Source organism: Bradyrhizobium lablabi (assembly GCF_001440475.1).
GTDB lineage: Bacteria > Pseudomonadota > Alphaproteobacteria > Rhizobiales > Xanthobacteraceae > Bradyrhizobium > Bradyrhizobium lablabi.
Window position 1 is genome coordinate 93,144 of sequence record NZ_LLYB01000047.1, and the last position, 57,671, is coordinate 150,814.

Genomic DNA, 57,671 nt, shown 5'->3' on the forward strand with positions numbered 1-57,671 from the left:
CCAATCAATCCATGCCTCTACCTTCCGACCGAAGCCTAGGGACTGCTCCCAATCCCCTTGTGGGCCGGGAGAAATGGCTTGCAGAGGACTAAACTATCGACCGGATCGTAACCGTGCCTGCGTTGCTCGAGATTTGACAGTCAGCGCTTCGGCTCCTTCATTCCTTTGAAGCCTTCGTCCTGTCGACCATGACCGCATCCTTCGCATGGCTTTGACCGCCCGCCCTCTTCGCCCTGACACCGTTTCATCGATTTCGCTCAACATCGCTCGCCCTAAGCTGAATCTCTCACGCGCCTCGAATGCGCTGACAAACAGAGAGACAGCCTTGAGCAATTCCACCCCTTCATCCCAACCCATTGCATCCGACTCCACCGCCCCCGCCATCACGGCGCCCGGGCCGAACTCTTCTGACGTGACCGGGACCGTCGCAGACGCCCCAGCTAAATCGACCTCCACCATCGCCCGGCACCAGACCCGGCGCGCCCCTCGCGAGAAGGACGGCAAGCCCGCCTTCATTCAGATCGCGAGAACGCCCCTGATCCCCGAGAAAATCCTCAGGGATCACGGCGCATTCTGTGTGATCGACACCCGGTTTCGTGCCGCCGCCCGTCTCCTGCAATGCCTGTGGCTGCGTGAACACGATATTCCCGCAGGTTCATCGGACGCAGGCGACACCTTCGACGGCCCCGCGGCCTTCGGCAATATCCTTTCGCCCGATGCGGCATATGCCGGCCGCAACTTCCTCAGTCCCGCCATTCATCGCCTCGCATTGCAGGAATGGCTCATGTGCGAGGAAGATGCCGCCATCGACGAAGAACGTCTGCTCGGCAACTCGCTCAGCTCCATGCCGCTAGTCTTCAACATGTTCGGCCCTATGGCGCTCGACCGCAAGCTCGCAACCGCCGTCTTCCGCGAATTGCTCCCGGGCTTCGTCCGCTCCGTCGAGCGCATCCGGTTCGAACACTCGCCGGGTCGGCGCGACGAACGCTTCCTCGCCGATCGCACCGCCTTCGATCTCGCCGTTCACGTCACCACTCCCAGCGGCGAACCCGGTACCCTCTTCATCGAGGTCAAGTACAGCGAGAGCATGGAAGGTCCAGCCGCGAGGATGCGTGACCGCTACAACGAGGCCTCCAAAGAGGTTCGTCTCTACGATAACCCCGACAGCCTCATCCTCCGCTCAGCACCCGTAGACCAGATCTGGCGAGAAGGAATGCTCGCGCAGCTCGCTGTCGACAACGGTATCACCCCGCGCGCCATCTTCCTCGCCATCGGTCCGAAGCTCAATCGCCGTGTCCAAGGTGTGTTCCGCGTCTATCAGGGCGAGCTCCTCGACGCCGACCGGCAAGACGCCGATCGCGTTCCCTTCATCCCGCTGACGCTCGAGACCGTCATCGAGGCGATTGTCACGGCAGGCGCCACCGACCACGCCCAGGTATTGTGGAACCGCTACTGCGACTTCGAGCGCGTCTACCGCCTGTCCCTCCAACAGCTCACCGGCGACGCAGCCCGCGCTCCAGCGAACAAGTCGGCGCAACATCACCAACCTGCCGCGCTTCCTCCTACTCGCCGGGCGCTTGCCGCAACGCCGGCGCTGCGGACGAGAGCGGCTTCATCGCGCCCGTGCGGCGCAGCCACCAAGCGGGAGGCGGTGTGATGAAAGCGAACGAGCTTCTTACCGTCGAGGACCGGGTCCGCCTTCTCGTCAACGCACTCGCAGATGATCGCGACGCCGCACCGATCCTGAAACTATTCACCCCCGACGGCACCGCGACCTGGCTAATCAGCGAGACTGATCTTGAAGATCCTGACCGGCTCTTCGGGCTGTGCGACCTTGGCCTCGGTTTCCCCGAGCTCGGCTATGTCAGCCTCGCCGAAATCTCTTCCGTCCGGGGCCCGCTCGGCCTCCCGGTCGAACGAGACCTCCACTTCGTCGGCGACAAGCCGCTCTCTGTCTATGCCGAGGAAGCACGCAGGCAGGGTCGCATCGTTGCCTAAACGGCCGGATTGCCCACACCAATGGCCCCACGAACCCCGCTGCCAGCCAGCCTTCGTCAACTACTACGAATGCGATGGCTGCGGGGCAACGTGGGAAGACGAGTGGTCCTGCGGTTGCGACGACGAATGCCCATCCTGCGGGACCGATATTGGCCCAAGCCAGTCCCGAAGGGTTGCCAGTTGCGCCTGCGACTACCTCGGGCATTGATGACAAGCATCACTAAAATTCGTCAACCCGCAGTGCTTTCACCGCGAATGAGGAAATATGACAATTGATGAAATCAACAAGCCTATCCCGTGGAACGGCAAAGCCCTCGACGGTGTATGGTCCGTTACCTTTAAGGTCGACGGCGTACGCGCCGTCTATGATGGGCGTGGCTGGTTCAGTCGTGCAGGCAAGCCTCTCTATAACATCCCGCCCTGGATCGGCGGCGCACGGGACTGTGAGGTATTCGTCAATTCGTTTCGAGACACCATCAGAGCGACCCGTACGGTGCGCTGGAAATCCAACACCCCACCCATTCGGCACGAGCACCTATTTGGACTCGATATCCTCGACCCGCGACTCGACAACGGCACGCTCCACGACCCCACTGCTCAGGAGATCCGGGCCGCACTGGAGGGAGCCCGAACGTTAGGTTTTGAGGGATTGGTACTCCGGCAAGGTGACTGCTGGCTCAAAGTGAAACCAGAAGAGACATACGACGTGGAAATCACTGGGTTCGTTGAGGGAAGAGGCAAGCACGGTGGCCGGCTCGGTCTCGTTACTACTCCACTAGGCGATGTAGGTTCTGGCTTTTCGGACGAACAACGAACAGCGCTCTGGGCTGACGCCCAGGCCGGGACACTCGTCGGGCAAGTCATTGAAGTCAGCTGTATGATGCTCACAGCAGCCGGCATGTTCCGTCATCCAAGGTTCGTTCGTATGCGACCCGACAAGCTGCCTGCCGTACCAATGCAAGAAGCTGTCGCACCGACGGGCATCTAACAGGAATCTCCACAACACCTCGAATAACCAAGCGACGCTGGGATTGAATTCGCTCCACCCTTGGCACGAAAAAATCATTCAGCATCGCGGCCTTCCCACTATATTCCTTGCCCCCGCCGATCACCACCCTCCTATCTGCCACCACTCTACACCACCCACTCCGCCGAGCCCTTAAAGGAGAGGAAGAAGAGGTTGAATGTTGCTTGTGAGACGAACCCCAGATGAACCGCTTCGGCGAAACATTAGAGGGTCCACCCAGAATCAAATCGTGACGGTTCGTGCGAGTCTTCCCAGAGCAGCGACGAGGGGTACCGGCACGTGAGGGACCTAGGAAACGTGACGTAGCCTGATGACTTGCAACGTGCGAAGCGTCGAAGAGCTCCCTTCATCGGGAGCTCTTTCTATATGAGACTATTCGATGGCCAACGGATCATTTGCCATGTCAACTTGGACGATTGCCGCCTTCACACACCGCGGCCGGGTGCGGTCCGCCAATGAGGACGCTCTCGCCGTCGATACGCACATTCTGACCGGGAACATGGACAAACCCTTGGTCATGACGGCAATGAACGATAGCTGCGTCCTGATGATCGCGGATGGCATGGGTGGCCACGCGCAAGGCGCCATGGCCAGCCGCGCTGTCCTCGATTATCTGGTCGCTGCGATCGATCGGCTTGCAGACGCTGCCACTTGTGCCGAGGTAGTCGAAGAAGCCAACCAGCATCTCTTTGAACTCATGCACGTGCATCAGGAAGCGCTCGGCATGGGCTCGACCATCGTAGGTGCCGTCCTGAAAGGACACCGATTGGTTACCTTCAACGTCGGCGATAGCCGTTGCTACCTGTTCAGCGCAGGTCAATTAGTGCAGCTCAGCCATGACGACGTGCCCGAAGGAGAGAACAACCAATTTAGGTCCCGCCGGTCCCACGCCCTCAGTCAGGCGTTGGGTGGCACCTCACTTCCCGTAGCGATCGAGCCCCACATCACCATCGACGCGCCGCTTGCGCCCGGAGAAACCCTTCTCCTCTGCAGCGACGGACTCACCGATATGGTCGCCGACCAGATCATCAGCTACACTTTAAGGACGACTGAAAGCCCTCTTCGATCTGCGCGCAAGCTGGCCGCTGAGGCATTCAACGCTGGGGCACGCGACAACATCTCCTTGATGGTTGTCCGCCGCTCCGACGTTCAAAATACCCAAATAGTCTAGAGGAGATGCTCAGGGCAGATAAGGCTGACGCTGAGATCCGCGTAGAGACTGGCAAGACGATCCAGGTCGAGGAATTCATCGAAACCTGATGCGATCGCGGATGATGTCGAAGAGGACGGCGACTCTGGAGGCGCCATGATACTCGGGCGCATGTCGACGACATCCATCTTGAAGCACTTCAGCGCGAATTAGCTTCCTTCCGGTAAGGGCCTGTCGGTGGCTTTCGGATCCCACAAACGAGAGCTCTTCGCCAGACGCCTTTCGAGACCAACCGCTTTCTCAAACCGATCGATCATCCGAGCATCGGTCGTGGCGAAGCCGATTGGCAACGTCGACCCCGGCGTGATCGCAACCCGCACCGTGAATGCGAGCGTCGCTCCGGCCTTCACGAACTCCAGGCTTGCGGGAAGGCTTCGCGAGCGCATCGATCGCCCCCGCTCAAACAGATGCCGGAATCTACCCATGATCTCTTTATCGGTTCCGNTGGATATCCAACAACATCGAAGTCACCGATCGCTCGCCCTCTTCTCCGCGCANCCGCGTTGCGAAGCGCAGCAATGGAAGTCGACAGGTCGAGCGAAGCTCCCCAAGCCGTACTGGCGCTTCGGGCCCAAATAATCTCGAAGCTCTTATCGGTGGAGAATTTCTGACGCGCAGCCAGGTAAGCGATCGCACCCGTGTTGTCGGGAAGATAGATCGATCCCGCGATGCCGCGCGTCGATTGGGGCGTACCGGTCGGCTGTTCGCGTTCTATCCACCTCTCGATGTCGAAGTATCCATCCCTTCTTCGAAGAAAATTCGAGAACCGCGTGTCTCCGAATACCGCATCGACGAATTGCAGGGTGGGGAAATCGGGGACCGGGGAAAAATGCGCCTTTCGGGCCGATGACATACCCTCGAGAAGCAATCTGAAACTCACAAACTTTTCGATCCTTACCCCATAGTCGATATCGATCTTGGGTCCTTCTGAAAGATCGAGAAAATCGGAAGTACGATAGGTCGACCATCCGTAGCCCTTCGGCTCGACGTGCCCAATTGAATACAGGTGGATCGAGTCGGCGTCCCCTGCTCCCTTCTTGTTGCGCACGAAGTCACGGAAGTTCGAGGTGAATGCTTCCTCCGCGAACCGACGCGGCACCTCCTTCGATAGCGCAGAGGGTGTCACCTCGATCAGGTGACGGCTGCCGTACGACCGCTCGGAAGGCAGGATGGTGCTAGCCACCATGTCGAACGAGACGGTCTCGTTCCACGTTTCGACGGAAACCATCCTCGGCATGCCGTCGCCGGACGAAGAGAAAAGCTCGTCAGCCGCGGGTTGCAGAGATGCAAACTCGCCCTCCAGGAGGACATGACCGCGCGCCACCAGATCCGAGAGCACGATCTCCATTTCCCTTACCGAGAAACCGAAGAAGGTCCGCAACCTCTGCACCGGTATGCGTTCGAACATCCGTAGCAAGCGAAGAACGAACTCGTCGACGACCGGGAGACGGCGATCTCGGGACACATTCAGGACGAACGAAAACCTGCGACAAGGTATTCTGAATCCGACCGTGTCGACGAGGATCCGATCCGACTTGCCGCTGGAATCCGTCATGACGACGACTCCGCTCTTACGATCTTGCCGGACGGCATACCGCGTACGTATTCCAGCACGCGTCGCATCGGGCTCCTCTTTGCCACTCTGCTCCACATCTTGGTAGCGCCGACGATGACGAGGCGCTCCTTGGCGCGTGACATCGCCACGTTGCAACGGTTCATATTTCCGACGTGACCAACGGTGCCTTTGGCGTTGCACCTTACGAGCGAGACGATGACGATCGCATTCTCCTTGCCCTGATACGAATCCACCGTGTCAAGTCGGATCAAATCCCTGAACGTCGCCGGCAAGTCACTCTGGGCGAGCAGGCGGTCAAGAAGCCCGCGCTGTTCTTTGTACATGCATATTATGCCGATCGGATAATCGTCTCCCAAGCCAGCAAGATGGTCCGCGATTTCATGACTCTGCTGGAGGCGCTTCAGCAGATCTATTATCGCCTTTGCCTCCGCCACGTTGGCGATGTCCCACGGGTTCCGTTCGTCAGGCTTTTCGAGATGGTTTTTCTGCGCGGATGTGTCGATCCATGTGACGCAGGACGGCAGTATGCTCTTGACCGCCGCGCTTGAGAAGAAGGCATCGCCGTTACGCTCCGGGGAGGTGACGAGCACGACGCCATTCGGCTTATAGAAGATATCCGAGACGAGATCGCAAATGGGCGGAGCCATCCGGTACTGCTCATTCAAGATTTGCCCGCTCTGCACACCGTAGGATGAGACGAATGCGCGCTCGAACTCGCTCCGCTGAATGTCGGCAGTCTGGGCCTGCGAGAACTCCCTACAAAGTTCGCGCGTCACGAGGTCGTCAACCATCGGCTTGAGTTGGAAATGGTCGCCTACCAACAATACCCTCTTGCCCAATTGAAGGGGAACCGCAAGTTCGCCAGGGGTGCAGCGCGCCGCCTCGTCGACGATGACCCAATCGAAGTCCGTCTGGTCTATTCGAACCCGCGTCTGTCCCAAACCTACGCAGGTGCCGGTCACAATCGTCTTCGTCTTTGCAAGAAACTCCTCGAAGTTCCTCGAACTGGAGGACAGCGCGTTCGTCCATTCTTGCGCGAGCGATAGCAGTCGTCCCATATTTGACGCATCCGCTTCAGGTACTCCGCGCTCTTCACGCAGACTCTCGAATGCCAATCCCAGCGTACCTGCGGGATTTTCCGGAGACAGTTCTTCAATTCCCGCGGCCTTCATGATGGCTGCGAAGGCCTTCCGGACGGTGCGGAGAGCGGCATGGAGACGCCTTTCGTCCTCCGACCGATGTCCACCGCGCCCGATTTCCTCAAGTAGATACTGGTAACGCCGGGCAAGGGACCCCGCCTGCCTGTCAAGGTCGACTGCCGCCTGCGCGAAACGGCGGTCTATTCCCAGGGACGACGCCAAAGACGACACCCGGGACCGGATCGAATTGGAGAATGAAACCCCGTAGCGCTCGCGGACCGACGCCGTATGATACGGCTTTACCGCGGCAGTGATGTTCTTCGATCCTATTCTCAACAGATTGGGACGGTGGCCGAACCCTCGGAAGGTCCGCAAGACCGCTTCGATCACGTTGTTGACCGCTTCGTGCGATTGGCTCGCTATCAGGATCCGCTCGGCCTTTCGGTCGGTCGCCAACCAATGAGCAAAAGCGGCAATGAACTTCGTCTTTCCCGTGCCGGGCGGTCCTTGGAGCAACCCCACCGGTCCTTGCTTTGCCACGTCGGCAAACGCCTTTCGCTGACCTGCATTCAGACCGTATTTGGCGATGGATTCAGGTTCGATCGGGAATTCGAAGTCGATTGCGTCGGCGGATCCGCCAGTGTCAAAATAGTCCAGCAGTCCCTTGATGGGCGATTCTTTCGCGATGATCCGGTCGACAGCACGCTTTCGTCTATCGTACGAGGTTTGCTGTTGGCGCTCGACCAACTGTACTGTATCGCCCTTCCGCAGATTCCACTCGAGATCCTTGATCGTCAGTTGGGATCCGTCCGTACCAGCAACGTCCAGACGTCCGATGCGCCGCCTTCTGCTTGCGACATTTACGTCGACAGATTCCTCCGGATCAAAATCGAAATTACCTCGCAGGATGTCGTACTTCGCGACCCAGCCTACCCCGGTCGAGACGACTTCAGAAGCGATCGTTACTTCCGGAACGAGATTCTGCTCGAGTTCGATGGACCTCCGCCAGAACCGAGCGGTATCCAATCGAACCGGCGCCTCGACGGAGTCCGGGACCGTTTCGGCGATGGGCGGCTCTCGCACCAAATCTTCGCTGGCGCCTTCCTGGGAATCATCCTCGATCCTAATTCCCGAGAGCAGGTCGATGAGCTCCGAAATCTCCGGCTCTCGCGATCTCCGGATCTCGATCGCCGCCTCGATCCGTTCGCATCTTTCGCTTTCCCGAAGCATCAGATCAAAGCCGATAGGTGTAATTTCGACATCCGGCTCCTTTTCCGGAGCGGAGAGGATATTCATCTGGAACCCAAGTCCGAAAACGAGATACCTGACGATGCCCTCGCCGAACCTGTAGGCCCGGGCAAAATAGTATCCCCGGTCAGACGGAAACGAGCCCGACGCGTCGGCAAGCCCGATCGATACAACTGGCGCCGGAGGTCTCTCGAGTTCGGTGACGACATCGACCAACATGTCCCGCACCGTGTCCAATGTCTCGATTGCTGGCCGCTCCAGTTCGCGCGACAATTGCTCCTTGCAGCCCAGCAATCGAGGATCGGCAGCCTTTTCCAGCAACTTCTTGATTACGGATACCGTCGCAAATCGATCGAGATGCTCGCCGCTCAACCGCTCCCAATTTTCAGGTAGCCATGCGGGTCTATCGACCTTCTCGCCGCCGAAATCTCCCGTTTCGAACAATCCCGCCACGGCCGGGAATGCCAAATCTCCTTCCACGCGCACAAAAATACATTTGGCACGGAGATTCCCGTGTTGGAGGCCGGCGCGATGCAGGGCGATGACGGCGGATAGAAGTCCGAGCGCGACCCGCGACGCGGCGAGAGCCGAAATCGGGCCACATTCATCAAGCGGCAGCCCATCGGACCGTCCGTACGTTACGAAGGCTCCCATCACCGAAAGGCCGCATGGCCCGAATTCGGGCAATCCTTCGGCCTTCGCGTCTCTGAGCTTTGTCACCCCTTGGAAGAGGCGAAGCAACGACAGGTCCGTTTGCGCGGTCTGCCCGCGAAAGAGGCGCGGCCATATTTTGACGACGATCCTCTCGGATTCGGAAACCTTGGACTCGTAGGCGATACGACGCCCCTGCGCCACTGGCCCTTCTGCCGGCCATTGGAATGCCGGATTGATGACCGTCTCAAATGCATCGAGCGCCGATTGATCGGCCACGGGCGAGTCATTGGTGTCCGCAATTCGACCGAACTCGTCCGACATCTCCATTGCAGTCTGGAATCGGGCCGAAGCAGAAGATCCAATTGCTTTGGAAAGCCAGGCGAGGACATCCTCCCGCGGAGTGCCGAGGCTCTGGTTCTGCAGTGCATCGAGAGCTTCCTCACCGTGGAAAAGAATCGCACGTGCGAGCAGACCCAGGTGATACACGTCGCGCTGCCAGTCGTTCGCCAACTCGATATCCGCAACCAACGGGGCCGCATAGCCGGCTAGTTCACTCAGCCAATCGCCGGGAAGTTCGTCGTCCGGCAGTATCGCCGAGGTAAACCCTCCGATGGAAAGGCGTGTCGTCGATTCAACCCATATGTTGCGAAGACCCAAATCGCGATGCGCCACCTTTCTTACGTGCAGCTCGGCGACCGCATTCAGGAGAGTCCGAACCAACGCAACGCGGTCGTCCCATCCTATTTCCTCTCTGGTCCGCTCTAGATAGTTTGGTAGTGCCATCCACCCCTTCGGCAGGCGTCGGAGATCGAAATGCTGCGTAAGGATTTCCGATCGCGTTTCACCGATGACTTCGAGAATCTGCCCATCCGCAAGCAGTTTACTTCGCACCTGGCTCAAATAACCGATCGTCCGCAAGTCGCGGTGAGCGATGTGAAGCCGATTGTCAGGNTGTGTTGAGGTGGACCGGGAGACGATCGAACGCCCACATTCGAAGGATCGCCNGAATGCCGCGAATCCTGCTTGAGCACGGAGCGATGTTCGGACCAAACGGCCTTGGGGTGAACGAACAGATTCTCCTGGACAACGCGGTAGCCGTCCCAGTCGACTTCCTTTGGCTTGAAACGCCTGCTGGTCTTGGTCAGGCGGTCGAATTCCGGTCCGTAGCTGTGTGCCTTTCTCGGTCGCAACGGCTGCGATTCAAGGAGCGAGCATCGACGCACGGGATCCACGATCGTGGGCAGTTGAGCAACCGTAAATATTCGGTCGGCCTCGCCCGGGGGGAGAGTCGCGGGGCCAGCGGTCCCAGTCATCAGAACGGCCGAGTCGACGTAGAACTGAAATCCCGGAATGGCGTCCCGTATGACTTTTCCCAGAACACGCGCTTTATGAGCGACGGAATAGACCGGCGACCTGCCGCGCGGGCGATCGTCGACCAGCCACATGTCGCCATTGCAGGTAAGGACCCCGTTCCAATCCTTGATCTCCAACAGAAGGACCCGATCATCCATTACGATCAGCGCGTCGATGTCCAACGGCCTGTCGCGAGGCGGCAAATATTGGAACGACGCGTACAGGAGCCAATTATCGGGAAGTGCGGCGGAAAGCGCCGTAAGCGCCGGAGCTTCGCGCGGATGTATTCCCGCGCTGTTCAAATATCGAATACGACAGCCCACCCGGCCCCGCTCCCCGTCTCCGCCCTGGCCCGATTATCCTTGGTTCTCAATAACACGCAAGGGTTCCAGCCCGAGCCTTAGGCAACCATTCATCGTCCGGCACCTGCCTCAGCGAGCCATCGGCATTGAGCCTCGGGCGTTGCGCAAGGGAGTTTGTTGGGGGCGCTCGCCGCGAAAGAAGAGCTGCGCTAGCGGCCCGCTCAATCCCGCCGCCCGGAGCGTCCTCGAAACTCCCTCAGCCCCAACCTGAAACCCCATCGCAGCGACCCGAAACCGGCGCCGCCTCCTCACGAAAGGAACGCCTCCCCGTGCAATGCAAGAACGACAACCCCCTCAAGATCACTCTTCCCGCTTTGGCGATGCTTGTTCTCTCGGGCTGTGGCGGCCAGTCCGTCTGCGCCGATGGCGACGTGCTCAAAACCGTGAGAAAGCTGTTCGATCAGCAACAGTTCGGTCAGTTCATCCAAGCCCCGCCCGGCATCTTCGTCGTTCAGGAGAAGAGTGCCACTTTGACCTCCACGGACGAGCAGGGCGGAAAGAGCTTCTGCTCGGTGCTGATTCAGCTCGACATCCTGGAAATGTCGAGGTTCACGGGAACGTCAGAGGCTGACCTTGCGAAAATGAAAACCGAAGCCCCGAAAAGAGGCCTTCCTCTGACGAAGGACTACCTCGTCAACTACACCGTCCAGCCGATGGCGTCTGGGCGGAACCATGTGACGGTGCTGCCGTGAGCACCACCGTTCAAAGCTTCGAAAAGAACAAGCGACCCACACGGCTCATCATCGCCCTGCTGCTCTCGTTCGTTTGCATCGCGCCCGCCAACGCGGAGAGCATCAACTTCTACAAGAAGGAGACGGACAAATTCTGGTCCGTCTACGGCGACGCCGACACCGAGACGGGACAGGCCACTTGCTATGGCAGCGTCAGCAAGAAGGACGGCTCCTGGATCCAGATCCACCGCTCACTCGTTGACGGCGAGCTCTGGGCCATCGCCCGCCACACCGCCTGGGAGATCGACGGCGACGGCCGAGGCACCCTGCGCTGGAAATTCTACAGCGCCAACAAGGACTCCTACATCGACGGCACCGAATTCACTTACGACATCCGCAACAAGAACACGATCCTGATCCTGCAGATCGCGCCCAAGCGATTCTCCGAGGTGCTCTGGAACACCCGGTATTTCACCCTGGTGATGCCCGGCAATCNTCCAGAACCTCTCTGTCAGCTTCGAGCGCAAGGGTTCATCCATGCTCGACGCNTCTCGCCGAATGCGTTCATCAGAATGAAAGGAAGTACAAAGACTTCAAGCCAACATTTGAAAAAGTTCCAGACTCGATAAAAGACAGGATCTGAGCGCGAGTAATGAGCGCCGAAGACAAGCTTAAACGCGCGATCGTCTGCCTCCTTAGGGCTAAATCCAGGAGTTCTCGCGTCAACCAAGGTCCGGCCTGCTTCGGGTAGCCAAGCGTCCCGATCGTCCAGCACCTTTGAAATCCCGTAGTCCGTAATTTTCGGAATGCCTTGGGCAGTGACGAGGATATTCCGCGGATTGAGGTCGCGGTGCACGAGGTCGTGCGACATCTGTGCGTACTCTATCGCGCTAAGAAGCGGATTGGCCGAGGTTTCTCAGAAAGGCATTCCAGCCGAGCGCTCCGTAACGGAGAATCCAATCCCTCAAGGTTGTCGTCGATCCACTCCATTGCCAGAAACCAACGGCCGGACGCGTCCCGATCCACAGTTAGCATGGTAACGATGTTGGGATGCTGTAGCCGCTCCAGGGCGTTTACTTACCGAGTGGAGGACGCGCTCGATCGCTCCTGGTCGGCGGTCTGCTTCATTCGCTTGATAGCGGCGAATTTGTTGGACTGAAGATCGACCGCTTTCTGAATTGTGCCCATTCCGCCTTCCTTGATTTCAGGGAGCAGAATGAGCGGTCGCAGGGTGGTCGCTGAAGGCCGGCGCCCTGTGATGGTGTAACTCAGTAATGGAGACTGTTGCCCGACGCTTCGCCAAGCGAAGCAGATTACCGGATTTGGCTCTCGAACGAAAATGAGTGAACCGCTTTCAAAGCGCGCGTGTTTTCTATACTTATTCGACCATAAGTTGGAGGATTCTGCTAGGCGATCCCTTGCCTAGGCCGGCTAGCTGGGGGAAATCGTTGCCTTCAGCTGTGGAATTCTGCCCGTCTTGTGCATGGTCCCGTGACGAACGAGCGGAGAGAACGCAGCATGGCGCTGGTCCGTGTGCTTGAAATCGAGAACTTTCGGGCGGTGAAAGCCCTTCGCTGGTTGCCTGGTCCGGGCATAAATTGTCTGGTCGGGCCGGGCGACAGCGGCAAGTCGACCATCCTTGACGCCATCGATCTTTGTCTTGGTGCACGCCGATCGCTTTCCTTCACCGACGCCGATTTCCATGTTCTGGATTTCGGTCAACCGATCCGCATTGCGCTGACGCTTGGCGCCCTCGACGACCCCCTGAAGAACATCGACGCCTATGGCGACTTCCTCGTGGGCTTCAATGCGGCCACCGGGTTGGTGGAACCGGAACCCGGCGCCGGGCTCGAAACCGCACTGACGCTTCAGCTCATCGTCCAAGATGATCTCGAGCCGGAATGGACGCTAATCTCGCCGCGTGCCCAGACCGCAAGTCGGACACGCAATCTTAATTGGGCTGATCGCACGCGGATCGCTCCGGCGAGGCTTGGCGTCGCCGCGGGTATGCATCTGACGTGGCGACGAGGGTCTGTGCTGACCAAGCTCACAGACGGTAACGCGGATGCATCAAAGGAGCTGACGCGGGCGGCTCGTGAGATGCGCAACGCTTTTGACCAAAAGGAACTTCAAGAGCTCGAGGAACCACTGAAAGTCGTCACGGCGGCCGCAGAGGACATGGGCGTACCAGTTGGAACGGCCGTGCAGGCGTTGATCGATGCGGGTTCGGTCACATTCACCGGCGGCACTATCTCACTCCATGATGAGCAGGGAGTGCCACTGCGTGCTCTCGGACTTGGCTCATCGCGGCTGCTGATCGCTGCGCTGCAGCGGAAGGCGGCCGACAAGGCAACGACGTTTCTGATCGACGAGCTGGAATATGGGCTTGAGCCTCACCGGATCATCCGCCTGCTCGGTGCGCTGGGCGCCAAGGAAGACGTGCCGCCGCTGCAGGTCTTTGCAACGAGCCACTCACCTATAGCCGTCACCGAGCTGAGCGCACACCAGCTTCATATCGTGCGCAAGAATGACGAGCAGCACACTGTCCGCCGCGCGAGCGACGCCGGGGACGTACAGGGCACGATCCGGGCCCACGCTCATGCATTGCTTGCCTCGTCCATTGTGGTGTGCGAGGGCGGAAGTGAAATCGGTCTGATGCGCGGCCTGGATCAGCATTTCACTACTCTTGGCGATAAATCGCTCGCAGCATGCGGCGCGGCCTTGGTCAACGGCAACGGCGACGAAACCTTCAGCCGCGCAATCGCTTTGCAGTCTCTGGGCTACCGGACGGCTATCCTGCGAGACAGCGACAAGCCCGCCCCCACGCAGGAGGAAGCTACGTTCATTGCGAAGGGCGGCAAAGTGTTCGCATGGGGCGGAGGACGAGCGCTTGAACAGGAATTGTTCGCCGCGCTTCCCGACGACGCCGCTAATGATCTCCTTGATCTCGCTATTGAGGTGAAAGATCGCGCATTGATCGAAGCGCATATCAAGACAATTTCGAAGAACGCAAAAACACTCAAGGACCTAGAAACTGAGGCATTGATAGATGGCCTCAGCCCCGATACGCGCACGCTTCTCGGAAATGCAGCGGCGCGCTTTGGATGGCTTAAGACAATCAGCACGATGGAGACGGCGGGCCGGACTATCGTCGGTCCCGCTTATAACGAGGCTGATGCCAGTCTTACCAACGTCATGGACGGCGTTCTGGACTGGGTCGAAGATGGCGGCCGCTGAAATCGACCTTCGCACAATTGGGCGTGGGCTGGTGATAGCGCCAGCCGGCTGTGGCAAGACCCAGCTGATCACGGATGCTCTCGCAAGGCATGACGGGNTCAAAACCCATCTTGGTGCTGACTCATACCAACGCGGGGGGCGCCGCACTCCNGCGGCCGTCTCGAAAAAGCGAACGTGAAGCCGGGCGCTTACCGCGCCGCAACACTGGACGGCTTCGCCATCAGGCTTATTTCGACGTTTCCTCAGCGAGCCGGGCACGACCCGCGAATTGTAACTGCCGCCCGGCCGAACTATGAAGCGATCCGTGACACGGCAACGCGGCTCGTTGCCGCCGGGCACCTCCATGACGTTCTCGCCGCCAGTTTCGCGCAGCTATTTGTGGATGAGTACCAGGACTGCTCGATCCGCCAGCACGCCCTCGTAACTTGGTTAGCTCAGAGTCTACCCACAGCCATCGTCGGAGATCCGTTTCAGGCAATCTTTGGATTCAACGCCGCCGACCCGTTGGCAGATTGGCAGACGGACGTACTCTCGTTTTTTCCCAAAGCGGGAGAACTTAACATTCCGTGGAGGTGGAACAACGCAGGCGCGCATGACCTAGGTCGGTGGCTGCTGTCGATACGGCCCGACCTCGCGGCAGGCAAGCCCATCGATCTTCGGAACGCACCTAGCAGTGTGCAGTGGATTCAGCTTGACGGTCGCCAGGACGAAGCGCTGCGGCTTGGGGCAGCCGCTGTGGACGCGCCGGGCGACACGAAGGTCTTGATCATCGGCGATAGCACGGACCCTCGTGGACAGCGTCGTTTGGCCCGCCAAGTCGAAGGAGCTGTCACGGTCGAGGCTGTGGACCTGCGTGATCTGACGGATTTTGGCAGTGCCCTCGACCTTGCCAGGTCCGAAGCGCTTTCCGTTGTGGCCGGTTTTGCGGAGAATTTGATGAGCGCGTTTTCCGCAAACGACCTGGTCCGGTCGGTTGCGGCCACCCGGGCCGGTAAACTCGGACGGGCCCTGACCGCTATCGAGCAAGCAGCCGTAAGATTTGAAACTTCGCGGTCGCTTGCAGATGTCGCGGATCTCCTCACCGCCATTAACCGCGCCGGCGGAGTTCGCTGCTACCGTCCTGCAGTCTTGGCCGCAGCACAGCGCGCTCTGCAACTTGCAGCCTCTCTCGACGGGCCATCGTTTCGAGAGGCGACGGTGACGATCCGAGAATACTCTCGGCTCATTGGCCGGCCGCTCGCGAAGCGGTCCGTCGGAAGCACCCTGCTCCTGAAAGGTCTCGAAGCCGACATCTCGGTCGTCCTCAATGCGGGCGCCCTCGACGCGCGCAATCTCTACGTTGCGATGACCCGTGGGTCACGCCAGGTCTTGGTTTGCTCGCCCTCGCCAATTCTCAATCCACCCTGGTAAGTCACGCTACGGTGGGTCGACCCAGGACACTTGCGCTGTGGACATATACACAATAACGCCCCGCCCGGCCCCTGTGACGCGCAGATAGTCGCGCAGTTGCGCCACATGTGCGCTGTGTGCCGCCGGCGCGGGATTCACGTCTGACTTCCAGTCGATGACGAGGGTGATGCGCTCTTCCTCTATTGCGGCAGCATCCGCACGACCCGCAAGAAAACGCGGCGGATTTGCCGCCCAGAGCGGAACTTCGGGCACCATTTGCGCGAGGAAGGGCGCGAGTTCCGGCAGCGCCAATGTGCGCAGCGCCGTCTCGGCCATCTCGATCGCGTCGGGCTTTGCGACATCCGTCGGGTCATCGGATTGCAGTTGAGCAAGCAGCTCGGCTGCGCGACGGGTGGCCTTTTCACGAAGGCGTTCAAGTTCACCGGTCAGAAACTCTTCCATAAGCTTGTGCAGGATCGTACCCCGGAGGGCGCCCGCCCCTACAATCCGCGCCCTCACGTCGGACGCCGCATCGACCACGAACACATCAACAAGGTCGGCGCTGCGATCAGCATCGCGTTCGCTCGGACGGTCCCATGCGATCGGCGGCGAAGCCGCGGCCAGCCGCTCGCCTTCGGCCGCAAATACCGGCACGGTCTGATTGTTGGCGATGGGCTGCGGAACGCTCATGACAGGCTCCGGCAACACGTCAGCTCGAATCTCGGAAAGTCGCTTTTGCCCAAGGTCCATCACCCGCGACCACGACCGTGAGGGAGCGCCAGGCAGATCGGGGATCACTAAGAGATCTCGCGCGCGGGTCGTTGCGACATACCAAAGCCGCTCGCGTTGCCGCGCCTCGCGAAACTCCTCCTCTTCGCGGGCGGCCGCCAGAGCGGGCGGCTCGATACCCCCAACGATCCAGTGAATCGTATCATCGGATTGCCGATAGACGAACTGATCCTGGGGCTTGAAGCGCGTCGACGAATTCACGGTGATGACAACCGGCCATTCCAGCCCCTTGGCGCTGTGCATGGTGACGATCTCCACCGAGTCTTCGGACGCGTCGACCCTTCCTTCCGGATGCCGACGCTTGCTCTGCCATCCGCGCTGGAGATCGAGCGCAAATCCGCGCAGCCCGGCAACGTTGTAGGGTCTGGCGAGTTCGACGATGGCGTCAAGGTTCGCAAGCGCGCGCGCGTTGCGCTGGCCGTGCCGAGCGGCCATGATCACTCTCAGGTTCAGGCGCTCGATTGCGAAGGCGACGAGCTGCATCGGTGTGAGTTCGGCGGCAAGACGATGCAGCTCCTGGAGCTTCACCAGAACGTCCTTAGCGAGCGGGTTAATGACCTCGTCCGCAGAGGTTCTCAGCTGGAAGCGCCGGCGTCCGTCCTGATCGGGAGCTAACGCCGCCGTGATATCAAGAAGGTCTTCGTCGCGTAGTCCGACAATGGGACCTCGCATAAGTGCGCCGAAGGCGAGAGTGTCGAGTGGATCGGAAAGCACACGGACCAGAACGAGGATGTCTTGAAGCTCCTGGCGCCGGAACAGCGCGTGACCTGCCTGAGAGGCCACCGCGATGCGTTGCGCTTCGAGGGCGCGTTCATAGCGCCAGAGATCAGCGTGGGTCGGCGCAAGCAATGCAATGTCGCCTGCGCGCAAGTATCGTTCCGTCCCATCCGGGGCGGAAATTTTCAAGGCGCCAATCAGGCGCGCGCACAGCTTGGCAACGGCTGCCGCTTCCGCTTCGCGGTGATCCTCGGCGCTCGCGTCACGCGGAACGTCGATTGTGAGCTTCGCTGCCGCACTCAACGGCAGCGGCGGTAGCGCAAGCGTCGGAGCGAGTGGTACGAAGCCCGGTTGTCCCGCCTTTGCAAGGACGTCTTGGAACACGTGGTTGACGTGCGCAATAACCTCCGGACGGGATCTAAAGTTCGCGGTAATATTAAGCAGGCAGCCGTTTTTGGCTTCTGCAATCGCGGACTTCGCTAGCGCGTAAGACTCTACGTCAGCGCCGCGAAAACGATATATCGCTTGTTTGGGGTCTCCCACCAGGAACAGCGCCCCGGAGCGCAAGACTGCACTGCTCCAAGTCGAGGGCTTCGACCGCGCGGCTATGCAGAATACGATCTCCGCCTGCACGGGATCCGTATCCTGGAACTCATCGACGAGCAGGAAGGGATATCGGCCGGCAAGCCAAGCGCGAATATCGGGATTCTCGCAAACAAGCGCGCGCGCCTGCCGTAGCAGGTCGTCGAAATCGAGGACGGCGGCTTCGCGTTTGCGCAGGTCGTATGCCTCGATTACCTCGGTCAGGTGCACAGCCAGTTCATGCGCTAGGGTTTGCGCGATGCAGCCAATTAACGCTCGATAGGCTGCGCGAACCGCCTCGAAGTGTTCCGTCGCTTCCTCTGCGCGACGCCTTCCATCCACCTCGCCGAGACCTTGCTTCCAAGCCCGCATCCTATCATAAGGCAGCAAGTCGATACTTTTCTGCCGCATCATACTGATACGGGGTGGCTGGGTCAGGCGCCACAACGCGGAAAAGCCAGCATAGGCGTGATCGCCCGCGAAGAACGCCGAAAGGCGCTCGAGATCCGCGATAAGGCCCGCTGTCCACGTCTCTCCCGGTCCCGCGGTATGCCAGCGGGAAAATGCAGAGACGGCGTCTGCGAAGGTACGGTCCGGGCGAGTTGAGAAATCCGGCGCTCGCACGGTCGCGCTGCGATGATCTCGCCGGAGGATGGCAAGCTCGCGCGCACGGTTGACTACCCCCAGCGGGTCGTCCTTTGCAAGGATAGCAATCGGGCTGTCCCGTTCGTCGCTCCCGGCCAGCACCTTCTTCAGCCAGGTCGCAAGCACTTCATCAAAAAGGGCATCGGCAATGGTCTCGTCAACGACACGCGAACCAGGATCAAGGCCAGCGTCGATCCCGTTCGCACGAATAATGCCTTGACAAAAGCCGTGAATCGTTGTGGCAGTGATTTCTCCGATACGTGGCGCGGCCTCATCCAGGTGTGCGCGCGCGGCTGTGCCTAAGGGCAACGAAAGAACCCCGGCGAGTGCGGGCGGCTGCCGTCCATGGCGAAGCTCGTCGACGGTCCAGCGTATGCGCGCCTCGAGCTCGCTCGCTGCAGGTTCGGTGAAGGTGATCGCTGCAATCTTGGAAGGATCAATCCCGCTCGCGATCATCATCGCGACGCGGGCGGCCATCAGCGATGTTTTTCCGGTGCCAGCCGCAGCCTCGACCAGCATGTTGGTTTCAAAGTCCGTGAGCGCACGCCGGCGGGCATCGAGATCAGGCACGTTCACGGGCTACTCCAAAGTTTGTCTAGCGTGCTGTTCGCCTGAGCAAACAGGAGACGCTTTACGCGGCGGTACGAATCGAGGTCCGCAGGCAGGGCGACGGTAAGCGGATCGAAGAATGCAGGCGCTGGCCCGGGTGCAATCTGGCCATTGCGTTGCAGGTGAACGCCGGCCGCCGTGAATGCGATAGCCTGGTCGATGGCCTTCGTCAGCTCTTCGTCTGCAAGGCTTAGCGTTCGAGCCGGGTCGTGTTTTAGGTACGTCAGCTGCGAGCTCAGGCTCCGGACATCAGGAAGAAGAGATCGTACTGCGAGGCCGTAGAAGACGCGCTGAAGTTCAGCACCGCGATCGAATACGACAGGCTTTTTTCGCTCAGGCGCCGTCCCGACCTTATAGTCAGTGATGACCGCTGTGCCGCGCGCTGCATCTTCGTCAAGACGATCAATTCGTCCCCGGAAGCCAATTCCGGTCTGCCCGATTGGGACAGGCGAGCGTGTAGTCCACGGATGAGGCCCATCTCCAGGCTCGCCAAAGGAGAGCTCCGTCCAGCTCTTGCCGCGTGGTTCACCTAGCGCCTCCTTCAGTCCTCGCAGTGCACGCTCGCGAGCCATCTCTACTGTGTGACGCCAGAGAAGGCTCGGTGGAACAGCCCTCGCGAGCGGCCAGCACTTGGTGAGGCGTGCTGCTTCTTGATCCAGGGCGATACCAATTTCGTCGAGATTTTGTGGTACGCCATGTTGTAACACGCCACCAATAAGAGCGTGGACGAGTTCGCCGAAGGCGCGATGGTCAAGCGCGAGCGGTTGAGGGTCAAGATTCGGCTCGCGCCAATGAAGGGCGTATTCCCAGATGAAGCCCTGCGGATCGCAGAGAAGGCGATGAAGGGATGTGGTGGATTGAACGTTGGCGAGGGCATCCACCACGAGCGGGTGGTCGGGGCGGACTCTTCCGTCATGAGCCGTGTGCTGCTCGCCGTCCCACCACGCACGCCAGCAGGCACGGCTTGCGCGCACTTGGGGGTCCTTGCCTGCGTCAGTCGGGCGAGCATAGAGGCGGTCGCTTTCGCTGAAGGCATGTGCGGGGATCGCGCTCCGCCCGACCAGACGCTCTCTCTCTTTGGGCCACAATGTGCTGGCTGCCTGCAAGGATCCAGTCCCACTTCTGTAAGCGCGCGACAGCGAGTAGCTGGTCGATTGGCCGACGATGATGTCGTGCATCATCTGGTCACCTTCGGCCGCCTCAGCAGATGGAAGTCGTAGTTGCCCAAGCAAGTGCTGGGGTAGCAGTGGATTTTCGTTCGACCGTCTTGGCCATGTGTTCGCATCCAGGCCGATCAGGCGAACGTGCGCGCGCGGGGCCGCCGCCACGTGACGCGCAGGTCCCCATGCGATAGAGTCCCCAGGTTCGCGTCCGTCGGAAACGCGCATGGCCTGCAAGGAGAGCTCGACTGCGTATGGGGGCGCCATGCGCAAAGCATCCCGCCACAGTGTCAGTGTCGGCCCTTTCAAAATGCGGCACCCGACTGCTTCGGCCGACGCAATCCCGCCGGCCAAGTCTTCGAGAATCGGCAACAATGCCCCCTCCGCGAGGTCACCGTTCGCGCGCTCGCCTCGAGCTTGTTCCAAAGCGTGTCGCCAAAGCCCCAGACTCGTTAGCGCAGCACTTCGCCGCAAGCCTTTGGCCCAGTCACTGGGCAGGTTTTCTTTGGCTGGGCTACGCGGCAGCCGAGCAAACAGGAGCCTTACGCGATCCTGAGACAGCCCGCGTAGTAGGATGTCCGCGAGAGAAGCGCAGGCCTGTCCTTCGCGGGTCGCTAGCGCTGGAATACCGTGTGTGAAATGCACGGGCATCCCTGCTTCGCGCGAGAGAACCAGAAATGCATCGTCCCAGGCTGCTGGCGAGGCTGCCGAAATTGCGATCTCGTCGGGAGCAGCTTTTCCGTCCGCCACAAGCGCGCGCGCCCATCGCAACGCCTCCCGCACTTCATTTCGCGGATCGGCACAGAGATCGGCGGAACTGTGCGATGCTTTACCGGAGGGGCGCGTTTCAATCTCTCCAGCGAACCAGGCGCGCCGGCTGTGTCGTGATGCAATCCATCGCACCGGCACAACATCGCAGAGCGCCTGAATAAGGGGACGCCAGACGGCTTGGATATCGGGGATGTCTTGGATGGTGATCGCGCCTACTAACTTTGGAGCGAAGCGAAGCCGCGTCAGGGCAGCTTTGACCAAATCGGGGGGCGTCAGCATTCCGGACGGCAGAGCGCCTCGGACGCGGCGTTCGAGCAACGCAAAATCCCTGAGCCGGGCATTGTCGGGATAAGAAGCCGGGACCTCCATGTCCCACCAGTCTCGGAGCGACGATAGGACGGCCAGGGGCATCCCCGGCAGTGCGGAAACCTTATCGATGTCCTCGTATCCACCTGCCTCGAGCGCCTGCGCTATAGCCAGATTTAAGCTCTCATGCGAGGCTGGCGAGACAAAGCCGCCGGCAAGCCGCGCTGCAAGAAGCGGCAGCGTCAAGATCTGCCGACCCATGGCCCTTTGACGAGCCGCATCGAGCCGCCGCATTCGCAGCGCTAAAGGTCCATCAACAACTACAGCATGGATTTGCATTTGGCGCCCTCTCGCCCGACTGGAATGGCGGCGATATTGCCCCCTAGGTCGTGAATTTCAAAAGCGCGACGGAAGCCCCCTTATCTACCCGTTGCCTCTATCGCGTCGGCGCTCTTGTCGACGGTGCTTTTGAAGCGCGACGGATCGTGCAGGCTGGCCTTCACCTCTTCCGCCCATTCCGATCTTGTCGACATCCACTGAACCATTTTCCCAGCATCAATCCCGCGGTTACGGGCGAGATAGAGCGACGAGATCTTCGCCAGCGCCGAGTCGCGCACGAAATTGGCGCTCTCTGGATCGATCATTGAAAACACGCGCCAAGCCCGGAAAACGGCAATCAGTTGTCCATCCTCTGCGAGCTTGAACAGCATTTGAATGATTAAGTGTTTCCGGTCACATCCCTGGGTGGCTACCCTGCCGCGGGCGGAAACATGCACCTTCGGTGAGGACAGAACATAATAGGAACATTACAATAATTGGTCATCTTTGGTCAAGAACTAGCAGCCGCGATCGCGCCGGCCGAATGCCACTGCGGGTGCGGCTTGAATGACTCTTGGGAGATCGGCCCAAACAACCATGGGTAGCCGTCGCCTACAGAACGTCCGTGCCAAACCATGGCATCACCGATATTGGCCCTTCTGTGTTTAACGGTCGTCTAGGGCTGATTTGCTTTGACGGACGCCGCTCACCGGGCCACCATTGCGAGGTATTTCAAGTGGTTATGGGGCATGCATGAGCGGNTCAATTCGAGATCGCCACGTATCAGGACCTTTTCCGTCACGTCACCGCCGATNAATGCGGCGCTGTACCGGTGCGTCCTGGACGTGTGCGCGGCAGCCGAACGTCAACTGCTGCTTTACGTCCGGCCTTCCGAGATTCTCGCCCAAGCAAAGTGGCTGAGCGAGCCGCCGACCGCGTCCGAACTGGACGCCATCCTCGACAAACTGACCGAGTGGGGAAATCTCGACTGCCAGGCCGACAACTCGCGCGTCACCTCGTTGAGCGGGTTCTATCGCCGCCGCATGCTCTACCGGCTTTCGAAGGGCGGCGTCTCCGTCGAAATGGCGCTCAGCGCCTTCGCCAAGGAGATGCAGCGCCGCGGCGAACTGCAGACGGTCGCGCTTGAAGACATCGGCAAGGGCCTCCTCACGCTGATCCACCTCGGCCGAAGCAACGATCCTGACGTCGCCAAGATCTACGAGACCCTCAATGGTCTGATGACGGTGTTCAACAACATGGCCGAGACCGCGCGGGCCTTCATGGCTGGCGTCCTCCGCGGTGTCGATTTGCAGGACGGCGACGTGGACGCCGTGTTGAACTACAAGCAGCGTCTCATCGAGTACATCCGCCAATTCGTCGGTGACTTGGTTAGCCGAAGCGGTGCGATTTCGGAAGACATCAATGCCCTTCAATTGCGTATCGACGCGATGCTCCAGTCTGTCGCCCGCCGTCAGGCACGCAACGCACCTCCAGGCGAAGAGCAGGCGGCCTACGAAGCCGAATTGAAGATGTGGGACGAGCGGTGGCAGGGCCTGCGAATGTGGTTCGTCGGCGGGTCGAACGGCGAGCGGTCCCAGAGCGAACAGCTCAGAAGTCGCGCCCGCGCCGCGATCCCGCAACTGCTTGCAGCGATCATCGCGATCAACGAACGCCGAAGCGGCCGCAGCGACCGCTCGGCGGACTTCAAAAGCCTTGCTCACTGGTTCCTCGACTGCGACGGCGACGAAGATGCCCACCGACTTGCACGAGCCGCGTTTGCGCTCAACCCGGCGCGTCACTACGCCGAAAACACCGCAGCTGCTGACGTTATCGGTGTCATTCCGTGGCATAAGGCGCCGTCCATCGTCGTTCCGCTGCGGCTCCGTGAGACCGGCTACAGCATGCCCCGCGGACGGCTCCCGCACGTTCATGATCGAAGCGCCGGGCGCAAGAAGCTCGAAGCGCAGGTTGGTGAAGAGCATGCGCAGATCGAGGCAGCCAGACAAAAATTCGCAACCGGATGCCCCTTGCTTCTCTCGGAGCTCTGGCGTCTAAACTCGCACGAGTTCCGATTTTTCCTCGATCTCTTGGGCGAAGCCATCGCGACCAAGGCCGCCGGCGACGATGGCGTCACCGAGATCCAATCCAACGACGGCCTCTATCTCATCCGGCTTGAACCGCTCGACGCGGACACGGAAGCCGAAATCGTCACCGAAGACGGCCTGTTTTGCGGTCGCGACCACCGCATCACCATCACCCCGACGGATGCCGCATGAGCGCCGCCTCGTCCACGCGGAATGAAGCGCCCGCACAGACCGGTCGCCCTGGTGGACGCGAGATCCTGCGCCAGCAGGAGACGCAGGAACACGCCGAGCGCAGGGAGGCCGTTCGCGCGCTCCTGATGCGCCCGTTACTGACGCCCACAACCGCCGAAGCAAGAGAGGCTCTCCGTCTGGTGCGACGTCACTCCGCATACCTCAGGGAGTGGTTCGCCCGCGAGGCGGGATGGCCGCTGCGCGTGGAGCGCGACTACGCTAGGCTGTGGAAACGCCCGAGCGACACAAGCGATCCTACGCGAGGATGGGCAAGTTTCAACCGCAGGCGCTACGCGATTTTCTGCCTTGTGTGCGCGGTGCTCGCGCGGAGCGACCCGCAGATCACCCTTTCAGCCCTGGGTGACCAAATCCTGTCCCTTGCAAAGGATACCGATCTCCTCAGCCGCGGCTTCATTCTCGACATGGCGGACATCCACGACCGACGCAACCTTGCATCGGCCTGCGTCGCGCTCGGCGAACTCGGCGTACTCAATGCCATTGATGGAGACGCCGAGTCGTTCGTCAAGTCCGGACAGTCGGAAGATCGGTCCCGCGACGTCCTCTACGACGTCAATCGCGGGCCGCTTGCGAGCATTCTTGCATGCGTGCGGGGGCCATCCACGTGGTCCGAGAACGATGCACCGAAGACAATCATCGATCGGATCTCGGCCATTACGGCAGACATTCAGCCGGAGACCGACGAGGGCCGCCGCGATGTCAGCCGGCGCCGCATCTCAAGGCGCCTTCTCGACGATCCCGTTGTGTACGACGACACAGTCGACGAGGCCGACATGCAATACTTCATCAATCAGCGCGGCGCGATGGCGAACCGCCTCGCGCTCGGCACCGGCCTCGTCGTCGAACTCCGTTCCGAGGGCCTTGCACTTTGCGATCCGGACGGCAATTGTAGCGACGTCGCGATGCCGGCGGACGGCACCGATGCCCACGTCACGCTCCTTGTGGCCGACCACTTGGCACATGCCGAAAGCGGCGTTCCCGATCGCCTGCAAATCGAAAGGTTCGTGGCTCAGTCGGCCAAGCGGTATGGTCGATATTGGCGGCGCAGCGCCCAGGGCGAAGCCGGCGCGCGGGAGCTGACGGCGATTGCCATCTACCGTCTCAGTCAACTCAAGCTCATCAGCATCGAAGGCGACAGCATCGAGGTTCTGCCGGCGCTTTCTCGCTACAAACTGGGCGAACCGGACATCAAGCATCGCGATGACGACGATCGGCTGCCCGACGTTTCCGAGGAGGCCGACGAATGAACTCCGTTCTTCCTTTCAACCCACAAAGCGCCGGCCCCGTCCTACCCCTTCCCGGCAAAAAGCGCTGGCAGCCTTTGCGGACCGGCGTCGTGGAGATATTTTTCTATGACGTCGAGGAATTCTGGTTCATCGACGGACACATCGTGTATCGGGGCAACAACGGCGCCGGCAAGTCCAAACTCTTAGCACTCACGCTACCATTCCTCTTCGATGCAAATCTGAGCCCGTTCCGCGTCGAGCCGGATGGCGATCGAACCAAGAAGATGGCGTGGAATCTCCTCATGGGGAGGCACAAGCGCCGCGTCGGATATGTCTGGGTCGAGTTCGGGCGCGTCGACGAGGAAGGCAACAACCAGTTCTCGTGTGGACTGGAAGCGGTCGAAGACCGCGCGAACGTGGAAAGCTGGTTCTTCATCATCGATGGAAGCCGTGTCGGTCAAGATTGCTCGTTCATCACGCCTGAAAGAGCGGTGCTTCGCCGAACGCAGCTGAAAGATGAGCTCGCTGACAAAGGCGGACACTTCTTTGACCGTGCCGACGATTATCGCCGTGCCGTGGATCAAAGACTTTTCCAACTCGGAGAGGAACGTTACCGCATCCTGGTCGACACCCTCATTCAGCTTCGCCATCCGCAGCTTACAAAGACCCCCGACGAGACGCGTCTTTCCAACGCCCTGACTGCCGCCCTACCTCCGGTCGCGGCCGAAATGATCGACACCATTGCGGAAGCCATGAGCCGCCTTGAAGAGGATCGCAGCCAGCTTAAATCCTATGAATTGGCCCACGCCGCCATCGGAAAATTCGAGCGAACCTACCGCCGCTACGCAGGCGCTCGGATTCGTACGTTTGCGCGCGAGGTCCGGGCCGCAAGAACCAAGTTCGAAGAGGCAAGCGCGCAGGTAAACAAGGCCGCCGCGCAATTGGCCTCTGCGCTTCATGAATCGACATCGGCTGAAACCGCCAACATCAATGCGAAACGCGAAGCCGAAGCGGCGGATGCGGCATACAAGGGCATCCTTCAACATCCCGACGGCCTCAAGGCGGCAGATCTTGCGACCAAACGGATCCTGGCGGAAGAGGCTGAGGGGCGGCTGACTGTATCCGAGAAACGCTCCGCAACGGCGGCTTCAGATCTGGAGACAGAGTCCGAACGCCAGCAAGCGGCAAGGGCCGACCTTGACCGTGCGATGGAAACCCTTGCCGTCAATCGAAGAAAGGCGCTCGATCTCGCCAGATCCGTCGGCATGGTCGCCCAGTTTGAGCATGCGAAGTCGTACTCCGCGTGGCCAAGCGAGCTTGTGCGCGATGGGCAGACCACTCTCCAATCCGAGCGTGGTAGTCTGCTGACCGCGATCAGGGGCCGCAGAAGCAGCATCGATGCGGTTATCGAGCTGCTTCGCGAAGTCGACAACAAGATTTCAATGCTGGCGAACGCGGAGCGCGACGAGAATGCGGGCCGTAGCCTCCGTGACGAAGCCGGCAAGACTCTCGCTGCCGCCGAGAATGCGCTGAACGATGAGATCGAAGCTCTCAGCGCGGCGTGGCGCCGCCATCTTGGGGGCTGCGGACATCTCATGGTAATAGCGACCGAGGACGTCGTGGGTGCCCTCGTCGAATGGGCTCACTCGCTCGAAGGCGAAAACCCGGCCGCTCGCGAGCTCATCGCCAAGTGTCGACTTGCATACAAGCGGCTCACCGAGGCGCTGGCCGAGCTAAAACATCAGGAGGCTGCGGTACGCGCCGAACTGGACGCCGTGGCAAAGCAGATTGCGGATCTGCAGACCGGCTCATTCGAGCGTCCTGCCATCCCACACACACGCAAAGCTGATCGCGACGGCCGCCCGGGCCAAGCCTTGTGGCAGGCCGTCGACTTTGTATCGGAGGCCGACGACGACGTTCGGGCCGGCCTCGAAGCCGCACTTGAGGCATCCGGACTTCTCGACGCGTGGATTCTCCCCGACGGCCGGATGTTCATTGGCGAGACTGAGCATGACGTGTCACTTGTTTCGAGGCCCTTGGTTACCGGCAGGACCCTCGCCGACTGGCTTGTTCACTGTGGCGAATCGTCGGTCCAGGATGCCGTCGAGACTTTTCTGTGCGCAGTCTCCTGTACCGACACCGACGACGGCGCCGAGATGTGGGTATCACCGGCCGGCCAATTCCGCCTCGGCGCACTCTCGGGCACATGGGAGAAATCCCGCGCCACGTACGTTGGTCATTCGGCTCGAGAGAGAGCCAGACTGAAAAGGATCGAAGAGCTCGAAGCCACAGCGGCAGGGCTCGGCGAGCAACTTGCCGGTCTCGAAACCGCGATTACGAGCAATGCCGCCACGACCGAGGCCATCGAACAGATGGAGAGGACCTGCCCGCCGGACACCAATCTTCGCAAGTCGCACGACACCGTGCGCTCGGCAACCAACGATCTGCACCGGGCAACTGAAAACGTCGCAACAAGGGCAAACGATACCGCGGTCGCACGACAAGCTCTGAACGCGTGCAGAAAGTCCGCCGAGCAAGCGGCGCTCGACACCGCTCTTCCATGCGACAAGCGGGCTCTCGAACAAGCCCGCATCACTTGCGATATCCTCAGCGAGGCCCATCTCGTCGTCGTCGAACATTGCTCGAATTCCATTCGCGCCGAGCAAAGCCTTCAAGACACCAACGAGCGTGTGGAAACCGCCCGGAGCCGCCATCACGCCGCAACAGAGGACGTCAACGTCGCGGCGATATCGGCGACATCCGCGCGCGCCATATACGACGCACTTAAGGAAAGCGTGGGAGCGACTTCCGAACAGTGGGAACGCCGCCTTATTGACGGACAAAAACGTCTCGAGGATGCCAAGGCCGACGTAGACAGTACGGACGATCGCCGGCTCTCGGCGGTGGCCGTGCATACCCAAGCCGTCGGTGCACACGAAACCGCGACCCAGGCCCTGGCGATGCGCGTAGAGGAACGGCAGCGAGCGGCAAGCAATTTGCAAACGCTCGCAGCAACAGGTCTGATGGCCGCCGGCGCCCCCAACGTACCGTTCCCCGACACTAGCCGGACATGGACGGTCGACGAGACGCGGGGGCTTGCCGCAGATCTGAATCAAGCGCTCAGCGACATCCGCGACAACGAGTGGGATGGCCTGCAGTCCAAGATCTACGGCGAATACGTCGATCTCCAGAATGCACTCGCTCAACTAGGATACGTCCCCGACAGTAAGAATGTCGACGGATTCGGTCTAGTGGTCACTATCGCAGTCCAGAACAAGAGCGGACTGTCACCTGCCGAGGTCCTTGCCCAGGTCGACACCGAGATCACGCAGCGCCGGACCCTTCTCACCGAAAGCGAGACGAAGATTCTGGAGGATCACCTCCAGTCGGAGATGTCCGTCCAAATCCGCAATCTCATTCAGGACGCCGAACAGTATGTCGAAAGGGTCAACGCAGAAATCGAGAAACGTCCGACCTCAACGGGCACCTATTTCCGCCTGAGGTGGATCCCGCTTACTGAAGCGCAAGGTGCTCCTGCCGATCTGGAGGACGCCCGCAAACGGCTCCTCAAGACGAACGCGGATCTTTGGACCGAAAATGACAGGCAAGCCATCGGGGCCATGCTGCAGCGACGCATCGAAGAAGAGCGGCTGAAGGCCGAAGAGTCTGGCGGCAGCAGTCTCCGCGAGCAGCTTTCCGCCGCCCTCGACTATCGCCAGTGGCACCGCTTCGTCGTCGAGCGCAACGCAATGGGCAGGTGGATTTCCATTTCTCAGCCTGCCTCCGGCGGCGAACGTGCGTTGGGTCTCACCATTCCCATGTTCGCAGCCGTCGCAAGCTTCTACGGCGACGAGCACAGCACCCGGCCGCGCCTTGTCCTGCTGGATGAAGCGTACGCCGGCATCGACGACGGCGTTCGGGCGCACTGCATGGGCCTTATCCACGAGTTCGATCTGGACTTCGTTATCACGAGCGAACGCGAATGGGCCTGCTACAAGACGCTGCCGGGTGTCGCGATCTGCCAACTCCAGAGACACGACAAGTTCGACGCCATTCACGTCTCCCGCTGGCGATGGAACGGAAAGACGCGTTCAAGGATGGAAGAACCGGCGCGGCTGATGTTGAACCGTAGCGCATGACGTCGGCCATAGACGAACGCCTGGTCCGGCTCCTCGGCGGCGCCGAGCTTTCCGATCTGCGCGCGCGGCTGCGCAGGCGCTACGAGCTCGGACCGGCCGACGGCAAGCTCCCATCGATCCAGGTGGGCAAGCTGAATGAAGCGGAACGCGCCGCACTCGCGTCCCTAGTCGGCCGCAAAGGCGGCGTGGCGGCTTCAATCTCCATCGACGTCAGCGCAGTCGACCGAGCGCTCTCCGATGCCGGTATCGCACCGTCCCTTCGAACTGCGCTCGAACTTCTTGACGGTCCGATCATCCATCGCGAAACTGAATTGAATAGGATTCGCGACAATTGGGCGGCCGTTCTGGCCGGCTGCTCGCACGTCGATCTGATCGCCTATTTGGCCTCGCCGCTCAACTTTGGTGTCCTGAAGCGCTTATCAGGCAATCAACCGGATTCCGCGTCCCTTATCTGCAGACAAACCGAAGACATCCTCAGACGGCTTCCCGCTGCGGGAGTACCGCGCGCTCAAATCGCGGCGGAGCATCTCGGAGACGCTCACGGATTGGACAGCGCCCGCCCGGTCGCCACTCTCACGCTCGCCGTCCTTCGAAGCCGCTCATCGACCGACACAGGCGATGACCGCGATACATGGGCCGCGGTCGGCATCCTGGTGAACGAACTCGCCAGGCCTGCCCTGTTCTTGAATGTGCCGTGCAGCGGATTGCCAGTCTCGCCCGGAGAACCACAATACGCATCACTGCGGCTTCTCGCTCGGCGGCCGCCGGAATGGACGGTGGCGAGCAAATCCATTTTGGTGTGCGAGAATCCGAATCTCGTCGGGATCCTCGCCGACCAACTCGGGACCGCCTGCCCTCCGGTCGTTTGCGTCGACGGCCATCTCGGTGCGGCTCAGCGGACCATTCTCAAACAGCTCAAGGAATCGGGGGCAGACCTGCGATATCATGGCGACTACGATTGGCCAGGAATTACGATCGCCAACTACGTGATTGCGAAATACGGCGCCGTACCGTGGCATTTCTCCGCGGTAGATTACGTCGCCGCCGCAAAAAGTGCTCCTCAGCTCAGAATACCGCTCAGCGGAAGGCCTGCCATTGCTTCATGGGATGCAGACCTTACCGCGGCCATGATAAAGACCGGAATCAAGATCGAGGAAGAGGCCATCGCCGAGCGGATCATCGACCTTTTAGGCGAAGAGTGGCTACGCTGGAATAAGCGAGCTTACTAAGTTGGAAATCTATCCAGTCGCAAACTGATGAGGCTTTAGTGAAATCCTTGTCAGTAGCGTCGATTCGCTTATGCTTTCAACTACGCTCGCACGTCGAGATGCGGGATCTTTCTAAGCTCTCGCAGCATCGCATCTGGAGGAAACTCACCGTAGGTATCCGCCACTGTCTTTCGGCCGTGCCCGGTCATCGCGTCGAGGATATCAACTGCTAACCCGTTTCGCCGACCCAGCGTTTTAATGCGATGACGCCAAGAATGATTTGGGGCGAGCCGTTTGTCGACGACACCGAGTGTTTTGATCCATCGTCCCAATATTTTGGTCCCATTACCTCCGCGACGACCAAAACGATCCTCTGAAAGATCTGGAAATAGCGGTCCTTTGCCTGCGGAAGCCGCAAACTTCAGAAACCCTTCATCGATCAACGCCGGATGGACGGGAACAACCCGTTCGGAGTTCAAGTTCTTCAAAGAGCCGGCTTCGGCGGCGAAGGCGATACACCATATACCGTCGATCTTCTTTATGTCCTCGGACCGCAACTGGCAGATTTCCGCGATGCGTGCGCCCGTATAGGCAGATACCCAAGGCACCCAACGTTTGTGGGACTCGGTTTCGGCGCGAGCCGCTCGAAGGATAACCTTGGCCTCTTCATCCGTGTATCCCCGCCTCCTCTCCGAAGGCCTATTCTTCAAATCGATGCTGATGCGAGCCGCAGGATTAATATCGAGTTTGCGGTTATCGACAGCCCATTGAAATATCGCCCGCACGGGCGCCAGCTTACTGTCACGGATAGTCTTGGCGGCACGTTGCTTGGCAAGAAGTTCTTCCTTCCATCGCACAAGGTCATCTGCGGTAACTCTCCGCGCGTCGTTATGGTCAAGGAACTCGGACAACTCATTCATCACCCGGCGCCACGAGTAGGTTGTCTTCTCATTTGGTTGCTTCTCTCGAAGCCAGCCCTCAATCATCTTTTCGAAAGTTAGAGGCTCGGCCGCGGCCCGAGGCTGCAATAGCCCCAAACTACCTCGCACCTCTTGCTTGCCGCGCAAAAAGGCTTGGTGATTTTGGACGACCCGTTGCACCTCAAAGGTAACTGCGCGGGCCAACCTTTCGCGATCTTGGGCGGGCGGAGACAAGCCCCTTTCTTCAAAATGCCGGTCGACTAGCCAGTAACAGACGCTCTGTTGATCAAGCCGCTTTTGAACGGCTGGGGGCAGCGGCTGATTGACATCCACGTAAAGTTCGCCCTTGTGGGCACTCCAAAGGCTTGCGCCGATCTCAATATCCCACTGCAGCTGCGCGTAGGGATCTGCCTGAACCTGGCGCCAAAGATGCTCACCAATCGCGGCCGAGTGTTGCGCAATATCGTCGGAGGACAACGGGCGCTGACCCGAACGCATATTTGACCAGCGTTCTTCGATTTCGGCCAACTTCAGCGCGTGCAGCCGCTTCGCATCGGTCGGGTCTCGAGTGCCCAGACTGAAGCGCTCCTCGCGCTTCCCGATCAGGTTGCGAAGATCATCCGGAACACGTTTCCGGAACCAGTAATAGCCGCTGTCGGGATGCTTCCAGGGTCGCGTCATCGAAAGAGTCACGTGTACCACCCGTGTGTACCAATCCGGGCGGCAAAAGCCTATGACAATCAATGACCTGTTGATTTTACTGGGTTTCTCTTGTGCCCTGGCGGAGAGGGAGGGATTCGAACCCCCGATAGGCTTGCACCTATGCCGCATTTCGAGTGCGGTGCATTCAACCACTCTGCCACCTCTCCAGGCGCCGAAGCGGGCCGGAATCGGCCCCCGTGGTCGGGCCGTGTTCTAGGCGAGGAAGGCGGGGCAGACAAGGCGCAAGGTGCGAGAAATTCGCAACCAAACGGGCCGGATGGCTTTCTTAAAAATGGGGTGGGACCGCCAGACGCGACAAAAACTGACGGTCCCGTGCCGCTGCTTTGAAATTCTGGCCGGGAAGTGCGGCTTCGCCGGTCAGCGGAGCGACGCGGGCGACGGTAGCAAGGCGCCGCGAAACGGCAACGCAAACTGGGTTTTAACCTAACCAGTCAACCTTACTACCCGCGCAAAACGTTAATCCAAGCGCTAATCTTTGCCCTTCTTGGCCTTTTTCTCGTCCTTGCCGCTGTCTTTCCGCCGGTTGGTGAAGCGGGCGTTGCCTAGTCCGGTGCCGATGGTCAGCACGCCCCAATGCTCGACATCCTGCATGAAGGGAACTTCGGAGAGACCCTGCACCACACCGTCATTGTGCATCAGGACGGCGGTGTCGTGATCGCCGATCTGCGGGATCGCCTCCACCAGGCTGGCCGGCAGATTGAACTTGGTGCTCTCCCAATTGCCGGGCAGGTTCTGCGCGCCCTTCTCGATCGAGCCGTCCTCGTTGATGACGCCGGGGCACGCGATACCGATGAATGGCGCAAGCTTCAGGCCTTCGGTCTCAGCGGACGCGATCAGGTCCTTCAGCATCTTGACCAGCCGCTTGACCGCGCCCTCGCGCGTCGGCTCGTCATCGGCATGCCGCCACAGCTCGGATGTCCACACCTCGGCCTTGGAAAGATCGGGCGCCTTCTTCCAGCGCGTTTCCACCACGCCGCAGCGGATGTTGGTGCCGCCGATATCGACCGCGAGGATGCTGTCATGGCCCTCGAAGATCCAGGACGGCGCCAGATGCAGCGTTCCGATCAGGCCGGCATTATCGGGATGAAAGCGGATCGGCACCAGATCGACGTCGAAATCCTCAGCCTTGAGAATGATATCGGTGCGGGCGATCGCGAGCTCGCCGACGCGGCTCTGCCGGAAACCGCCGCCCACCACAATGCACTCGGTATCGGCCCACGCCTTGGTCTTGAGAAACCGCCCCGTGACATAGGCCAGCTCCTGGGCGAATTCCTCGATCGCGCCGTGCACCAGCGCGGCGGCGCCGACATCGTTGCCCGCCAGCGCCGCGTCCAGCTCGCTTTTCGCGATCTCGCCGCTGGACTTCTTCCCGAGCGGATCGTCGCCGTTTTTCTTCAGTGGCTTGCGGAGGTCATCCAGGATCTTGCGGAAAGCCCCCTTGCTGGCGCGGTCGCCCAGAAAGCCCTCGTCATCCTTCAATTCGACGTTGAAACTATCGACCTCGACGGACGGCAGGCGGGTGGCCCCGTGGCGGGCGATGCCCGTACTCGTAACGATTTCGTCTGCCATTGCCCTTACCCCTGCCGTATCTCGCCGGCGACAACGGGCGGGGAACCCATTGGTTTCATGGGGACGAATGGCGAATAGACCCCCGACGCGCTATTCGCTACCCACTATTCGCCCATTCCGGCCCAAATCCTTCATTTTTGGCCGGTTTTTGGGCCTCTTTGCCTTGACTCCCGGCGTTCTCCGGCTATAAGTCCCGGCATCCGGCGCGGGATTTCTCGCGCCGCTTGTTTTTGCGCGAAATCTCAAGGGGTTTGCTCCCCGGCCGCGCGAAAATCGTACCCATAACGACTGAACAAGAAGCCGACCCGGACAGCCCTTTCGGGAATATGTCCGAGGCCGGGATCGAACACGAAGGAATAAAACGATGTTCGCAGTCATCAAAACCGGCGGCCGGCAGTACCGCGTCGTTCCGGATGATGTGCTCGAGATAGGCAAGATCGCCGGCGACGTCGGCACGATCGTGCAGCTTGGTGAAGTTCTGGTGGTCGGCGGTGACACGCCGGTGCTGGGCACGCCGACGGTGGCAGGCGCATCCGTTGCGGCCGAAGTGCTGGACCACAAGCGCGGCCCGAAGGTGATCGCGTTCAAGAAGCGTCGCCGCAAGAATTCGCGCCGCAAGCGCGGCTATCGCGACGAGATCACGGTGCTTCGCATCACCGAGATCCTGACCGATAACAAGAAGCCTTCGATCGGCCCGCGGCCGAAGAAGGAAAAGGTCGCAGCTCCTGCCGCCGAGGGCGACGAGGCGCCGGCCAAGAAGAAGGCGCCCGCGAAAAAGGCTGCGGCAAAACCCGCAGCAAAGAAGGCCCCGGCCAAGAAGGCCGCGGCGAAGAGCGAGAAGAAGTAACGCGTCTCGACGAAAAGTTGAGGCGTGAGAAAAAGTGAAATGATTCCGTCAAGGAATTGATCTAGAAATATTCGAGAAGTCGGAGACGAGCCATGGCTCACAAAAAAGCAGGCGGTTCATCGCGAAACGGTCGCGATTCAGCGGGCAAGCGCCTTGGCATCAAGGCCTACGGCGGCGAACATGTGATTCCCGGCAACATCATCGCGCGTCAACGCGGCACCACCTGGCATCCCGGCCTTAATGTCGGCATGGGCACCGACCATACTCTCTTCGCGAAGGTCGAAGGTCATGTCGAGTTCCGTGCAAAAGCCAATGGTCGCACTTTCGTATCGGTAGTTCCGATGACGGAGGCGGCCGAATAGACGGTGGACAAAATTCGAGTCCGCCGGGTCCTGTTGAACCGGCGGAGTCGAAAAGGGCTCCAGGGGAGGCGGGAAACCGGCCTCCCCTTTTTAATTTGCGCATTTTCGCAATCAGGAGCCCGACATGTTGCAGGACATCCCGATCCAAACCTCGTCCTTGCGTCAGGCGAGTAGCTGCGTCCTCGAGACCGAACGGCTGACGTTGCGCCGGCCGACGCTCGCGGACGTAAAAGCGATTGCGCATCTCGCCAATGATCGCCGCATTGCGGAAAACACCCGCCGCCTGCCGCATCCCTATTTGCAGGATCATGCGGTCGAGTTCGTGCGCGCCAAGGCTGCCGACAATAACGAGACGGTGTTTCTGATCGAACAGAACTATTCGCCGATCGGCATGGTTGGCATCGATCGCAGCGAGCCGGACGCGCCGGAGCTCGGCTATTGGCTGGGGGTCGCGCATTGGGGCCAGGGTTTCGGCACCGAAGCCGCGCGCGCGATGATCGATTTCTTCTTCGAGGAGTTTGACGACGAGCACCTGATTTCCGGCGCCCGCGTCGCCAACCCGGCGTCGCGCAACATTCTGGAGAAATGCGGCTTCCAGTGGAGCGGCGTCGAACTGCACCGCTTCGAGGCGCTGGGATCCTCAACCCCGGTCGACCGCTTTCGCCTGACGCGCGGCGTGTGGACGTCGCTGAAGAACTGGGGAAGCTCGACGAGAAGGTAGTTCGCACCCTCCCCCTCCAGGGGAGGGTAAGAAAGAGATCACGCCGGCGGATTGACCACCGCTTCCTCGCGACCCAACTTCTGCTCGCGCAAGAAGATGTAGAACCCCGCGCCGATGATGATCGCCGCGCCGATCAGGGTCGAGACCGACGGCACGTCGCCCCACACCACGAAGCCGAAAATCACCGCCCACACGATCATCGAATATTGATACGGCACCACGACGCTGGCCGGCGCCAGCTTCAGCGAACGGTTGATGCACAAGAGCGCAAAGACGGAAATCACGCCCGCCGCGGCAAACAGGCCGAGACTGCCGAGCGTCGGCGTCACCCAACCGATCGGCGACATCAGCGCGCCGAGCAGAAAGGTGCCGCCGAACTGCGACGTCGTCAGCACGATATCCGGCGTGTCGCGCAGCGAGCGCGTGATCAGCATCAGGAACGCAAACGACAGGCTGCCGCCGAGCGCGATCATCGCCGGCCAGCTTACCGTCTGTGTGGAGGGGCGCAGCGCGATCAGTACGCCGCAGAACCCGATCAGGATCGCGGTCCAGCGCCGCCAGCCGACGCGCTCGCCGAGCACGATGCCTGACAATGCCGTGACAAAGATCGGCGAAGCCAGATAGTAAGTGATGACGTCGGCGAGCGGCAGATAGACGGTGGCGAGAAAGAAGGCCGCGACCTCGAGCGTCGAAAGCGTCACGCGCAGCAACTGCAGCCACGGCCGTTCGATGCGCTTGAATTCGGCGCGCTGCTTCCAGATCACCGGCAACAGCACAAGCAGCGCCGCGCAGGCGCGCAGCCATAACAACTGGCCGACCGAATAGGTCGCGACCATGAATTTTCCGAGCGCGTCGCCGAACGAGAACATGAAGATTGACAGCAGCATCAAGCCGATGCCGGCCAGTCGCGCCGAACGCTCGTCATAGGTGGAGATTTTGGCGAACAGGCTCATTGGCGGGCGCGACGTTTCCGGTGGTTCCCAGTGACGGCCGGACGTGCTTCGGCCCTCCACGTTCTTGCGCCGCTGTTTTAAGCAAGTGGACGCCTGGGACAAGCCCGGGCACGATGAATTGAACCAATTGTCGCAGCGGCCACCCTCTGCGATACCGGTACACCTCTGAGAAGCGCCACAGGAAATCGACATGACCGACTTCGACCCCGCCCAGCATCGCATGATCAGCGAACAGCGCTGGTTCGAGGATTTTGTGCTCGGCGAACGCTTCGTGATTCCAAGCCGGACCCAGACCTCGGCGGTGTTCGCCGCGTTCCAGACCGCGAGCGGCGACACCCATCCGGTCCATTACGACGTCGAATATTGCCGCGCCCGCGGCATGCCGGACCTGCTCGCGCACGGCTTCCAGACCCTGGTCCACACCGCGCCGGGCGCCGGCCTGTTTCCCTACATCGTCGAGGAATCGCTCGTCGGCTTCCTCGAACAGTCGAGCAAGTTCTTGAAGCCGGTCTATGCCGGAGACACCATCTATCCCGCACTCGAAGTGATCGAGCTCGTCCCTGGCCGCAGCACCGGCGTGGTGACGTTACGCTCGACCGTGTTCAACCAGCGCAAGGAATTGGTGCTGGAGGGAATGCAGAAGTTTTTGATCCGGCGCCGGCCGGCGACTTAGTAGGCAGGCGATTTCCATTCGTCCTTGGCTTGGGTGATGAGCCCGGGGATTGATGGACATTGCTGCAGGATATCGAAGATCCTGATCGCAAGCTGTCGCCCCGCCTTGCTGTCGGACGGAAAATGCAACCCCAGCACTTCACGATTGCGGGCGATCCGCGCCGCCATCTGCTGCAACGGCGATCTGCCGGGATTAGGTGGTGGCGGATTGTCCGGCGCAGGCCCAGTCGTTAAGGGAGACGGAGCGCTTGCGGCGGCCGGCATTACAGCCGCCAGAATCAGCGCGATGAGATAGGCTTCGGTCGCGTGGCCACTTGGAAACGAAGCATGACCGGGCACTTCGATCGGCGGCAATAAAGCCGGCGAATATTGCGACGGCCTCGCGCGCTTGAAATCCATCTTGTAGTGCATCACCACAAACTGCCCAACTACGTTCGCAATCGTGACGAGTTGATGGGTCAGTGGCGCAGACTTGGAATTGCACATCAGGATGCCACGAAACCACGCCCAGGGATTGGTGCGTTGCGCCAGCGCCTCCGCCATGACACCGGATCGATATTCGATAAGCGTGACCACTTCTTTCAGTTCCTTGTCAAAGGCGGCGGCGTTAGCGGGAAGAAACGCTGCCAGTTCGTTGTGAAACTGATCCCATAGAGTGTTTCCCGTAGCAGTATCTGTCACTCGCACGAATTCACTGAGAATGGTGAGAGCAAACAGTTTCCCGTCCCAATACTTCGGCGGAAAGACGGTCGGCTGGGCGTTAATCCACTGAGACGCAAAATCCGCCGGCGGCCATTTGTAGCCGTGGTACCAATCCTCCATCACACCGTTGTGGTCCGGCACGGTTGCCAGCGCCGGAGAAACGCCGATAGGCCTAAACACGCCCGAGCGCCCTGAAGACGAAGCGCCCGTGGAGAAGTCAAAGTCAAAATCAAAATCGAAATCGAAATCAAAGTCGAAATCGGCCGATCCAATTCCACCCGTCATCGCTACCCTCCTATGCTCGCCTCGATGAAGCTCCGCGGTTAATGGGGCAGGCCTGCCTTGCTTAGATGCTCGATGTGTTTTTCCTTGAGATCTGGAATCTGAAAGGGCTGAAGCGTCTGCTCGAATCTGCTCAAGCGGAACGCCGGGTCCATCTCCAAATACTTTCTTCCCGCCTCGCGGGCCTCCTCGATCCGGCCGAGCGCCGCCAGCCCCGCAGCCAGGTATCTCAAATTGGCCGTATGGCGCGGACTTTCATTGGCCCCCATGGAGGCCCACTTCACGGCTTCCGCGTAATTGCCGGTGGCGTAATAAGCGAGACCCAGAAGGGCGTAATAATAGAACAGGCTTCGGTCCAGCGGCGACAATCTTAATGCATGCTCGGCATGCCTTACGGCTTGCTCGCCGCGCCCGATGTAACTCAACGTCGGACTCGACAGCAACCAGGCGAGGGAGTGGCTGGGACAAGCCGCGAGGGCACGATCGAAGTAGACCAGGGCGCTGTCATAGTCATGAGAGAGCCATGATTTCAGGTGGCCGTAGGTCGCGAGTGCGAGAGCATTCTGGCCATCCAGCTCGATGGCCCTGGCAGCGAGTTCAAGAGCCTTGGCACGATCTGCGGCCGGGTCAACCGACCAGCTTTGCCCGAGCCACAAACCATACCAGCGCGCCGCCCAGGCGATCGGCATAGCGAATTCAGGATCCTCCGCCATCGCCTTTTCCAGAAAATCTCGCGCCTGCATGAAGGTGCTCTTGTCGAGACTGTGCATGATATGCAGCGCGCGTAGCGTGCAGTCGTAGGCGCTGAAGTTTTCCGGTTTCTTCCTCATCGCATTGCGCAATTCTGCGGCGCGCACATTCGGCGCGATGCCGCCGACAATCTTTCTGACGATGCGATCCTGAACATCGAACAATTCGCTCGGCGCAACCTCCGATTTTTCGCCCCAAAGCGTGGTGCCAGATTGGCTGTCACAGAGCTCCACCGATACACGCACCTGCCGTTCGGATCTTCGCAGGCTGCCGCTTAAGACATAGCGGACCCCGAACATCCGGCCGACCTCGCGGGGATCCGAACGACGCCCGCGATACGCAAGCGTCGAACCGCGTGAAATCACCATAAGCTCACGCAATCCGGCCAGGGAAAGTGTGATATCCTCCACACATCCATCGCAAAAATAATCGTCCTCCGGATTGCCGCCGCTGTTCTCCAGTGGCAGCACGGCGATCGATGGTAGCCGTCCGGCTGGTTGTATATGCGGAACCTCGATCTGATGATCCGCAATGTCGAGGGCGAACGCGCGCACCGGATACTCGAAGTTCTTTAGATTCAGCGGACCAAGGTCCTGCATCGCCGTACCGACGCTGCCACGCACAAGATTGTGAACGGCCTCGGAAACAACGATGCCGCCGGTCGGCGCATGCTCTTGAAGCCGCGCTGCGAGATTCACGCCATCTCCGAACACGTCGAAATCGGTCGTAATAATGTCGCCGACATGCACGGCGATGCGCAGCGCGATCGATGGCAGCTCACCACCGGCGTTCTGCACCTGTACGACGCGCTGGACGTCAGCCCCCCACTGCACCGCGTCGAACGCGCTGGGGAATTCGGCCAGAACGCCGTCACCGGTCGACTTCACTATCCTGCCGCGGTGTAACGCCGCTTGCGGATGAAGGACATTACTGAGGATGGCCATCCAGCGCTGATGGGTGCGTGTTTCGTCACGCGCCATCAGGATCGAGTAACCGGCGATATCGACAAACGCGATGGCTGCAAGCCGGCGTTCCATGCGTGGAGCGCTATCGCCGTTAGGTGGGCAACTGGACATCGCTCAGCACCACGCACATTTATTTTTGGCCGACTTGTTAGTTTTCTATTATGCTCCCCCTGATTGCAAGGTCCAGTTTGAAAATAGGACTACCCCAAGCGCTGCCGAATTGCACAACCGGAGCGATTGATCATGACACAAAGCCCGATCAGGTACTACGTCGTCGTCAAGGCAAACAGCGAGGGCCTTAAGCCCGAGATTTTCAACGCAGATAGCCCTGAGGCTCGCCGAAAGGCCGCGGCCTACCTTTACTTCCTGCTGTTCGACACACGGAACGCCCATCCACCTTTCAAAGTTCGGGCGGTACCCTCCAATGACGTTTTCTTCGGGTTGGAGCGATCGAGCCTCCCAAAGCCACCGAAAATTGTCGTGGCGCTCGATATCACAGGCAGCAAGAAGCAATCCGCCACCGACGTGGTTAACGACATTATCACGGCGATTAAAGGTAAGCGGAAGACATTTGTGGGCGACAGTCCCGACCTGCCCTTTGCCGCCGCAGACCACTGGTGCATCGGCGAAGCATCCACCCCATTCTTTGCGGACCGATCGGCGGCGGAGCGCCTGCTTAACATCGACTATCTGCGCCAGCAGGCCCAGACGGACGGGCGAGACGTCAACGTCGTCATTGTCGATCAGGGACTCGACCGTCAGGTGTTGGGCAACAGCTTCGCAGGCGGATGGACAGTCGGAAACGCGCAGCCGGGAACGCCTCGACCGCAACCGGGCTCGGTGCGTCGTCCTCACGCGATGATGATTGCTCACAACGTTCTCAAGGTGGCGCCAAAAGCCAAGTTGTTCGACATGCCGCTGGCGCCGGTGGCGAAGATTTCAAACATTACCGCCTTCCTCAGTCTGGCTGATGCGGCATTTCGTCAAATGCTGTTCGACATCGCCCTGTGGCGGGCGCAGGGCAAATTCCCTGGAGAGTGGATCCTGGTGAACCCTTGGGGAATCTACGATCGCAGTTCGGAATATCCGCTCGGGCGTTATACCGAGAACCCATTCAACCTCTTCAACCTCTTGGTCGCCCTCGCCGTGTGGCAAGACATCGATGTTATATTCGCCGCCGGCAATTGCGGCCAGTTCTGTCCCGACAATCGCTGCGGGGCGAAAGACCGCGGACCCGGGCACAGCATCTGGGGCGCGAATTCGCTTAAGTCCGTGCTCACTGTCGGCGCGGTTCGTGCCGACGAGATGTGGCTCGGATACTCGTCACAAGGCCCCGGTCAGCCACGGCTCGCGCGCCTAGCTGACAAGCCAGACCTGTGCGCGACCAGTCAGTTCTGCGAAGACGATGATGCCTTCAGCGTCAATTCGGGAACATCAGCCGCATGCGGGCTCGCCGGCGGGATTGTTGCCGCTTTGCGAAGCCGGTGGAATGCGGCGTCCGTCTCGCCCGCTCGGCTGAAACGGACTCTGAACCAGACGGCGCGAAAGCCAGTTGCCGTGCCCTGGAGCAACGGTCTTCGGCAGCGATTGGGACACGGCGTGCTGGATGCACAGGCGGCGTTTGACCAGTTGGCCAACCCCTGACGGAGTGGTGCCAGGAAGGCGGCCCTTCCAACCAATAGTGCCGCCTCCGCGGCCCGCAGCGATGAGATCGCGATGGCGATCAACTTTGACCGAAGCCTACCGCGCCTCAAAAGGGCTCAAAAATTAAGGCTTTTCGCCAATGTGGTACCGCTTGAGGGTTGCCGCACGGGGCCCCCTGCCCTAACTAGTACAAATCATGAAATTCCTTGACGAAGCAAAGGTCTATATCCGCTCCGGCGACGGCGGCAACGGCTGCGTGGCGTTCCGCCGCGAGAAGTTCATCGAGTTCGGCGGCCCCTCCGGCGGCAATGGCGGCCGTGGCGGCGATGTCATCGTCGAGGTAGTCGACGGGCTGAACACGCTGATCGATTACCGCTACCAGCAGCACTTCAAGGCGCAGAAGGGCACTAATGGCATGGGCAAGGACCGCCATGGCGCCAACGGCAAATCGATCGTGCTCAAGGTGCCGGTTGGCACGCAGATCTTCGACGAAGATCGCGAAACGCTGATCCACGACTTCACCGAGCTCGGCGAAAAATTCGTGCTGGCGCAGGGCGGCAATGGCGGTTTCGGCAACGCGCATTTCAAATCCTCGACCAATCGCGCGCCGCGCAACGCCAATCCCGGCCAGGAAGGCGAGGAGCGCTGGATCTGGCTGCGGCTGAAACTGATTGCGGATGCCGGCCTCGTCGGCCTGCCCAATGCCGGCAAGTCGACCTTCCTCTCCGTCGTCAGCGCGGCGAAGCCGAAGATCGCCGACTATCCCTTCACCACGCTGCATCCGCAGCTCGGCGTTGTGAACGCGCAGGGCCGCGAATTCGTGCTTGCCGACATTCCCGGCCTGATCGAGGGCGCGCATGAAGGCGCCGGTCTCGGCGACCGCTTCCTCGGCCATGTCGAACGCTGTCGCGTGTTGCTGCACCTGATCGACGCCACCTGCGAGCATGCGGGCAAGGCCTACAAGACGGTGCGCACCGAGCTCGAGGCCTATGAGGGGCATCTCGCCGACAAGATCGAGATCGTCGCGCTGAACAAGATCGATGCGGTCGCACCGGACGAACTGAAGAAGCAGAAGGAGCGGCTGAAGCGCGCCGCGAAGAAGACGCCGCTTCTGCTCTCCGCCGCCACCCGCGAAGGGGTGCAGGAAGCGCTCAACGCGCTGGTCGACGTGATCGGCGAGGCCCCGGTGTCGCTCAAGGCCAAGGGTGGGCAGGCGCCGTGGGCGCCGGTAACGCCGCCGCAGGGCTAGCCCAAACCTGGCCTTTGCCGCGGCCGCGCCACTTCCAAATCGCGGAGCTGGCGCGTATTGCTTCCCCGACAATCCCTTTCATTCGACCGCATCCATGAAACGCCCCGCGCTCAAAAACTTCCGCCGCATCGTCGTCAAGGTCGGCTCCTCGCTGCTGGTCGATTCTGATGCCGGCGAGGTTCGCGCCAAATGGCTGTCGGCGCTGGTCGCCGATATCGCCAAGCTGCACGGCGAAGGCCGCGACGTTCTGGTGGTCTCATCGGGCTCGATCGCGCTCGGCCGCAGCCGGTTGAAGCTGCCGCGCGGCCCCTTGAAGCTCGAGGAAAGCCAGGGCGCCGCCGCGGTAGGCCAGATCGCGCTGGCGCGGATCTGGTCGGAAGTGCTGGGGGCTCACGGCATCGGCGCCGGGCAGATCCTGGTGACGCTGCAGGACACCGAGGAGCGCCGCCGCTATCTCAACGCCCGCTCGACCATCGCCAAACTTCTGGAATGGCGCGCGGTGCCCGTGATCAACGAAAACGACACGGTGGCCACCAACGAGATTCGCTACGGCGACAATGATCGCCTCGCGGCCCGCGTCGCCACCATGGCGAGCGCCGATCTCTTGATCCTGCTGTCCGACATCGACGGCCTTTATGACGCGCCGCCCGGCGCCAATCCGAACGCAAAGCTGATTCCGATCGTCGAGTCCGTCACCTCCGAGATCGAGGGCATGGCGGGCGCGGCCGAATCCGAATTGTCGCGCGGCGGCATGTTCACCAAGATCGAGGCGGCGAAGATCGCAACCACCTCGGGCACGCATATGCTGATCGCCTCGGGCAAGATCGAGCATCCGCTGCAGGCCATTGCGGACGGCGGACGCTGCACCTGGTTCCTGACGCCCGCCAATCCCGTCACCGCGCGAAAGCGCTGGATCGCGGGCTCGCTGGAGCCGAAGGGCACGCTGACCATCGATGCCGGCGCGGTTGCGGCACTGCGTGCAGGCAAGAGCCTGCTGCCGGCCGGTGTCATCAGGATCGACGGCCATTTCGCCCGCGGCGATGCGGTGGTAGTGCGCGGACCCGACACCCACGAGGTCGGCCGCGGCCTCGTCGCCTACGACGCCGAAGATGCGGAGAAGATCAAGGGCCGCTCGTCGCCCGATGTGATGGCCATTCTGGGCATCAGCGGCCGGGCGGAGATGATCCATCGCGATGATCTCGTGGTGGGCCCGGCCGGGACCGTCCCGGTCAAGTAGGCCATTGGCCGAGCTTCGGCCTCCGGAGCCGCCCAGCCATGCCGGTTCCGGACCTCGCAAAAGCGGGATTTCCGTGCTAGGACATGGCCTTAATTCAAGCCCCGAGACCTCTAATGACCGCCTCTCTCAAGGCAATCGACGGCAACGCCGATCTGCCCGCTTTGATGACCGACCTCGCTTCGCAAGCGCGCGCCGCCGCGCGGGTGCTGGCGCTGGCGCTGCCGGAGCAGAAGGACCGGGCGCTGGAGGCCATTGCGCGGGCGATCCGGGCCAATGCGGCAAAGATCCTCGCGGCCAATGCCGAGGACGTGGCCGAAGTGAAGGCCGGCGGCGCGACCTCCGCCTTCATCGATCGCCTGACGCTGACGCCGGCGCGGATCGATTCCATGGCTGACGGTGTCGCCACGGTGCGCGCCATTCCCGATCCGGTCGGCACCGTCACCGAGAGCTGGCAGCGGCCGAACGGCATGACCATCGAACGCGTGCGCGTGCCGCTCGGCGTGATCGGCGTGATCTTCGAGAGCCGTCCCAATGTCGCCGCTGACGCCGGCGTGCTGTGCCTGAAGTCCGGCAACGCGGTGATCCTGCGCGGCGGCTCCGACAGCTTCCGTTCCTGCCGCGCCATTCACGAATGCCTCTCGCAGGGCCTGCGCGAGGCTGGCCTCCCCGAGGCCGCAATCACGCTGGTGCCGACGCGCGACCGCGCCGCAGTTGGCCTGATGCTGTCGGGATTGAACGGCGGCATCGACGTCATCGTGCCGCGCGGCGGCAAGAGCCTGGTGGCCCGGGTCGAAGCAGAAGCGCGCGTGCCGGTGTTTGCGCATCTCGAAGGCGTCAACCACGTCTATGTCGACGCCAGCGCCAAGCTCGACATGGCCAAGTCGATCGTGCTGAACGCCAAGATGCGCCGTACCGGCGTCTGCGGCGCGGCAGAGACGCTGCTGGTCGATCGCGCCGGCGCCGCGACGACGCTCAAGCCGCTGGTCGAGATGCTGCTCGAATCCGGCTGCGAGGTGCGTGGCGACGACGCCGTGCAGAAGATCGATGGGCGCGTGAAGCCGGCAACGGATGAGGATTGGGACACCGAGTATCTCGATGCCGTCATCGCCGCGCGCGTCGTCGACGGCGTCGACGGGGCGATCACGCATATCCAGAACCACGGCTCGCGCCACACCGACGCGATCGTGGCCGAGGACGCCAAGGCAGCCGGGAAATTCCTCAGCGAAGTCGACTCCGCGATCGTGCTGCACAACGCCTCGACGCAGTTCGCCGATGGCGGCGAGTTCGGCTTCGGTGCGGAAATCGGGATCGCCACCGGCAAATTCCACGCCCGCGGCCCGGTCGGCGCAGAACAACTGACGAGCTTCAAATACCGTGTTCACGGCACCGGGCAGACGCGGCCGTGAACCGCAGAGCGTTTTCGAGCCAAGTGGAAACCGGTTCGCGTCAAGAAAACGCGTCAAAACAAGAATCTGGAGCTCCGTTTCGATTCCATCGAAACGGAAATAGCTCCAGCCCGCGCCCGCGGTGACCCGGCTGATGCAACTGCAATCCGCTGCGCAAGTCATCCCCTTCCATACCAATGGCATGCGCGTCGGCCTGCTCGGCGGCTCGTTCAATCCGCCGCACGCGGCGCATCGCGCGATCAGCCTGTTTGCGATCAAGCGCCTGAAGCTCGATCGCGTCTGGTGGCTGCTGACGCCGGGCAATCCGCTGAAGGATACCGGCCGGCTGCACGGCCTTTCCGAACGTGCGCGCGCTGCGCTCGAGGTCGCCGACGACCCGCGCATCGATATCAGCTGTCTCGAAGCTGTCATCGGCACCAGGTACACTGTCGACACGATCATGCAACTGCGGCGCCGCGTTTCAGGCGTGCGCTTCGTCTGGATCATGGGCGCCGACAACCTCGCGCAGTTCCATCGCTGGAAGGACTGGCGGCGCATCGCGGCCGAGGTGCCGATCGCCGTGATCGACCGCCCGCCGCAGAGTTTCCGGGCGCTCGCCGCGCCGGCCGCCCAGGCGCTGGCGCGCTACAGATTGCCCGAGAATCAGGCGAGCCGGCTAACCGATCAGCAGGCGCCGGCCTGGGTCTTCCTGACCGGCATGAAACTGAAGATGTCATCGACCGGCCTTCGGAACTCCGACGGGAGCTGGAAGGCAAAGAAGTGACAGTTCGGTCCGAAGCGGCGGGTGGGGATACTGGAATATTGAAACCGTTAACCCCACATGCCTAATATGGTCCGCGACGCCTAAGGATTCGGCGTTCGCGATACAGTGAAAGGAATGGTCCCTGGCCACGTCTGTATTGTCAAAGTCAAAGTCTGTTTTACCAAAGGTTCCCAGCAAGTCTGCCAAGACCCCGCGTAAAACATCGACACAAGCTGCGGCCTTGAAGGCGCAACCCGACGCCGACAAGACGCTGAATATGATCCTCTCCCGCCTCGACGATATGAAGGCGGAAGAAACGGTCACCATCGACCTTCGCGGCAAATCCGCCTTTTCCGATTACATGATCGTTACGTCAGGACGCGCCAACCGGCACGTCGGCGCGATCGCGGAAAACGTCACGAAAGCCCTGAAGGAAACCGGCATCAAGAACATCCATGTCGAGGGCTTGCCCAATTGCGACTGGGTGCTGATCGATTCCGGCGATGTGGTCGTGCACGTGTTCAGACCCGAGGTGCGCGAATTCTACAACATCGAAAGGTTGTGGGCGCAGAACCCGGCGGCGGCAGCGATCTGAACACTCGGCCGATGCGAATCGGCTGAGGCGCATGTAGTTTGCCTGACGCGCGCGGAAAAGCGCGCGTGCCGGGAAAGTGCACGCCAGAAACAACAATCATGCGCCTAGTCGTGGTCTCAATCGGCCGGCTGAAACAGGGGCCGGAACAGGAGCTGGCCGAACGCTATCGCGAGCGCTTCGAGGACATCGGCCGCAAGCTCGGCTTCCGCGGCCTTGCGATTCATGAAATTCCGGAAAGCCGGGCGCGCGATGCCGCGACCCGGATCTCGGAGGAAGCCGGGGCGATTGCGGCGGCGATACCGGAGAAATCGGTGCTGGTGGCGCTGGACGAGCACGGCAAGAGCATCGACAGCGCGACCTTCGCCCGGCAGCTCGGCCAGTGGCGGGATGATGGGATCGCCAACACAATTTTCGCCATCGGAGGCGCGGACGGACTTTCGCCCGAATTGCAGCGCAAGGCTAAATTGCGCATTGCGTTCGGCTCGGCGACCTGGCCGCATCAAATGGTCCGCGTCATGCTTCTTGAACAGATTTACCGGGCCGCGACCATTCTGGCCGGCCACCCCTATCATCGCGCGTAAGGCGCGGTGAGATGAATACAGACAACACTGAATAGGCCGGATGCATTCAACGCGGGACATTCATTCATACCCTGGCACCGCCGATCGCGGCGTGTCGCGGATGTCAGCCGTCTCGCTTCCCCTGATCTTGCTTTCCGCGAGCTTCGCCACGGTATCGCCGGCGCTGGCGCAGCAGCCCGCGGCGCCTGCGCAGCAGGCGACTGCCGTTTCCCCCGACGCCCTCAAGCAGCGCGAGCAGGAATTGGAGGCGGCACGCCAGGAGCAGCGCAAGGCCGCCGAACTGCAACAGAAGCTGAAGGCCGACATCGCGGCAATCGGACAGGACCGCTCCAAGCTCAACCAGCAAGTGATCGACATCGCTGCGCAGGTGCGCAGCCTCGAGACGCGCATCGGCGAGACCGAGGGGCGGCTGCGGCCGCTCGACAGTCGCGAGATGCAGATCCGCGCTTCGCTCGATTCACGCCGCGCCGAAATCGTCGAGGTGCTGGCGGCGTTGCAGCGGGCCGGCCGGCGCACGCCGCCCGCGCTGCTGGTTCGGCCGGAGGATGCGCTGCAATCGCTCCGCACTGCCATGCTGCTTGGGTCCGTCGTCCCCGAGTTGCGCGGCCGCGCGGAAAAACTCACGGCCGACCTCACCGAACTGGTGAATCTGCGCAAGGACATCGCCAACCAGCGCGACGTACTGGCTCGGGACCGCGACAGGCTGAAGGACGATTCCATCAGGCTGGCGGCGCTGGTGGAAGAGCGGCAGCGCAAGCAGAGCGCGATCGAAAGGGACATGGAGGCCGAAGGCGCACGCGCCATCAACCTGTCCAAGCAGGTCGACAGTTTACAGGGCCTGATCACGAAAATGGAGCAGGACCTGAAAAGCGCCGCCAAGGCGGCCGCCACCGCCAGCCTGCAGGGCGCCCCGCCCGCCCCCGGCGGCAAGCCCAATCTGGGGGCTCTGAAAGATCCCGCCCGGCTCAGCCCGGCGATCGCATTCGCTTCTGCGAAGGGACTGTTCGCCTTTCCGGTCAATGGCCGCAAAATTCGCGATTTTGGCGGTTCCGACGGCGCGGGTGGCGTCGAAAAAGGCATTTCTTTGACGACCCGAGCCGGGGCTCAGGTCACAACACCGTGTGACGGCTGGGTTGTTTACGCCGGGCCCTTCCGCAGCTACGGACAACTCTTGATCCTCAATGCCGGGGGCGGGTATCATGTCCTGATCGCCGGGATGGAGCGCATTTCGGTAAACATCGGCCAGTTTGTACTTACGGGAGAGCCGGTCGCGACCATGGGGACGACGTCCCAGGTTGCATCCATTCTCGCGACGACCGCGAGCCAGCCGGTGCTCTATGTCGAGTTCCGTAAGGACGGCACTCCAATCGACTCAGGCCCATGGTGGGCCGCTAACGAAGGCGAAAAGGTTCGCGGATGATGCGCAAGACTTCTGTAATTCTTCTCAGCGCCGCCACCGGTGCGGCTTTGACGCTTTTCGTCACCCAGCCTCGTTCCGTGCTGATGGGATCGAGTGCGCGTGCCGCAACCTCGGACACCTATCGCCAGCTCAATCTGTTCGGCGACGTGTTCGAGCGCGTGCGCAGCGACTATGTCGAGAAGCCCGACGACGGCAAGCTCGTCGAGTCGGCGATCTCAGGCATGTTGGCCGGCCTCGATCCGCATTCCAGCTACATGGACGCGAAGAGTTTTCGCGACATGCAGGTGCAGACCCGCGGTGAATTCGGCGGACTCGGCATCGAGGTCACGATGGAAGACGGGCTGATCAAGGTCGTCTCGCCGATCGACGACACGCCGGCGTCGAAGGCCGGCATCATGGCCAACGACATCATCACCAATCTCGACGACGAAGCCGTGCAGGGTCTCACCCTCAATCAGGCGGTCGAGAAGATGCGCGGGCCGGTCAACACCAAGATCCGTCTCAAGATCATCCGCAAGGGCCAGGACAATCCGATCGAAGTCACGCTGGTGCGCGACAACATCCGCGTCCGCTCGGTCCGTGCGCGCGTCGAACAGGATGACATCGCCTATATCCGCGTCACCACCTTCAACGAGCAGACCACCGAAGGCCTGAAGCGCGAGATCGGCAACCTCACGAATCAGATCGGCGACAAGCTGAAGGGCTTCATCATCGACCTCCGCAACAATCCCGGCGGTCTGCTGGAGGAAGCGGTGACGGTTTCCGACACCTTCCTCGAGAAGGGCGAGATCGTTTCGACCCGCGGCCGCAATGCCGAGGAAACCCAGCGCCGCGCCGCGCATGCGGGCGACCTGACCAAGGGCAAGCCGATCATCGTGCTGGTCAATGGCGGCTCGGCTTCGGCCTCTGAAATCGTTGCCGGCGCGCTGCAGGACCACAAGCGTGCGACGCTGGTCGGCACCCGCTCGTTCGGCAAGGGCTCGGTGCAGACCATCATCCCGCTGGGCAGCGGCAACGGCGCGCTGCGGCTCACCACCGCGCGCTATTACACGCCGTCCGGCAAGTCGATCCAGGCCAAGGGTATCGTCCCCGACATCGAGGTGCTGCAGGATGTGCCGGATGAGTTGAAGTCGCGTACCGACACCAAGGGCGAGGCTTCGCTGCGCGGCCATCTGAAGAATGACGGCGATGAAAAGACCGGATCGCAGTCCTACGTGCCGCCGGACGCCAAGGACGACAAGGCGCTGAAGACCGCGGCCGACCTGCTGCACGGCATCAAGTCGACGGCGAGCGGGCCGGCGACCGGCGACAAGGCGGCAGTCGACAAGCCCGCCACCAAGGCCGCGAACTGATCCGGCGACGCTGGTTTTAGTCACAACAAAAGGGGCGGCTCTCGGGCCGCCCCTTTTTCGTTGCCAGTTTTCCCATCTCCGGCGGACCGGTGCTTTTGCGGGGCCGGCGCAGGCGCTCGAATCCGGCCCATCGTGGTATCGTCGGCGTGGATGATTCGGGGAGGTCCATGACGGAAACGGCCGACGAACTCAGCGCGCCGCTCGGACAGAAAACGGAGCGCAAGAAGCGCCGGTTTCGGCTGCCGTTCACCGCGATGCAGGCGCTGGCGGTACTGCTTGGCCTGTTCCTGGTCGGCTTCCTGACCGTCGCCCTCTTTGTGGATAATCCGCTGGGCGGGGAGCCCGTCGCCCGTATCGCCCTGCGCACGCCGACGACGGACGACAAGCAGCTGGTCACCGAGAAGGCTGCGAAATCGGCGCCCACCCAGGCCCCGGCTGGCGACAACAAGACCGTCACCATCATCGACGGCTCCAGCGGCAAGCGCCAGGACATCGTGATCGGCGGCGATGCCGGCGACAAGGCAGGCGCGGAATCCGCGCCGGCAAGCCCGATGGCCGGCATTGATCAGCGGCTGCTGGAAAAGTCGAAGTACGGCATGATCCCGGTGGTGACCGACGGCCTCAAGCCCTTCACGGTCTACGCGGCCGACGCCGACCGCATCAAGGCTGCCAAGATGCCAGTGATCGCCATCGTCGTCGGCGGCCTCGGCGTCGGCGCCGCCAAGACCACCGATGCCATCATGAAACTGCCGCCGGCCGTGACGCTGGCGTTCACGCCTTACGGGGCGGACCCCACCAAACTGGCCGAGCGGGCCCGGGCGCAGCGCCACGAGATCCTGCTGCAGGTTCCGATGGAGCCGTTCGACTATCCCGATAACGATCCTGGGCCGCAGACCCTGCTCACGACGCTCACGTCAGAGCAGAACATCGACCGGCTATACTGGCACCTCAGCCGGTTTCAGGGCTATGCCGGGATCGCCAATTTCATGGGTGCGCGCTTCACGGCAACGGATACCGTGATGCAGCCGATCATCCGCGAGGCGGCCAAGCGCGGCCTCGGCTATCTCGATGACGGCTCCTCGCCGCGCAGCGCCGCCGGATCGCTCACGGCGACCCAATCGATGCCCTTTGCCAAGGCCGATTTTACCATCGACGCCGTGCCGACCTCGGCCGAGATCGACCGGACGCTGGTCAAGCTGGAAACACTCGCCAAGGAACGCGGAACGGCGGTCGGCGTCGCCTCGGCGCTGCCGATTTCGATCGAGCGCCTTGCCGCCTGGATCAAGACGCTGGACAGCCGCGGCATCATGCTTGTGCCATTGACAACGGCGATGCTGAAATCAAAATCAGGCTAGAGATCAAGCTGATGGCGGCGAACTGGGTTTTCCCCCGACTGCGCCAGCCCGACCAATTGTGGTGACTTGATGCAGGCAAGGGAGTCCTGACGGAATGGCGCGCTACGAGGACCTGCCTTACCGGACCTGCGTCGGCATGATGCTGATCAACGCGGCCGGGCTGGTCTTCATTGGCCGGCGCGCCGGCGGCATCGAGCATGTCGATGAAACCCATGTCTGGCAGATGCCGCAGGGCGGGGTCGATCCCGGCGAGGATACCTGGGAGGCCGCCAAGCGCGAGCTTTACGAGGAAACCAGCGTTCGCTCGGTGGAGAAGCTCGGTGAAGTCCCGGACTGGCTGATCTACGACATTCCACGCACGGTGGCCGGCCGCGCCTGGAAGGGGCGCTATCGCGGCCAACGGCAGAAATGGTACGCGGTGCGCTTCACCGGCAAGGACGCGGAGATCAATGTCGCCAGCCCCGGCGGCGGTGGACACAAGGCCGAATTCGTCAGCTGGCGCTGGGAGCCGATGAAGAATCTCCCGACCCTGATCGTTCCGTTCAAGCGTCCGGTCTATGAACGCGTGGTCAAGGAATTTTCCAACCTCGCGGGCGGTTAGCCCCTTCGCTTCGACGCACGTTCGCAACAAGAACCGGTGCTCCCATCGACATCTCAGACAAACCCTATCGGCCCAATGTGGGTATTGCGCTGTTCAACGCCTCGGGTGAGGTGCTGATCGGCCGTCGTTTCCGCGACGACGGACCGGAAATCATTCTTCCCGGGTTGGAATGGCAGATGCCGCAGGGCGGCATCGATGCCGGCGAGAACCCGCGCGATGCCGTGATGCGCGAGCTTTGGGAGGAGACCGGCGCGGTCAGCGCCGAATACCTCGGCGAATCCGATTGGATGAATTACGAATTTCCACCCTATGACGGTCCGCCCGACCATCGCCTGGCGAAATTTCGCGGCCAGCGGCAGAAATGGTTCGCGCTGCGGTTTACCGGCCGCGACGAGGAGATCGACCCGCTGACGCCGCGCAACGGCCAGCCGGCCGAATTCGATTCCTGGCGCTGGGAACGGCTGGAGCGCGTCGCCGATCTCGTGGTGCCGTTCCGGTGTGAGGTCTACCGGACCGTGACGCGGCTGTTTGCGGAATTCGCCCGTTAGGCAGCATAACGCCCGAAATTGCTACCTCCGAGCTATGGCCCGGGTTTGCCGCATGATGGAATTGTTGGGGTGGGCGCACGCGTATACACTTGACAGGGACCATGGCAGCAGACGACTTGTTATGGAACAAATCGCAATGCGTGGTGTCTCGCCTCACATGAACGACGTGACTGTGTCCAAGCGCCGCCGAAGCTTCGAATGGCGCGTGCATGACCGGAATGGCACGCTGATGTTCAGCGGGCGGGAACGCACTCGTCCGGCCGCCAGGTACCAAGGCTACCGGCATCTGTTCATGCTGCTGGCGATCGGCCGGCGGGCGCCTGAGGTTCGGACTCTCGAGATATTCCCGACGTCGAACGAACCGGACGCAGGCGCCAGCCCCTCCTGGACTAGTTCGGCCCGACCGAAAACGGGCCAATCCCGATAACCTGACAATTGCTATCGCGCTTGACGCAATCGGCGAGCGCCTCGTTGATCGCCGCCTGTTCGCTCGCGGCCTTCAGCGAAAGTCCGGGCCGGCCAGCGGCACCGACCGCCACCGCGCTCCAACCGCTCTGCGCTTCCGAAATCCGCCGTGCGACATCGTCGCGTGCGTCAGCTGATATCATCGTGCTGCCGGTGGCCCTGAAGAAGCCGGTGACCTTCAACATGGTCGGAATCGGAACCACGAAATCATCGTTGATCGCGACGACCATGCACGGCACGCCGGCGATCCCTCCACACGACTCCAAAGCGCGCCGCACCGCCTCCTCGGTTGTCTCGAGCGCGATCGGAAAGAACAGCACGCCGCCGCCAGGCCCGATCGCGAGCGCCTTGTTTCTTCGCGCCGGCACGTAGGCCGCTTCGAGGCGGGCCTTGGCGGTGTCGCGGGCGAGCGGGACATTCTTCGCGGCGAAGGGTTGCTCGATCGCGGCGTCGCGCCGGATCCATGGCATGGGCGGCAGCGGCGGTTTGCCGTGGACGTACACGATCGTATCGCCGACGGCATATAGTTCGCATTTGCGCGGCGATTGCGCCGCCTCCGCGCGCTTCTGGCATTGCTCGACCGCAGCACTTTTCGCCGCTTCCTCGCTCGGCTGCGCGGTGACGAAGGCACTGAACCCACCGACATTGAGCGCGAACGCCTTGAAGTCGGCCGCTGGCGCGTAGTCGGTGGCGAGCGAGGCGCGCGCCTTGTCGCTGATGAAGGGAATACTGGCCGCGGCAAACTTGTCGGCCGATGCGACCACCGATGGAGGCTGCGACGATGGGATGTCCGGGGCTTTGGCCGCAGGCGCCGACACGGCCGCGATCGCTGACGGTGCCGGCGCGGGGCTTGCCGTGCTGCTGGGAGACGCGACCCCGGTCGCCGACGTTTCCAGCTTGGTGAAATAGAGGAAGCCGCCAACACCGATAGCGGCGAGGCTGACCACCGTGACGGCGACCGGCCACATCCAGTTCGGCTGGGCGCCTTGCGGCTTGGCCGGCTTCTTGACCTGCGGCGTCGCGTAGGTGCCGTCCTCGCGGCGCATCGCCACCATATAGGCGTGCACCGGCGTCGGGATGTTCTTCACTTCCTGCGCGCCGATGTCAGCGAACTGCACCGACAGCTTGTTGGCGACCTGCTCGTGCACCGCGCGCGAGATGCAGATGCCGCCGACCTCCGCGAGGCCCTCCAGCCGTGCGGCGATGTTGACGCCGTCGCCGAGCAGATCGCCATCGCGCTCGACCACGTCGCCGATGGTGATGCCGATGCGGAACGCCATCTGCCGGCTCGGCGGATAGGCCATGTTTCTTGTGCGCAGGCTTTCCTGGATATCGATCGCACAACGCACGGCTTCGACCGCGCTCGGGAATTCGGCGAGCACGGCATCGCCGGCGGTATTGAAAATGCGCCCGCCGCCCTTGGCGATGAAATCGTCGGTGACCAGACGGTAGGACGCCAGGCGGCGCAGCGTCTCCTCTTCGTCCTCGGCAACGAGCCTGGAGTAGCCGGCAATATCGGCCGCAAAAATCGCCGCGATCTTGCGCTTCATGAACAGCAGCCCCGAACCACGTTCTGGCGCGGCAGAATGCCGCCAGAAGTTCCCCGGCGCAACCTTGGCATTCGAAGCCGGCCTGCTCCCGCGACTGTTTGGGACAAGAGGGCCCTTCGGACGACCCCAAAAATCAAAACGCCCGTCACGGTGTGACGAGCGCTGATGCAGCCCGGGCCTTCAGTGCGCCCCGGAGCGGTCCTCCGGGGCCTAGTGCATCGCCGTTGTGTTGATTTCGATCTGAATGCTCTTGAAATGATCCAGCCGCTCGATGGCGCGATCAAGTTCGTCGCCTTCCTTCTCGGCGAGCTTGGCTTCCATTTCGGCGATGGTCTCGGCGAACTGTGCGCGATCGACATCTTCCATCGAGGTGGCGACGTCGGCGAGCACAGTGAGGCCGCTCTCCGACATTTCCGCAAGGCCGCCGAGCACGATCACCTTTTCACGGGTGCCGCCCGTGGAGATGGTCAGGATGCCCGGGCGAACCGCCGCCACGACCGGCGCATGCCCGGCGAGCACGCCGAAATCGCCTTCCAGACCGGGAACATCAACCTGGTCGACCTCGCCGGAGAAGGCGAGCTTTTCGGGAGAGACGAGATCGAAATGAAAGGTAGCCATGGAGAACCTGCGAGTAGCGAGTAGCGAATAGCGAGTGGGAAGAATGGGAGCAGCGCCATTCGCTACTCCCTGTTCGCCATTCGCGCCTTAGGCCGCTTCAGCAGCCAGCTTCTTGCCCTTCTCGACGGCTTCTTCGATGGTGCCGACCATGTAGAACGCCGCTTCCGGCAGATGGTCGTACTTGCCTTCGCAGAGACCGCGGAAGCCCTTGATGGTGTCGGCGAGGTCGACGAACTTGCCCGGCGATCCCGTGAAGACTTCGGCGACGTGGAACGGCTGCGACAGGAAGCGCTCGACCTTGCGGGCGCGAGCCACGGTGATCTTGTCCTCTTCCGACAGTTCGTCCATGCCGAGAATGGCGATGATGTCCTGCAGCGACTTGTACTTCTGCAGCACCTGCTGAACCATGCGCGCGGTGTTGTAGTGCTCGTCGCCAACGACGAGCGGGGAGAGCATGCGCGAGGTGGAGTCGAGCGGGTCGACCGCCGGATAGATGCCCTTTTCCGAGATCGCACGGCTCAGCACCGTGGTCGCGTCCAAGTGGGCGAACGAGGTGGCGGGCGCCGGGTCGGTCAAGTCGTCGGCCGGCACGTAGATCGCCTGCACCGAGGTGATCGAGCCCTTCTGCGTGGTGGTGATGCGCTCCTGCAGCGCCCCCATGTCGGTGGCGAGCGTCGGCTGATAACCCACGGCGGAAGGAATACGGCCGAGCAGTGCCGACACTTCGGAGCCGGCCTGCGTGAAGCGGAAGATGTTGTCGACGAAGAACAGCACGTCCTGGCCCTGGTCACGGAAGTGCTCGGCGACCGTCAGACCGGTGAGGCCGACGCGGGCGCGGGCGCCGGGCGGCTCGTTCATCTGGCCGAACACCAGCGCGCACTTCGACTTCACGCTCGGATCGGGATTCTTCGGATCGGCGTTGACCTTGGATTCGATGAACTCGTGATAGAGGTCGTTACCTTCGCGGGTGCGCTCGCCGACGCCGGCGAACACCGAGTAACCACCGTGCGCCTTGGCGACGTTGTTGATCAGCTCCTGAATCAGCACGGTCTTGCCGACGCCAGCGCCGCCGAACAGGCCGATCTTGCCGCCCTTGGCATAGGGTGCGAGCAGGTCGACGACCTTGATGCCGGTCACGAGAATTTCGGCTTCGGTGGACTGGTCGGTGTAGGTCGGCGCGTCCTGATGGATGGCGCGCTTGCCTTCGGACTTGATCGGGCCGGCTTCGTCGATCGGCTCGCCGATGACGTTCATGATGCGCCCGAGCGTGCCGTCACCGACCGGAATTGCGATGGGCTCGCCGGTGTCGGTCACTTCCTGACCGCGCACCAGACCTTCGGTAGCGTCCATCGCGATCGTGCGCACGGTGGACTCACCGAGGTGCTGCGCGACTTCCAGCACCAGGCGGTTGCCGCCGTTCTTGGTTTCCAGCGAATTGAGAATGGCCGGCAGATGACCTTCGAACTGCACGTCGACAACGGCGCCCATGACTTGGGTGACGCGACCGATCTGGTTAGCTGCTGTGGCCATGAATTGCTCTCCTTCGAAATTCTGTACTTGAACGACCGTCGATTGGTTCGTGCGCTAGACCGCCTCGGCGCCGGAGATGATCTCGATCAGCTCCTTGGTGATCTGGGCTTGACGGGTTCGGTTGTAGACCAGGGTTTGCTTGCGGATCATTTCGCCGGCGTTGCGGGTGGCGTTGTCCATCGCGCTCATCTGCGAGCCGTAGAAAGAAGCGTTGTTTTCCAACAGCGCGCGGAAGATCTGCACTGCAAGATTGCGCGGCAACAGCCGCGTCAGAATCTCGTCTTCTTCCGGCTCATATTCGTAAGCGGTCGATGGACCGGCGTTGGCGGCCGGCTCTTCGACTACCAGCGGAATGACCTGCTGGGCGGTCGGGATCTGCGCGATGACGGACTTGAAGCGCGAATAGAACAGCGTGCAGACGTCGAACTCGCCGGCCTCGAACAGTGCCAGGACCTTCTTGGCGATGTCCTCGGCGTTGACGAAGCCGAGCTGGCGAACCCCGCGCAGATCGACGTGCTCGATGATCTGCTTGTCGAAGGTACGGCGCAGCTGGTCGTAGCCCTTGCGGCCGACGCAGAAAATCTTGACGTCCTTGCCCTGGTTCATCAGGGACAGCGCCCGCTCGCGGGCCAGACGGACGATTGC

41 protein-coding genes, 1 tRNA gene and 2 pseudogenes (1 of these 44 only partly in view) are annotated in these 57,671 nt (G+C 61.4%); 27 read left to right on the forward strand and 17 right to left on the reverse strand.

Annotation, left to right across the window (positions count from 1 at the left end; all coding sequences use genetic code 11):
• Positions 1-325 precede the first annotated feature (325 nt).
• The 4 genes from CQ14_RS07660 to CQ14_RS07675 all read left to right on the forward strand — a co-directional run bounded on the left by CQ14_RS07660 (position 326) and on the right by CQ14_RS07675 (position 4,196).
• Positions 326-1,657, forward strand: a complete 1,332-nt coding sequence (locus CQ14_RS07660) for a PGN_0703 family putative restriction endonuclease (protein ID WP_156434754.1) — start codon at positions 326-328, stop codon at positions 1,655-1,657.
• The gene (locus CQ14_RS07665) at positions 1,657-1,998 is read left to right on the forward strand and encodes a DUF2958 domain-containing protein (protein ID WP_057857308.1); all 342 of its coding nucleotides are present in this window, start codon (positions 1,657-1,659) and stop codon (positions 1,996-1,998) included. The genes CQ14_RS07660 and CQ14_RS07665 overlap by 1 nt, the downstream gene beginning before the upstream one ends.
• A 265-nt stretch (positions 1,999-2,263) precedes the next feature.
• Positions 2,264-2,986 carry a hypothetical protein gene (locus tag CQ14_RS07670; RefSeq protein ID WP_057857309.1) on the forward strand — a complete coding sequence of 241 codons (723 nt, stop codon included), beginning with the start codon at positions 2,264-2,266 and terminating at the stop codon, positions 2,984-2,986.
• Between the two features lie 418 nt (positions 2,987-3,404).
• Positions 3,405-4,196 (forward strand): PP2C family protein-serine/threonine phosphatase, encoded by a 792-nt coding sequence (locus CQ14_RS07675; RefSeq protein ID WP_082649762.1) that lies wholly within the window; start codon positions 3,405-3,407, stop codon positions 4,194-4,196.
• On the opposite strand, the gene CQ14_RS45890 is transcribed toward CQ14_RS07675, so the two are convergent.
• From CQ14_RS45890 to CQ14_RS48140, 3 genes and pseudogenes are all read right to left on the reverse strand, one after another.
• Positions 4,193-4,363, reverse strand: coding sequence for a hypothetical protein (locus tag CQ14_RS45890; protein ID WP_199805463.1), 171 nt, complete (start codon positions 4,361-4,363; stop codon positions 4,193-4,195). The two genes, CQ14_RS07675 and CQ14_RS45890, sit on opposite strands and share 4 nt — an antisense overlap.
• Positions 4,364-5,786: 1,423 nt before the next feature.
• Positions 5,787-9,635 (reverse strand): AAA domain-containing protein, encoded by a 3,849-nt coding sequence (locus tag CQ14_RS07690; protein WP_210183151.1) that lies wholly within the window; start codon positions 9,633-9,635, stop codon positions 5,787-5,789.
• Between the two features lie 222 nt (positions 9,636-9,857).
• Positions 9,858-10,528: pseudogene (locus tag CQ14_RS48140) on the reverse strand (nuclease-related domain-containing protein); the annotation flags it as partial.
• A 308-nt stretch (positions 10,529-10,836) separates the two neighbouring features.
• Between CQ14_RS48140 and CQ14_RS07700 the strand changes: the two are divergent.
• Complete coding sequence (locus CQ14_RS07700; RefSeq protein WP_057857315.1) at positions 10,837-11,259, forward strand: hypothetical protein; 423 nt, start codon at positions 10,837-10,839, stop codon at positions 11,257-11,259.
• Positions 11,260-11,787: 528 nt separating this feature from the next.
• Here CQ14_RS07700 and CQ14_RS48145 read toward each other — a convergent pair.
• Positions 11,788-12,127 (reverse strand): annotated as a pseudogene (locus CQ14_RS48145) (protein kinase); the annotation flags it as partial.
• Between the two features lie 629 nt (positions 12,128-12,756).
• Between CQ14_RS48145 and CQ14_RS07710 the strand changes: the two are divergent.
• Positions 12,757-14,475: an ATP-dependent nuclease gene (locus tag CQ14_RS07710; protein ID WP_057857317.1), complete on the forward strand. Its 1,719-nt coding sequence runs from the start codon at positions 12,757-12,759 to the stop codon at positions 14,473-14,475.
• 378 nt (positions 14,476-14,853) lie between these two features.
• Positions 14,854-15,885: a UvrD-helicase domain-containing protein gene (locus CQ14_RS07715; RefSeq protein WP_245320250.1), complete on the forward strand. Its 1,032-nt coding sequence runs from the start codon at positions 14,854-14,856 to the stop codon at positions 15,883-15,885.
• Positions 15,886-15,891: 6 nt separating this feature from the next.
• Here CQ14_RS07715 and CQ14_RS07720 read toward each other — a convergent pair whose 3' ends face one another.
• The 3 genes from CQ14_RS07720 to CQ14_RS07730 all read right to left on the reverse strand — a co-directional run bounded on the left by CQ14_RS07720 (position 15,892) and on the right by CQ14_RS07730 (position 22,153).
• Positions 15,892-19,173, reverse strand: a complete 3,282-nt coding sequence (locus tag CQ14_RS07720) for a UvrD-helicase domain-containing protein (RefSeq protein ID WP_245320247.1) — start codon at positions 19,171-19,173, stop codon at positions 15,892-15,894.
• Entirely contained in the window at positions 19,170-21,782 is a 2,613-nt protein-coding gene (locus tag CQ14_RS07725; RefSeq protein WP_057857318.1) for a PD-(D/E)XK nuclease family protein, read from the reverse strand. The genes CQ14_RS07720 and CQ14_RS07725 overlap by 4 nt, the downstream gene beginning before the upstream one ends.
• Before the next feature lie 80 nt (positions 21,783-21,862).
• Positions 21,863-22,153, reverse strand: a complete 291-nt coding sequence (locus CQ14_RS07730; protein ID WP_057857319.1) for a hypothetical protein — start codon at positions 22,151-22,153, stop codon at positions 21,863-21,865.
• 453 nt (positions 22,154-22,606) lie between these two features.
• Here CQ14_RS07730 and CQ14_RS07735 point away from each other — a divergent pair, with 453 nt between their 5' ends.
• The 4 genes from CQ14_RS07735 to CQ14_RS07750 are packed head-to-tail and all read left to right on the forward strand — an operon-like array spanning position 22,607 to position 30,688.
• Positions 22,607-24,037, forward strand: a complete 1,431-nt coding sequence (locus CQ14_RS07735) for a TIGR02677 family protein (RefSeq protein ID WP_245320251.1) — start codon at positions 22,607-22,609, stop codon at positions 24,035-24,037.
• Positions 24,034-25,341: a TIGR02678 family protein gene (locus CQ14_RS07740; protein WP_082649765.1), complete on the forward strand. Its 1,308-nt coding sequence runs from the start codon at positions 24,034-24,036 to the stop codon at positions 25,339-25,341. The genes CQ14_RS07735 and CQ14_RS07740 overlap by 4 nt, the downstream gene beginning before the upstream one ends.
• Positions 25,338-29,459: a TIGR02680 family protein gene (locus CQ14_RS07745; protein WP_063800317.1), complete on the forward strand. Its 4,122-nt coding sequence runs from the start codon at positions 25,338-25,340 to the stop codon at positions 29,457-29,459. Before CQ14_RS07740 ends, CQ14_RS07745 begins: the two co-directional genes overlap by 4 nt.
• Positions 29,456-30,688, forward strand: a complete 1,233-nt coding sequence (locus tag CQ14_RS07750) for a TIGR02679 family protein (RefSeq protein WP_057857321.1) — start codon at positions 29,456-29,458, stop codon at positions 30,686-30,688. Before CQ14_RS07745 ends, CQ14_RS07750 begins: the two co-directional genes overlap by 4 nt.
• A gap of 80 nt (positions 30,689-30,768) precedes the next feature.
• Here CQ14_RS07750 and CQ14_RS07755 read toward each other — a convergent pair whose 3' ends face one another.
• The 3 genes from CQ14_RS07755 to CQ14_RS07765 form a co-directional block, all read right to left on the reverse strand.
• Positions 30,769-32,280, reverse strand: coding sequence for a DUF6538 domain-containing protein (locus CQ14_RS07755; protein WP_063800319.1), 1,512 nt, complete (start codon positions 32,278-32,280; stop codon positions 30,769-30,771).
• 86 nt (positions 32,281-32,366) lie between these two features.
• Positions 32,367-32,456, reverse strand: a tRNA-Ser gene (locus CQ14_RS07760).
• A 322-nt stretch (positions 32,457-32,778) separates the two neighbouring features.
• A complete protein-coding gene (locus CQ14_RS07765; RefSeq protein WP_057857323.1) occupies positions 32,779-33,879 on the reverse strand; it encodes an ROK family protein in 1,101 nt (366 codons plus the stop codon).
• A 364-nt stretch (positions 33,880-34,243) separates the two neighbouring features.
• On the opposite strand from CQ14_RS07765, the gene rplU reads away from it, so the two are divergent.
• The 3 genes from rplU (at position 34,244) to CQ14_RS07780 (ending at position 35,809) form a co-directional block, all read left to right on the forward strand.
• Positions 34,244-34,726 carry a 50S ribosomal protein L21 gene (gene rplU, locus CQ14_RS07770; RefSeq protein WP_057857324.1) on the forward strand — a complete coding sequence of 161 codons (483 nt, stop codon included), beginning with the start codon at positions 34,244-34,246 and terminating at the stop codon, positions 34,724-34,726.
• 92 nt (positions 34,727-34,818) lie between these two features.
• Positions 34,819-35,088, forward strand: coding sequence for a 50S ribosomal protein L27 (rpmA, locus tag CQ14_RS07775; protein ID WP_028348532.1), 270 nt, complete (start codon positions 34,819-34,821; stop codon positions 35,086-35,088).
• A gap of 124 nt (positions 35,089-35,212) precedes the next feature.
• Positions 35,213-35,809 carry a GNAT family N-acetyltransferase gene (locus CQ14_RS07780; RefSeq protein WP_057857325.1) on the forward strand — a complete coding sequence of 199 codons (597 nt, stop codon included), beginning with the start codon at positions 35,213-35,215 and terminating at the stop codon, positions 35,807-35,809.
• 38 nt (positions 35,810-35,847) lie between these two features.
• On the opposite strand, the gene CQ14_RS07785 is transcribed toward CQ14_RS07780, so the two are convergent.
• A complete protein-coding gene (locus tag CQ14_RS07785; RefSeq protein WP_057857326.1) occupies positions 35,848-36,762 on the reverse strand; it encodes a DMT family transporter in 915 nt (304 codons plus the stop codon).
• Between the two features lie 190 nt (positions 36,763-36,952).
• Here CQ14_RS07785 and CQ14_RS07790 point away from each other — a divergent pair, with 190 nt between their 5' ends.
• Positions 36,953-37,435, forward strand: coding sequence for a MaoC family dehydratase (locus CQ14_RS07790; protein WP_057857327.1), 483 nt, complete (start codon positions 36,953-36,955; stop codon positions 37,433-37,435).
• On the opposite strand, the gene CQ14_RS07795 is transcribed toward CQ14_RS07790, so the two are convergent.
• Positions 37,432-38,421: a phosphatase PAP2 family protein gene (locus tag CQ14_RS07795; RefSeq protein WP_057857328.1), complete on the reverse strand. Its 990-nt coding sequence runs from the start codon at positions 38,419-38,421 to the stop codon at positions 37,432-37,434. The genes CQ14_RS07790 and CQ14_RS07795 overlap by 4 nt on opposite strands.
• A gap of 38 nt (positions 38,422-38,459) precedes the next feature.
• Positions 38,460-40,205 (reverse strand): adenylate/guanylate cyclase domain-containing protein, encoded by a 1,746-nt coding sequence (locus tag CQ14_RS07800; RefSeq protein WP_057857329.1) that lies wholly within the window; start codon positions 40,203-40,205, stop codon positions 38,460-38,462.
• 171 nt (positions 40,206-40,376) lie between these two features.
• Between CQ14_RS07800 and CQ14_RS07805 the strand changes: the two genes are divergently transcribed.
• The 12 genes from CQ14_RS07805 (at position 40,377) to CQ14_RS07860 (ending at position 52,863) form a co-directional block, all read left to right on the forward strand.
• Positions 40,377-41,777, forward strand: coding sequence for a S8/S53 family peptidase (locus tag CQ14_RS07805; RefSeq protein WP_156434756.1), 1,401 nt, complete (start codon positions 40,377-40,379; stop codon positions 41,775-41,777).
• A 196-nt stretch (positions 41,778-41,973) separates the two neighbouring features.
• Positions 41,974-43,026: a GTPase ObgE gene (obgE, locus tag CQ14_RS07810; RefSeq protein ID WP_057857331.1), complete on the forward strand. Its 1,053-nt coding sequence runs from the start codon at positions 41,974-41,976 to the stop codon at positions 43,024-43,026.
• 94 nt (positions 43,027-43,120) lie between these two features.
• On the forward strand, positions 43,121-44,263 hold the full coding sequence (gene proB, locus CQ14_RS07815; RefSeq protein WP_057857332.1) for a glutamate 5-kinase: 1,143 nt from the start codon (positions 43,121-43,123) through the stop codon (positions 44,261-44,263).
• Positions 44,264-44,376: 113 nt separating this feature from the next.
• Positions 44,377-45,669, forward strand: coding sequence for a glutamate-5-semialdehyde dehydrogenase (locus CQ14_RS07820; protein WP_057857333.1), 1,293 nt, complete (start codon positions 44,377-44,379; stop codon positions 45,667-45,669).
• Positions 45,670-45,802: 133 nt separating this feature from the next.
• Positions 45,803-46,432 (forward strand): nicotinate-nucleotide adenylyltransferase, encoded by a 630-nt coding sequence (locus tag CQ14_RS07825; protein WP_057857334.1) that lies wholly within the window; start codon positions 45,803-45,805, stop codon positions 46,430-46,432.
• 220 nt (positions 46,433-46,652) lie between these two features.
• The gene (gene rsfS / locus CQ14_RS07830; RefSeq protein WP_057857335.1) at positions 46,653-47,006 is read left to right on the forward strand and encodes a ribosome silencing factor; all 354 of its coding nucleotides are present in this window, start codon (positions 46,653-46,655) and stop codon (positions 47,004-47,006) included.
• Positions 47,007-47,104: 98 nt separating this feature from the next.
• Positions 47,105-47,587, forward strand: coding sequence for a 23S rRNA (pseudouridine(1915)-N(3))-methyltransferase RlmH (gene rlmH, locus CQ14_RS07835; RefSeq protein ID WP_057857336.1), 483 nt, complete (start codon positions 47,105-47,107; stop codon positions 47,585-47,587).
• 100 nt (positions 47,588-47,687) lie between these two features.
• Positions 47,688-49,007, forward strand: coding sequence for a murein hydrolase activator EnvC family protein (locus CQ14_RS07840; RefSeq protein WP_245320248.1), 1,320 nt, complete (start codon positions 47,688-47,690; stop codon positions 49,005-49,007).
• Positions 49,004-50,359, forward strand: coding sequence for a S41 family peptidase (locus CQ14_RS07845; protein WP_057857338.1), 1,356 nt, complete (start codon positions 49,004-49,006; stop codon positions 50,357-50,359). The genes CQ14_RS07840 and CQ14_RS07845 overlap by 4 nt, the downstream gene beginning before the upstream one ends.
• 167 nt (positions 50,360-50,526) lie before the next feature.
• Complete coding sequence (locus CQ14_RS07850; protein WP_057857339.1) at positions 50,527-51,714, forward strand: divergent polysaccharide deacetylase family protein; 1,188 nt, start codon at positions 50,527-50,529, stop codon at positions 51,712-51,714.
• A gap of 94 nt (positions 51,715-51,808) precedes the next feature.
• Entirely contained in the window at positions 51,809-52,315 is a 507-nt protein-coding gene (locus CQ14_RS07855; protein ID WP_057857340.1) for an RNA pyrophosphohydrolase, read from the forward strand.
• Positions 52,316-52,365: 50 nt separating this feature from the next.
• Entirely contained in the window at positions 52,366-52,863 is a 498-nt protein-coding gene (locus tag CQ14_RS07860; RefSeq protein WP_082649767.1) for an RNA pyrophosphohydrolase, read from the forward strand.
• Positions 52,864-53,252: 389 nt separating this feature from the next.
• On the opposite strand, the gene CQ14_RS07865 is transcribed toward CQ14_RS07860, so the two are convergent.
• From CQ14_RS07865 to CQ14_RS07880, 4 genes are all read right to left on the reverse strand, one after another.
• Positions 53,253-54,878: an adenylate/guanylate cyclase domain-containing protein gene (locus tag CQ14_RS07865; protein ID WP_057857342.1), complete on the reverse strand. Its 1,626-nt coding sequence runs from the start codon at positions 54,876-54,878 to the stop codon at positions 53,253-53,255.
• Positions 54,879-55,088: 210 nt separating this feature from the next.
• A complete protein-coding gene (locus tag CQ14_RS07870) occupies positions 55,089-55,496 on the reverse strand; it encodes a F0F1 ATP synthase subunit epsilon (protein WP_057857343.1) in 408 nt (135 codons plus the stop codon).
• An 87-nt stretch (positions 55,497-55,583) separates the two neighbouring features.
• Positions 55,584-57,026, reverse strand: a complete 1,443-nt coding sequence (gene atpD, locus CQ14_RS07875) for a F0F1 ATP synthase subunit beta (RefSeq protein ID WP_057857344.1) — start codon at positions 57,024-57,026, stop codon at positions 55,584-55,586.
• Between the two features lie 54 nt (positions 57,027-57,080).
• Positions 57,081-57,671: the 3' portion of a F0F1 ATP synthase subunit gamma gene (locus tag CQ14_RS07880; RefSeq protein ID WP_057857345.1), read on the reverse strand. It continues 288 nt past the right edge of the window; 591 of the gene's 879 nt are visible here — the last part of the coding sequence; its start codon lies off the right edge, out of view; its stop codon occupies positions 57,081-57,083.

What these genes read in the sequence shown, in the direction of transcription:
- CQ14_RS07665 (WP_057857308.1), top strand. Translation starts at nt 1,657, where the DNA reads ATGAAAGCGAACGAGCTTCTTACCGTCGAGGACCGGGTCCGCCTTCTC.
- CQ14_RS07670 (WP_057857309.1), top strand. Translation starts at nt 2,264, where the DNA reads ATGACAATTGATGAAATCAACAAGCCTATCCCGTGGAACGGCAAAGCC.
- CQ14_RS07675 (WP_082649762.1), top strand. Translation starts at nt 3,405, where the DNA reads ATGGCCAACGGATCATTTGCCATGTCAACTTGGACGATTGCCGCCTTC.
- CQ14_RS45890 (WP_199805463.1), bottom strand. Translation starts at nt 4,363, where the DNA reads ATGGATGTCGTCGACATGCGCCCGAGTATCATGGCGCCTCCAGAGTCG.
- CQ14_RS07690 (WP_210183151.1), bottom strand. Translation starts at nt 9,635, where the DNA reads ATGGCACTACCAAACTATCTAGAGCGGACCAGAGAGGAAATAGGATGG.
- CQ14_RS07710 (WP_057857317.1), top strand. Translation starts at nt 12,757, where the DNA reads ATGGCGCTGGTCCGTGTGCTTGAAATCGAGAACTTTCGGGCGGTGAAA.
- CQ14_RS07725 (WP_057857318.1), bottom strand. Translation starts at nt 21,782, where the DNA reads ATGCAAATCCATGCTGTAGTTGTTGATGGACCTTTAGCGCTGCGAATG.
- CQ14_RS07730 (WP_057857319.1), bottom strand. Translation starts at nt 22,153, where the DNA reads ATGCTGTTCAAGCTCGCAGAGGATGGACAACTGATTGCCGTTTTCCGG.
- CQ14_RS07740 (WP_082649765.1), top strand. Translation starts at nt 24,034, where the DNA reads ATGAGCGCCGCCTCGTCCACGCGGAATGAAGCGCCCGCACAGACCGGT.
- CQ14_RS07745 (WP_063800317.1), top strand. Translation starts at nt 25,338, where the DNA reads ATGAACTCCGTTCTTCCTTTCAACCCACAAAGCGCCGGCCCCGTCCTA.
- CQ14_RS07750 (WP_057857321.1), top strand. Translation starts at nt 29,456, where the DNA reads ATGACGTCGGCCATAGACGAACGCCTGGTCCGGCTCCTCGGCGGCGCC.
- CQ14_RS07765 (WP_057857323.1), bottom strand. Translation starts at nt 33,879, where the DNA reads ATGGCAGACGAAATCGTTACGAGTACGGGCATCGCCCGCCACGGGGCC.
- rplU (WP_057857324.1), top strand. Translation starts at nt 34,244, where the DNA reads ATGTTCGCAGTCATCAAAACCGGCGGCCGGCAGTACCGCGTCGTTCCG.
- rpmA (WP_028348532.1), top strand. Translation starts at nt 34,819, where the DNA reads ATGGCTCACAAAAAAGCAGGCGGTTCATCGCGAAACGGTCGCGATTCA.
- CQ14_RS07780 (WP_057857325.1), top strand. Translation starts at nt 35,213, where the DNA reads ATGTTGCAGGACATCCCGATCCAAACCTCGTCCTTGCGTCAGGCGAGT.
- CQ14_RS07785 (WP_057857326.1), bottom strand. Translation starts at nt 36,762, where the DNA reads ATGAGCCTGTTCGCCAAAATCTCCACCTATGACGAGCGTTCGGCGCGA.
- CQ14_RS07790 (WP_057857327.1), top strand. Translation starts at nt 36,953, where the DNA reads ATGACCGACTTCGACCCCGCCCAGCATCGCATGATCAGCGAACAGCGC.
- CQ14_RS07795 (WP_057857328.1), bottom strand. Translation starts at nt 38,421, where the DNA reads ATGACGGGTGGAATTGGATCGGCCGATTTCGACTTTGATTTCGATTTC.
- CQ14_RS07800 (WP_057857329.1), bottom strand. Translation starts at nt 40,205, where the DNA reads ATGGAACGCCGGCTTGCAGCCATCGCGTTTGTCGATATCGCCGGTTAC.
- CQ14_RS07805 (WP_156434756.1), top strand. Translation starts at nt 40,377, where the DNA reads ATGACACAAAGCCCGATCAGGTACTACGTCGTCGTCAAGGCAAACAGC.
- obgE (WP_057857331.1), top strand. Translation starts at nt 41,974, where the DNA reads ATGAAATTCCTTGACGAAGCAAAGGTCTATATCCGCTCCGGCGACGGC.
- proB (WP_057857332.1), top strand. Translation starts at nt 43,121, where the DNA reads ATGAAACGCCCCGCGCTCAAAAACTTCCGCCGCATCGTCGTCAAGGTC.
- CQ14_RS07820 (WP_057857333.1), top strand. Translation starts at nt 44,377, where the DNA reads ATGACCGCCTCTCTCAAGGCAATCGACGGCAACGCCGATCTGCCCGCT.
- CQ14_RS07825 (WP_057857334.1), top strand. Translation starts at nt 45,803, where the DNA reads ATGCAACTGCAATCCGCTGCGCAAGTCATCCCCTTCCATACCAATGGC.
- rlmH (WP_057857336.1), top strand. Translation starts at nt 47,105, where the DNA reads ATGCGCCTAGTCGTGGTCTCAATCGGCCGGCTGAAACAGGGGCCGGAA.
- CQ14_RS07840 (WP_245320248.1), top strand. Translation starts at nt 47,688, where the DNA reads ATGTCAGCCGTCTCGCTTCCCCTGATCTTGCTTTCCGCGAGCTTCGCC.
- CQ14_RS07845 (WP_057857338.1), top strand. Translation starts at nt 49,004, where the DNA reads ATGATGCGCAAGACTTCTGTAATTCTTCTCAGCGCCGCCACCGGTGCG.
- CQ14_RS07850 (WP_057857339.1), top strand. Translation starts at nt 50,527, where the DNA reads ATGACGGAAACGGCCGACGAACTCAGCGCGCCGCTCGGACAGAAAACG.
- CQ14_RS07855 (WP_057857340.1), top strand. Translation starts at nt 51,809, where the DNA reads ATGGCGCGCTACGAGGACCTGCCTTACCGGACCTGCGTCGGCATGATG.
- CQ14_RS07865 (WP_057857342.1), bottom strand. Translation starts at nt 54,878, where the DNA reads ATGAAGCGCAAGATCGCGGCGATTTTTGCGGCCGATATTGCCGGCTAC.
- CQ14_RS07870 (WP_057857343.1), bottom strand. Translation starts at nt 55,496, where the DNA reads ATGGCTACCTTTCATTTCGATCTCGTCTCTCCCGAAAAGCTCGCCTTC.
- atpD (WP_057857344.1), bottom strand. Translation starts at nt 57,026, where the DNA reads ATGGCCACAGCAGCTAACCAGATCGGTCGCGTCACCCAAGTCATGGGC.